The following is a 42965-nucleotide window of genomic DNA, read 5'->3' as shown; positions in this document are numbered from 1 at the left end:
GATTTTTTCAAAATTCAAATATGAGTCCTATATTATCTTAAACTTTAGGAATTGATTAGTCAATTAAACCTCTAAATTAAACTAAAGCTGCTTCAGGAATAACACCTTGCATTTTCCCAAAAGTATCAATTAAAGTTTGCAATTGTTGTTCTGCTTTAAATACACCTAAACCCCTTGCTGTTACCTTTCCCGGAGAATAAACAAAACGAGAACGCATACTTTCTTTTAAATTTTCTGCTAATAAATTCCAAGCTGGTTCTTCCATTGGTGTTTCTAAAACAATATGCTGTTTATTTTCTGGTTTAATGCGACTAAATCCGAGATTTTTGGCTAATTGTTTTAATTCCATCACGCGCAATAATTGATTGGCTGGAACTGGTATAGCACCATATCTATCAGTCCATTCAGCAGCAATTTGTTTTAATTCATCTTGTGATTTTGCAGTTGCAACAGCGCGGTAAGCACTCATTTTTTGATCAAGATCAGTAATGTAGGTGGAAGGAATAAATGCAGTGAGATTCAGGTCAACTTGAGTATCATCAACTCTGGGTATTTCTTGACCTCTAATTTCTCGAATTGCTTCTTCTAACATTTCCATGTACAAATCAAATCCAATTGCATCCATTTGACCAGATTGTTCTGCACCTAGCAAGTTTCCCACACCACGAATTTCCATATCTCGCATTGCTAATTGATATCCAGAACCGAGTTGTGTGAATTCTTGAATTGCTCTTAATCTTTGTCTGGCTGCATCGGATAATTCTCGTTGTTTGGGGTAAAATAACCATGCGTGAGCTTGAATACCGGCACGTCCTACCCGACCCCGTAATTGATATAATTGAGATAAACCAAAACGGTGAGCATCTTCTATTAAAATTGTATTGACTCGCGGAATATCTAAACCCGATTCAATAATTGTTGTACAAACAAGAATGTCAGCGTCATTATTTCCGAAAGTCAGCATGGTTGATTCTAACTCGCTTTCGTCCATTTGACCATGAGCGATCGCAAATCTTCCTCCTGGTACCATTTCCCGTAAATTTGCAGTGGTTTCTTCAATTCCATCTACTCGCGGTACTACATAAAAAACTTGTCCACCCCGATCTAATTCTTGACGAATTGCACTTCTGACAATTTCGGGGTTTAAAGGTGCGAGATGGGTTTGAATTGGTCTTCTGGTAGGAGGTGGAGTAGTAATTAAACTCATTTCCCTAATTCCTGATAATGACATATATAAGGTTCGGGGAATGGGAGTTGCAGAAAGAGTTAAAACATCAACTTCAGTTTTTAGGCTTTTGATTTTTTCCTTTTGATTAACTCCAAATCTTTGTTCTTCGTCAATTACTAAAAGTCCTAAATCTTTAAATTGGACACTTTTTCCTAATAACTGATGTGTCCCCACAACTATATCTAATTCTCCAGTTGCGAGCCGTTTTTGAATATTACGTTTTTCTTCAGCACTGCGAAAACGATTGAGTAAACCTACATTCACAGGATAGGGTGCAAAACGTTCTTTAATTGTGTGATAATGTTGTTGAGTTAAAATTGTCGTTGGTGCTAAAAGTGCAACTTGCTTTCCTGCGGTGACAGCTTTAAAAATCGCCCTAATTGCTACTTCTGTTTTCCCAAAACCCACATCTCCACATACTAACCGATCCATCGGTCTTTCACTTTCCATATCCCGTTTCACATCTTGTACCGCTTTTAGCTGATCTGTGGTAGGTTGATAGGGGAAAGAATCTTCCATTTCTTCTTGCCAAGGCATATCCTGGGGATAAGAAAAACCCTGTTGCTGAGAACGTGCTGCATACAATTTTAATAAGTCTACCGCTAGTTTCTTAATGGCTTTTCGGACTTTATTCTTGGTATTATCCCAAGCTTTGCCGGTCATTTTATGCAGTTCTGGGGGTTTATCTGCATTAGTTCTAAATCGGGATAAAGAACCAACTTGATCAGCAGCAACTCTCAGCACACCATCAGCATATTGAATTACTAAATAATCACGGGTTTCATGATTAATTGTCAAACTTTCTAACTTGACAAATTTACCAATACCATGACTACGATGAACAACATAATCTCCCTGACGTAATTTATTAGGATCTACTTGTTTAGATGTCGCTTGACGACGTTTACGGACATAGCCAAAATTAGCTAAAGAATGTTGTCCATAAAATTCTCTATCGGTAACAATAACTAACCGAAAAGAAGGTAAAATAAAACCTTCTAATTCTGCTAAACCGGAATATTTGAGAGCTATGGGGATATGATTAATTTGCAGTTTATCAATAGCTTGATAATCGCGGGGATTGGGGATAAATTGAGCAGGACAATCGTGTTCTTGGAGGAGAGAAACAGAACGGGAAGGTTGAGCAGAAATTATCCAAACTGCAAAATTGCGATCGCGTTCTTGTCGAATTGTTTCTCCTAACTTAGCAAATTGGTGAGGGGTGACAGGTAAAGGTCTACTCGCTAAATTCAGTCCACTATTTTCTTCTGATAATTCCGATAAATATAACTTTTTAAAATTGCCAATTTCTGCTAAACACTCATCAAAATTTCGATGAATTTTAGGTAATTCAACCGAAAAATGTAGGGGCGAAGCATTTGGAGAACTATTTTTTGCAACCACCGATAATTGATCTTCCAAATGCTTCGCCCCTACGGACCATTGAGTTTCAGCATTTTCTACCCAGCGATCGCTATGAGCATAACATTGTTCTGGTTCATCAATAGCAACAAGAGTATTTTCTGATAAATAGTCCAGCAATGAAGCAGGTTTTGCAAAAGCCAACCCCAAAAACCGCCGACTTCCTTCTTGTAAAGACGTTCCCTGAAACGTCTCTACATTTTCTGTAAGTGCTGTGTTGATAATTGGTGTAAAACTGGTAGGGGTGAGGGTGATTTTTTCCACCTTATCCAGGGCAGAACGCTGTGTAGAGGGGTCAAATTCCCGAATTTGTTCAATTTCGTCTCCAAACCATTCCAAACGCACAGGCAACTCGGAAGATACCGGAAACACATCCACAATATCCCCTCGTCTACTCCATTGTCCTTCTGTTTCCACCAGGGGAACTCGTTCATAGCCCAAAATCGTGATTTTTTCGCTGAACTCATTTAAATCGTATTCCATCCCCTTTTGTAAAGTTAGACAGAATGATTTAAACGCCTCCGGTGGTGGTAAATGCGGCTGTAATGCCCCCACAGTAGCAATTATGGCAGTTTTTTGTTTTGACAATTGACCACTGACCAAATCAGCCAAAACCTGCATTTGACCCCAACTGAGTTCATTTTCAGGGTCAAAGGGTTCATAGGGAGAAGCTTCGGAAGTGGGGTAAAAATGGACAGTTTTCCACCCCATTGCTTCCATTTGGGCGAAAACTCGGCCAGCTTCCTCCAGAGTGGCACACACCACACATAAATTCTGATCTTCATAGTTTGCTAATGCTGAAGCTACCATTCCCTTGGGGAGACGAGAAATGCCATTTAACCGCAATTCCTGTTGTTTGTTGAGTTTGGTAATGAGTTCTGCGGTGAGAGGCGATCGCGCCAAAGCACGCACAATGGAAGAAAAGGCCATAAGTTTTACGCTAAATTGGAAATTGTTGTAGATACAAAAATCTAGAAGTAGTTTATATCAACCATTTTAAAAGTTTTAATCCCACTCTTGACGATGAAGGGGAAAGAATCAAGCTTAACTACTACTTTGTGTATATTCAAAGTATTGAGAGAATCACCTTAAATATTAGATACTAAGAAATACAGCAGATTGCAGATCAATGATGTACAGAATCTAAATTGAAACCTATACACAAAGCTTGTACGGGCGAAGCATTCGGAAAATATCCTTGTATAAAAATGGATAATTTATTGCTTGAATGCTGATGCTTACAGCACGCTTTGCGAACGCCCCTACGATTCCTACTCCTGCTGTAATTAATATCGGCTGAATTTTCATCGCCTGATACATCTACTCTTTATAGCGACAAGTTTAAAAATGTCTTCCATCAGTTTTGAAATTTTAACAATTTTGGTGCTAATTTTAGCGAATGGGATATTTTCGATGTCTGAGATGGCCGTAGTCTCAGCCCGGAAAGTCAGACTACAGCAGTTAGCCAATCAAGGAAATATTAACGCCAATGCTGCATTGAGATTAGCAGAATCTCCCAACCATTTTTTGTCTATTATTCAGGTGGGAATTACACTCATTAATATCCTGAATGGTGTGTTTGGCGGTGCTACCATTGCCAAAAGACTAGAAGAGTATATCAAGCCAATACCCATTTTAGCTAATTATAGTAATGCGATCGCTGTGGGGATAGTGGTTTTAGTTATTACCTATCTTTCCCTGATTGTCGGTGAACTTGTCCCCAAACGCCTCGCTTTAAATAACCCCGAAAGAATAGCCGCTTTGGTGGCTATACCTATGACTGCTTTAGCTAAACTAGCTTCTCCTATAGTTTATCTTTTAAGTGCATCTACAGACTTAGTGTTGCGAATTTTGGGAATTACACCTTCTACTGAACCTCAAGTGACTGAGGAAGAAATTAAAATTTTAATTGAACAAGGGACAGAAGCGGGAACATTTGAAGAAGCCGAACAGGACATGGTAGAAAGAGTTTTCCGGTTAGGCGATCGCCCCGTTAGTTCCTTAATGACACCCCGTCCTGATATTGTTTGGTTAGACTTGGATGATTCCCCCGAAGAAAACCGCCAGAAAATGTCCGAAAGTGCCTATTCTCGCTATCCCGTATGTCAAGAGGGACTTGATAATGTTGTAGGTATTATCCCTGTCACCGATTTATTAGCTAGAAGTTTACGTCAAGAATCCTTTGATTTAACAATTGGTTTGCGTCAACCGATATTTGTACCCGAAAGTACACGGGGTTTAAAAGTTTTAGAGTTATTTAAACAAACCATCACTCATATCGCTTTAGTAGTCGATGAATACGGAGTAATTCAAGGATTAGTAACTCTCAATGATATTATGAGTGAAATTGTCGGTGATGTTCCCGCAGGACCAGGACAGGAAGAACCACAAGCTGTACAACGGGAAGATGGTTCTTGGTTAGTAGATGGGATGTTACCAGTAGAAGATTTTTTGGAACTTTTTGATATAGAAGAATTAAAAACTGAAGAAAAGGGTAGCTATCAAACTTTGGGTGGTTTAGTTATTACCCATTTAGGACGTATACCCACAGCAGCTGATCATTTTCAATGGCGAGGTATGAGAATTGAAGTCATGGATATGGATGGTAATCGTGTCGATAAGGTATTAGTTGTACCAAAAGTAATGTAAATAAGATCCCCGACTTCTTTTGTTTATTGTGTCCATAAATGATAAATTGATCTTAGAAGTCGGGGATCTGGGTATGAAAGATTGCTATAGCTGAATACTTACGAATTAACTCTGAGATAACCGCTTTACTTCTTCACCCTTTAACATTTCATGAGCTTTCGCTAACATCTGCGGAATTTTATCAGCATGAGGACTATTAATTAGACATTCTCTCAAATCTAATTCTGCTAACTTATCAGCCCGATTACCAGGAAACCAATCATTACCATTACCTAATAAATTATAACGCATTTTCCCATACTCAATCATGTCATAAACTAAGGCTAAATTCAGCAACCACAAAATCACTTTAATATTTATCTGTCCTGGTGTTTCTTCCCAATTAGGTAAATTTAGATCCCAGGTTTTTGCCCAATCTTTACCTAAAGTTTCTCTGACTGCATTTTCTAACCGTTCAATAATTGGTGGTAATATTTCTTCAGCTTTATCTAATAATTCTAAAGTCTTTAAATGTTCATCAAAATCAGTCGGTTTAGCAGCACCAATACTTAAAGTATTGACTTGGAAATGACTCAGACAAAACAAATCATTAAACACCATCGGACTCAATGGTTGACAAAGATTTACTAATTTTTCAGAAGGTTGATATAACAAACCTCCTTTATTAGCAGGGCTGATAATAAACACACCCATATCTAATTGATTAGCTGCTGCAATTGCTGACCAATTCCATTGATTTATATAGTACCAATGTAGGTTTACATAATCAAATTGATTGGTATTAATTGCTTTTAAAATTATCTCAAGTGGTGCATGGGTAGAAAAACCAATAAACCTGACTTTTCCTTGTGCTTGTAGTTCTTTAGCAACTTCTAAACAACCACCATCATTAATACTATAATCTAAAGCTTCCGCAGTATTAATACCATGTAATCCCAATAAATCAACATAATCTAATTGAAGATATGTCAAAGATTTTTCAAATGTTTTTCGGAACTCTTTCGCATCTGCAACAGGAGGAACTTTAGTTTGCACAATTAACTTTTCACGGGGAAATTTAGGTAATACTTTCCCTAACTGCATTTCTGAAGTTCCATAAAACCTTGCAGTTTCAATATGATTAATTCCTAACTCAACCGCACGATGAATAACAGCTTCTAAATTTTCTTGATTATCTTGAGGAATTTCTTCTGGTGCAACATCCTGCCATTTAAATTGATAACGCATTCCTCCGCAGGAAAACACGGGCATTTGTAAGTTTGTGCGTCCAAATCTTCTGTATATCATCACGTAATTTTAGATAATCATAAATGTAATTAAAAAAAGCAATCTTTTTGCGTCTTTGCGTCTTTGCGTGAGCTTTTTCATAGGTGGGAAATACCCACCTTATTGATTTTAACTACATTTGCCGAACAACAGGTTTTCCATCAATCACTTCACCAATCAAAACCAAATCAACACAGTTAACAAAGATGCCATTTTCCAAAACACCGGGGATATTATTCAGTGTTTTTTCTAAATTTACGGGGTCATCAATATTATCAAATGTGACATCTAGTACCATATTACCTTGATCGGTGATCACGGGTCCAGCTTTTTTCACACCCATACGCAGTTCAGGTTGACCACCGAGTTTCTTAATTGCATTAATCACAGGGGTAATAGCCATAGGAATAACTTCCACTGGGACAGCAAAACTAGAACCCAAGCGAGTGACTAACTTACCACCATCAACCACAACAATAAATTGCTCTGCTAGGTAATCTACCACTTTTTCGCGGGTATGTGCTGCACCACCACCTTTAATCAAGTTTTTGTGGGGGTCAACTTCATCAGCACCATCAATAGCAATGTCGATGTGGTCAATAGCATCTAAAGTGGTGAGAGGAACGCCGTACTGTTTTGCTAACACTTCCGACTGAAATGAAGTGGGGATACCGACAATATCTTTAAGTTCACCAGACTTGAGGCGATCGCCCAAAAACTGTATGGTGTAAGCTGTAGTTGACCCCGTACCCAACCCAACAATAGAACCTGATTTTACCAGGGCGGCGGCGGCTTTACCAACTTCTTGCTTCATCAACTTCACGGGGTCTGCTGCTACGGACATTCCTAAACTCCTGAAAATTTCATAAAATGAAAGATACTCTCACAGCCGAATATACTACAAAATGGGTAATTTGTAATTGCTTAGAAATTAAATCTAAAAATTAATCATTCCTATACTAAATAATATTAATAATTCATAACAAGATAAAATCTGCAACTTTAATAATTAAACAAGCGTCACTATAACTGAGCAATAAATACAGGTTGAAAATTATCATAGACATGAAAAAATTACTAGGTATATTGACTTTAGTAACTTTGCTGCAAACCTCTCCAGTATTTGCCCAGGAAGCAGCTACAGAACAACTACCTGCTACTAATTCAGATTATATCCAAAAAGTTGTAGAAGCAAAATTAATGGATAACCTACCCGATGGAAAATTTTATCCAGAAAAGTTAATTAGTCGGGCAGAATTAGCATCAATTTTAGTGAAAGCTTTTTATTTAGATAAACGACAAGCAGCTAAACAAGAAAAAGCCATAATCATCCCAGATGTGCCTAATTATTATTGGGCATATCAAGATATTCAAACAGTGTTGAAAACTGATATTATGAAAGGTTATCGGGGGAATATGTTTTTCCCTAATCAAAAAGTTACTAGGGCTGAAGGTTTAGCAATTTTTGCCCAAGCTTATGGAGTTTTTCAGTTTTCTGAGCCAACCGTCAACGAAATACTAAAATCCTACCCTGACCAAAATTATATCCCGAAATGGGCGAGAAGAGCGATCGCTACAGTCATCAGTGAAGGATTTATCAACACAGACACCGATGGTAATATCAACCCCTTACGTCCCATGACCCGTGGTGACATGGCTTATCTGTTAAATAAATATTTGGAACGTCAACAAAAACAACCGCAAATGCCCATAGTTCCCGGTATTTTATAATATATCGGGACTTACCCAGAATATCTTTCAAATCCTCATTCCTTGGTATTCTTTGCATAAGGATTGACAGGATTTTTTTTGATGAATTTGTCTGCATTAGGATACCCAGGATGAAAGGATTTACAGGATAAAAGTCATATTTTCCTCCGTTATCAACTAACAAAAGGATTCTCAATCTTTAGTCCAGTAATTCCTTTAAAATCACTGACATTTCTTGTTACTAAAAATGCGTCTTGATTTATTGCTGTAGTGGCGATAATTGCATCCGGAAGTTTAATTTTATATTGTCGTTTGATTTGGATTGTCTGATTTTCAATTTCTCGTAACAATGGAACTGTGTTAAACTGAGATAGTAAATCTTCAATAGACTGTTCCTCCTCTTTTGATAAGCCGGCAAAACTCAGTAATTCAATGCAGATAATTGGTGAAACTAGAATTTCGTGCAAATTCAAAAACTCTTCTGTAAACCATGAATTAACTGTTATATCATCGCCTAGATAGTAAATAAAAATATTGGTATCATAAAGATATCTCATTCTTACCATTCCTGACGCAGAGTATCTAAATGAGCTAACATTGCTGCTTTTTTATGCTTTAAAATTCCTTTTGCTTGAATAATTTTTTCATAGTCTTTTTTCCAATTTAATAGCATTGATTCTGGTACATCTACCGTAATTGAATCTTCATCTTGAGACACAAGATAATGTCTTGGTATTTTGATTAATGGCATAGTTTTATGCTCCTGTTTCTCTCAATTCAGATTGTAACATATTGTCTGATAGCATAGCGTGGCGTAAGCCATATCAGGATAACCAGGATTATAGGATTTACAGGATAATTGCATTTACAATATTCTTAGTTATTAATACTTTGAGGATGAATAATCGTAATTTCGGGAACAGCTATAAAATCTTTGGGATTTAAAGTTAAAATATGGCTGATATTATGAGCAAGCATCACGGCTAATATGTGTATATCATGAGTGCGTTTACCAGAAATATTATATGTTGTTACTAAATTCAACCAAATAGAAAATACATTTGGTGTTTCTTCTAGTAAATCAAATTGATTTATTAACATTTGTACTGCTTGAGTAGTTTGTTCTACAGTCCATCCTAATCCATTAACATTAACAGGACGAGTAGCAACAACCCAAAATTCAATGATTACTTGAGAGGTAATAAAACATTGACCACCTCGTAATAAAATTTGAGAAATAGTATTCCGTATCAGGTTATATTCCAGAGATTGAGAATTTGCAAATCTAAGAATAATATTGGTATCGAGTAAATAGCTTTTCATATTCCTCTATCATCATAAATATTTTCTCGACGCAGTGCTTCATCTGATAGGGTAATAGTACTTTGAGGAAATTGAGATAACCATTCTTGAAATTGTGCTACTTTTTCTGCTGAGGTTAAATTTTCCTGTTTTGCTGCTGGAATAATCTTTTTATGAGAAAGTTTAGATAGAAAAAGTTTCTGATCTTCGGGAGTTAATTTGGAAACAATTTCTACAAGGGAGTCAACAAGTTGTACATTCATAATTGTTTATGTCATTTACTAAGTTATAGGCAATATTACACTGTATATCAATTATAAACCCTAAACTGTCTGAATCAGGATATCCAGGATGAAAGGATTTTCAGGATGTTTATTGTCTACATCAAATATAGCATCAATTAATAATTAACTTGATCAATATCGGTGTGAATAAAGTCATTACCTTTGAATAATAAAGGTTGATTTGTAGATTTTGCTAAAGCATAAGAAAAGCAATCTCCCATATTCAGTTTTGCAGGATGACGGCCTTTACCAAATTTCAAAAATGCTGCACTTGCTAATTGTGCCTGTTCTACAGTAAAAGGTACAATAGTTATATACAATGCTGCAATTAATAAATTCAGATTTTCTATACCTTGCTGACCATGTTTAGTACCTAAAACGATAGATGCTTCCACATAACCTGAAGAAGAAAGTAAACAATCTGCACTTTCGTTAATAAGTTCAATAAATATCAATTATTCAGGTTCAGCATAAATAATTGCTATAATAGCAGAAGTATCAATAACCATTATAACAATACTAAAACCCACAGTCAGTTTATTGATTTATTACCTAGTGAATATTTAGTTTCTTAAACTCAAAATACTCATATTCAATTTTTCTCCTCCTTCCTTTCCTTCCTTTGCTCCTTTGCGACTTTGCGCGAAAAAAAATATCCCCTTCCAAAACCAGGGGATATTACAAACTTGTTCTTTACCCGTCAAAAAAATTATCAACCAGCAACCAAAGCCGGCTCTTTCACAGATTGCAGCAGTTCAGTATAAAGCGAATCTAACTGATTAGCCACACCATCCCAGCTAAACTTACTCATCACCCGCATATTTGCAGATTTACCCAATTCTGCACGCCATTCTGGATTACTAAGAATACGGTCAATAGCATTACTAAAAGCGGTTACATCTTGAGGTGGTACTAACAATCCAGTATTTTCATTCACCACAGTAAACTGAAGTCCACCCACATCACTAGCTATAACTGGTGTTCCGCTGGACATCGCTTCCACTGCTACCAGTCCAAAGGGTTCATAATGACTCGGAACAACGCAAACATCAGCCGCAGCGTAATAAGTTGGGAGGATATCCTGTTTGAGAAGACCAGGGAAAACAGTACATTCACTCATACCTAATTCTTTCACAATTCCCTCAATGCGATCGCGTTCTCTACCATCACTATTACCTGGTGTACTTCCCCCACCAATCATCAATTTTAAGTCTTTGTCACCATAAAACTGTGACTCACGCACAGCACGCACCAAGGTTTCTATCCCTTTACGTGGGTCAAACCGTCCTACATATAAAACAACCTTATCTTCTGGTTTAATTCCTAATGCTACTCTTGCAGTCTCTCTATCAACTGAACCAAAGCGGCGAATATCTGTACCACAAGGAATAATATCAATGTTTCCTTGATGGGAAACCAAAGTTCTCATGTGTTGTTTTTCTTGTGGACTTGTAGCCACAATTCTTTCCGCTGTTTCTAATACTTCTTTTTCTACTGCTAGGCGTTGACTCGCAACCAAAGGAATATTTTCGATTGTGTTATATTTGACTATTCCTAAAGAATGGTATGTGTGAACTTGTTTACTTCCTTGGATTTGTTTTAACTGCAATCCTACCCAGCTAGATAGCCAGTAGTTAGTATGAACAACCTCATATTTAAAACCATTTTCTTTTTGAAATTTCAATAACTGTTCCACAAATTCTGGCAAGTATTTAAAGCCGTTATCCCGTGGGACAAATTCTACAGGTCCGGCTGTTAATCGAATGGTTCGACAGCGGGGGTTATGTTGAACAATATCTTCTTGGTCAGCACTCACTTTCCGGCTAAACATATCAACTTGCCATCCTAGCTGGGATAGTGCTTCACCCACTTGACGGACATACACATTTTGTCCTCCAGCCTCCTCTCTCCCAATTTCAATCGCTGGATCACCGTGGACTGAAATCAAGGCAATGCGTTTGTTAGTGGTAGAGTTCATAGGTTTTGTGTTGTTGATTGTCACAAGGTAGTATGCAGTTCCAAGTTGGCGTTGTTCACGCTTACCTGAATTCTTTAGAAACTTCGATTAATCTTTATTTTAATTTAAAAATACTTTTTCAGTATCGATATTTTAGTTAAATCTGCCTAATTTTGTATATTAATATTTAATACTTATAATAGATGAAATTCTATTTTATTTGTTATATAAGCGAACGAATATTGTCCCTGACAAATGGGAGATTAATTACTCTATAAATAAATTTTTCAGTGACTTTAATCTAGGTTTGAAACTCAAATTTCCAAGCTTTTAATTCAGTAGTTTAAACTCTTGATTTAGTCAAAATACTAATGATAACTCCCTGTCAATTCAGGGCAATGAATTGTCAAAGACTCTCCCCTGTCATCAGACTTTGTTGGTGAAATTACCTTTTGGATAATTGTATTGACTTATACTATTATCTCGAAGTATATTTTTTTGTTAAATAAGCTACATTTTTGTAAAAAACTTACATTAGGGAACTGGGGACTGGGGACTGGGGACTGGGGACTGGGGATTGGGGACTGGGGATTGGGTAAAATTCATCAACTCCTGCCTTTTGCCTTTTCCTAATGACTAATGACTAATGACTAATGACAAATAAAATTGAGCAGTGCGGATAGCCTAGTCTGGCTTTCAGCACTGCTCAATACCTCTGTTATTGTTGGTTGCACAAAAAACAGTCCACGAAGGGTGGTGATTTCCGATGAATTTAGTAGCTTTAGATGCAATAGAACAACCAAAAATTAAAAATCAGCAAGCATCATTTGTGATTTTTAATTTTTAGCTCTTTCGCTAGAGGATCAGTTGGTAGTTTGTGCTGCTAACATTTGCTTGAGCTTTTCTAAATCAGCAGCCCAACGAGGATCTGGACGAATCGCGTCTGAATCAACTGTAGTAGCTGTTTCACGAGAGCCACTACCACCACCACCACGTCGAGACTTCTTAGCGCCTTTTTCACGACGATTTTCTCTATTGATGCTAGGTACTGGGGCGCTAGTAGCTTGACTAGCAGCTTTGGGAGCTTGATCTTCACCTTCGTCACCTTTGGTACGAGGTAATGCCTTTTCTAGCTTGATGGCGGTGTCTTTGAACAATTGACCATTATACTTTTCAATGATTTGGTCTGCTTGCTCGTCATTGTTCACAGTCAAAAAACCGAAACCACGACATTTGCCTGTTTTTCGGTCTTTAATCAACTTGGTGGTGACAGCATCGCCTTCAGCTGCAAATACTGCTTGCAACTCTTGACGATCTATTTCTTCTTTGGGCAAATTACCTATATATAAGCGAATGGACATGAACTATATCTCCAGAGTTGAAATGAACTTGTATTGACGACAACAATCACTTGGTTTTGGCTTTTCAATAGATACTATTAACTAAAATCGCCATCAACCAATTTTTTTAATCCAAACTATCAATCTCATAGTTTCAAACTGCATAGACCTTGATATCATGCTGTCTGTTTATAGGGAATAACCCCGACAGGGCGAACTATAACGCCCTCTATCCCTCGACTAAATGCTGTCGGGATTACTTTTCTTAAAATATTCAAACTACCATTTACATCAGCGTGAATCAATAAACCATTACCTGCTCTATATAGCTTAGTCCTAATTCTTTGACCACTAAATTTGACCTGGTGAGCATTAGTCTCTCCCTCAGTAGGAATTGGATCTTGATCCAAAAAGGAAGCTATACTAGTATAGGATACCTCAGCAATCAATATCTTAATTCCCACTAATTTGGCTTTATAACTCAACTGTTGCACAAATCGAGTGTAGGGAATAAACACAAAGTCTTGCTGCTTTTTTCCACCTAAGTTAGCATTCTGCTGGTATAGGGGATTTTGACCAATAACTAAAGTTCCAATCCTATTCTTCACCATCAGGTCAATAATCAAGCGACTAGCTTTATGCAGATAATCATCTAATCGAAAATTCCGCTTTTTAGTTAAACGTTGCAATCGTTTAGAGGTCTTTTGATGAGTCGGTAGTAAAGATTGCAATTGAGCTTTTTGTTGATTGTAATGACGATTAATTGACTTGATAATTCGCCCTTTGACAAGAACTGGCACAAATCCAGGCTTGTTAGTAGTTAAGGTAGCAAGGTTATCTATGCCTAAATCAATCGCTGCCATAAAATCTGGCTCTAAACCATAATCTAACTCCTTTTTTTCATAAACAACTTCTACCACATAATGGTCAATCTTGGGTACAATCCTCACTTGATACAGACGGGAATAATCTAAAGATGTAGGAATGTAAATATGGGTTTGTGACAGATGAATCAATCCTGCTTGGATGTTGGCGTTACTCACTGCCTGAGCCGGATAAACTAATAAATGTCTACCCTTTTCTTTGTGTTTATACTTGGGTAATTTAGGTCTGCCTATAAATTTATTGTTATCTTCTGTATAGTTCTTAATTGCTGCAAAAAAGCTTAACCAATTGCGATGTAAACCTAATAATACTTGTTGTGCTACTTGATCGGGTAAAGCCTGATAAGTTTCAGAAGATTTTAGTTGTTTAGATAAAAAATTCTCATCGAGATATTTATTATTAAAAATAAAACTTTGGCGAATATGAAAGTTAGCGTAATTGTAGAGATTTTTGGCGGATACACACAAAGCGTCAATCTCCTGATAATGGAGATGATTTCTTTGAATAATATGCCGCTCAACTAATTGCATGATGATGTTTAAAATTATGCTTATATATACTAACTTATGATTATAACCTAGTCAAGACTTTCAATACTAATTTTTATAGCTATCATTACTGGGCTACAAGATTTGTGACTATTAATCATCTAATACCATTTTAATTCTCAGAGTTATAAATTTAATAGCTCACCGTCCACCGCAGTAAATGAATTTTTCCTAGCTTTGATCAGCAGAATTAAATACCATTTCTTGACAGGATTACGGCATTTCCTACTTAGCTAGTTTAGCATCTACATTTTTTCCATACAATTTTAACATCTTAGCATACAATACATTTTTTCCACAAGAGGATTTTGGAAGGCAAAAACCAGCCATCGGCTGGTCGATTTGCTACTGTGTTGGGAGAATTAAGGTATTGAATTTACCTTTGGGGGTAAAATCCCCGGTGCAAAACGTAATTCTAAATTCTGCATTCTTTTAATTATCCCGCCACAGATTGGGCTGTGAGCATAACATAAGCACCCCAGGCTTGGGCGATGACGGCCAAAACAGTAGAAAAAATGGGATGGGGACTATTAATGATTGTTCCACTTTGAGTTTCTAAGGTTTGAATATCGATCCAAGGTGTTGCGCCTCGTCGTAACCAACCTGTGACGGTGATTTGTCTGCCAATCAATTCTTGGGGAGTGGCTGAGAGTTCTAACCAAGGAATATGGTGTAGTTTTACTAAACCTGCGCTGGATTGTAAAATCAGGTCTTGGGCTAAACAGTTGCAATGGCCTCGACGACCTAATAATGTCCCCACAATACGCACACTGACACTATCAAGTGGTAAAGCGACGGGGTCTGTGAATAGCTTCAGAATTTGGTCATCACCTTGTAGAGTGAAGGGTTTGATTTGAGGAAAAAAGGCATTTAGGCGCATGACTGTACCGATGCTAAAGCCAATCATTAAAAAACCTGTAACAAAAGACCAATCATCATAAATCCATTTCAGGTTTAAAAAATGAAAAGCATAAGCGGTTTGCCAAGTTAACCAAAACATACCTGCTAAGAATAAACCTAAAGGAATACCCAACCAAGGGGCAATTTGTAACAAAAAGGATTGAGGTTTAACGGAGGAAAATTCTGAATTGGTGAGATGTAGTTCAGTTTCTAGATGCCAATGACGGGCAATTTGACAGAGGTGTTGGAGGCGATCGCCCATTAAAGGATGACTGTTGTTAATAGTAAACCATTGCCGATAAGGATTGCAGTTTTCCCATATTAACAATGATTCCCAAGGTAGCTGACCTGCCATACTTCCCAAAGAAAGGCTTTGTTGATAGCCAACTGGGGCGAGGATATTCAGGCTTTCTAGTTGCCAGCAGGTATGCTTTTGTTTTTTGATATCATCAGCAATACCCACGGTAATTTTCAGTAAAGCCCGAATTAGTCCGTTAGGATTACCTGTGATTTCGGCTGCAATGCGATCGCTATGATAAAGTCGCAGTCGGGAATTAAGCAAAGTTGTCCCAGTCAGTAAACACCAAATTCCATAACTCAAACTAGCTGCACAACAGCTTATCCAGCGAAAAATGGGCTTTTCAGTTTTATTTCCCCAAGTCGATGCTTGCTGATAGATTTTATAAAATGGCAAAGTCACCAGCAACGCCAAAGACATAACCAAAAAATCCCAACGGTGAATTTGCCCTAAAGCCATAGCATAGATACTAGCTATTTCATCATCTGTTAGTGCTTCTAATAGTCCTTGGCTAATAACAATCCGGGCTGTACGGGGGAGATTACCATAGGTGAGCATCATTGGTGCTGCCATTGGTAAAATCTTCAGCTTGGGAACAGGACACTGGCGCAGTTGACAAGTACGCTGTATGATCCTGATTGATTCACGACTATGGCTATACAAAATATCTTTAGATAACTGCTGCTGTTCATAAAATTCTGCTAGTAGCCAATCTAGCAACCAAGGAGACAATCCCAGCAGAATCAATAATAAAACTAATATTAATGAACTAGGATTGCTATATAAAAATGACAATGGATTTACATAAGGTAGTTTGTCTAAAATCTGGTTGGTTAAACCCATAACTAACTCAAGCATGACTTGCAATACCCAAAACAAAGCCATGAAAGTGCCTAAAGCTAGTAGTCGGGAAGGTATTAAGTTATATTTACGCAGAGGTTGCCATACTTTAGCTCGTCTAGCTTGTCGCCAATAAATGCTAACTTTTTCTGTTGTTCTATTCCCAGAAATACTGAAGCTTGTATTTTCTAGATCAGTGTTGGGAGTATTGTTTTCTGAGATGTTTTTTTGTTGCTTTGTTGATTGAAGAGAATTTGTAATATTATTTGAATTGAGCCTTTTTTGACGTTTAATCAAGTGTTCAAGAGCGCGTTCTGCCCACTCTTGAACTTCTGAATTATCACTCTCGATTAAATTTTTGCACAAGGCGATCGCTTTGGAAATTTCACCTGTGCGTGCATAAGCCATCACTAAACCAACCTGAGCTTGCAAGCTAGTATTGCTTTGTTCTGAGCTACTGGCAATAGGTACAAGTTGAGTAATTGCTGAGTAGTAATTTCCCTTTTTGAGGGCAACTAAACCAGTCTCCAAAGATGATTGTTGAGATGACGACATAGAAATTTTGGCACTCCAATTTCTTCTAGGTAATACACGCACTTTCATTGATCATTGAAAATTCAAAAAATAGATGCGCGTCCCTGAATTTGTTCAGGAGGTAGAAGGCAGAAGAAAGATCAATATTACCTATTCCTATTACTAATTACCCATCAGCCATCACCTATTCTTCCACTGGTTTTTGACTAGAAAATACTGGGGCAATGGCGCTTAATTTCAACTCTGGATGGTCTCCCTCCAATTGTTGGCAATTCCATTCATTACGGAATAATAATACTGGTCTGCCCATACTATCTTTGACGGTAGTAGTGTTAAATAAACGCCCGATCTTTTCCAAAGCTTCCCAACCACCTTCAACCCACCGAGCGACACTGTAGGGTAATAAATCTAGGATAGTTTCGACACCATACTCATTTTGTAAACGAAACTGCACAACTTCAAATTGTAACTGACCAACTGCTGCTAAAATTGGATCACGTTTGGCTTCATCAGTGGAGTACATAATTTGTACAGCACCTTCTTCTCTTAATTCGGAAACGCCTTTTTGAAATTGCTTGAATTTTGATGGGTTGGGGTTTCTCAGCGTGGCAAATAATTCTGGTGAAAAATAAGGAATTCCCTCATATTCTAGTTTTTGTCCTGTATAAATTGTGTCGCCAATTGCAAAAACGCCGGGATTGTTTAAACCGATCACATCTCCAGGATAAGCAACATCAATTGACTCTCTCTCTTGAGCAAAGAGTTTTTGCGGCCGAGATAGACGGACAATTTTGCCTGTGCGGGCATGATTCACTGTCATATCCTTTTCAAACTTGCCTGTGCAGACCCGGACGAAAGCTACTCTATCTCTATGTTTGGGGTCCATGTTGGCTTGGAGTTTGAAGACAAATCCAGAAAATTCTGGATAGGTAGGAGGAACTTCGCCAACGCTGCTATTATGTGTACCTGGTTTGAGGGCATAATCCAGGAAGTATTTGAGGAATAATTCCACCCCAAAGTTGGTCATGGCGCTACCAAAAAACACAGGTGTCATTTTTCCTTGATGCACTAAGTCTAAATCAAGTTCCCCCCCTGCACCTTCTAATAGTTCTAATTCATCTTTAAGTTGGTTATAAAGGTCTTGTTCTAGTAGTTGCTCAATTTTGCTATCACCTAAGTTGATGATGGTATCACGGGCTTCTCGGCTACCGTGGGCGCTACGCTCGAATAGATGTATTTGCTGCTGATGGCGGTCAAATACGCCTTTAAAGCGATCGCCCATCCCAATTGGCCAATTTACCGCATAAGTCTGTAACCCCAATTCCTGCTCTATTTCATCTAACAGTTCTAACGGTTCTCTTCCCGGACGGTCGAGTTTATTCACAAATGTGAAAATCGGAATACCCCTAAGTTTACACACTTCAAACAGTTTCCGGGTTTGGGGTTCTAACCCTTTAGCCGCATCAATTAGCATTACCGCGTTATCTGCTGCTGCTAAAGTTCTATAAGTGTCTTCACTAAAATCTTGGTGTCCAGGGGTGTCAAGTAAATTAATTTGACAGTTACGATAGACAAATTGCAACACTGTAGAGGTGATAGAAATACCCCGTTGTTGTTCCATTGCCATCCAGTCAGAAGTGGCTTTACGCTGCGCTCTCCGAGCTTTTACTGCCCCAGCTTCGTGAATCGCACCTCCGTATAATAATAGTTTTTCTGTTAAGGTAGTTTTACCAGCATCAGGGTGAGAAATAATCGCAAAGTTGCGCCTTAGTTCCACCGCTTCACCTAGTTCTTCGATAAGTTCAGTAGCCATAATTTTTAATTCGTTTTTAACCTTACTTAATTAAATGTAGTCTTTTTCAGGACTAGGAAAACACATTTGTCTATTCTATTAATTTTCACCTCTGAATTCATCAATATTGAGAATTTTATGGGTGAGGTAGTTGACAAATTTTAGATTTTCCTTTATGATTTTATTATAATGGGAATCTGCACGCGCATATAGGGTCTAGTTTTAGATTTCTCAGATTGTCAGAATATTGATTTGTTAGAATTGAACAATTATAGATATTTCTCTAATTTTAAGAATTCTTCACATCTGTCAATCAGTAGTTTTGCATCTTCAGCATTCAAGCGTTCAGAACGATCATAATCTCCCTTTAAACAGATTTGTTCTGCATCAATTAAATAACGGTGAAATTTAGGATCAATTTTACCAGTTCTGGCAAAAAGTTCGCCAAATTTGCTAATTACAACAGAGTGTTTACTAAAACTGAGATTTTCACCTACTAGAAATACTTCAGCTATGTAAAACATAGCGTAATAAGCACGAGAAACAGCAAAATCATGGAGATTTTCACTGGCTAAAATTTTCGCAGCACGTAGACTATCTTCAGCTTTTTGCACTAGAAACTGCTGTTCGTTGTTCATAAAAATAAATACCTTCTTTTTTAATATTTTTAATCAGCATTGTTTCTTCTTTTTCAAACCGACTAAGGGAGTAAAAAATGTTAGAAATTACGACGATATATTTTAAACTCCAGGATTTGAGGATTTACAGGATGTGGTTTGATGATTGTAGTGGCTGTGCATTCTTGCCAATCTATCTGATCGTACCATGTATTTCTGTTCAAAACTCAATAATTTCAGAGTTAAACATCTTTGAGAAAAGCGATGAATTTGACAACAACTTTCGTCAAGCAGGCGTTAGAAAGCGAAAAGTTTGCGCGTCCGGGTTTCCCGGCGCAAAACTTTTCAAGACATGAATAGAATTGTCCAGCCCTGGGGTAGATTCAGGTAGAACGAATTTCATTTAATATTAGTTCGGCTTGAGTATTAGCGATGCCCTTGGCAACCACTTTGTGGTATTGCCGATTTTTAAATATATCTAATTCCTGAAGACTAATGCTAAATCATCTTCGCTTTGCTGCTTTTGGGGATGGCTGAGTTTGCGGTGAATGCAACTATCCAATGAAGCGAATTCATCATGATGTAATTCACGAGGATAAAATCTATGAAATGGCAACAATTAATTCTGGGTTTTATCGTCACTATTTGCTTAATATTTGCAGGTAATACCCTAGCGCAGACTGACATCAATATCAACAATACCAACCTGATTCGCTTTGGTGGTAGCGTCATCGTACCAGAGAATCAAGTTGTCGAAAATGCCTTGGCTTTTGGGGGGAATGTTACAGTATTGCCTAATGCTAGAGTTTTGGATACTGCGATCGCATTTGGCGGGGATGTCATTCTGAAAAAAGGAGTGCAGATAGAGGGTGATGTTTACTCCTTTGGCGGCAAAATCGTCAAAGAAGAAGGTGCGAACATTGGCGGTAGCTATACAACTAATGATCAACCTGGGATGATGGATAGTTCCCATCGAGGTAGAGGTAGCTTCTTCTACACTATTTCTCTCGGTCCCATTTTTAGAATTGGTAACGCCTTACTAGCAGCTATTCTCGGACTAATTATTTTACATACCAATCCCCAGTTCCTGCCTTCTTTGGCTACAAAATTGCGTCAACACCCCAGTTTGGCTGTTTTATGGGGAATGGGAGCGATCGTCGGCATTATCTTTGTGATTGTGTTTCTAGCGATTACGCTGATTGGTATTCCTCTGATTCCACTACTAAGTCTGACGGTGATTATCACTTCTCTAGTCGGATCATTAGCCGTGGCACTTTTTGTCGGTCAAAGTCTAGTCAGTAATCGTAATTGGTCGTTACAGCAGCAGTTTTTGGTAGGTTTAGCAATCCTCACAGTTCTGACACTAATTCCATTTTTCGGAGGTTTAATAGTTTTCCTAGTCAATATGTTCGGCTTGGGTGTCATCTTGCTGTGGAAACTTGGTAGAGAAAAACCTCAAATAGCGCCTGAGTGAGGGCATTCTCCTGACTTTACCTGTGGCTACAGATCAGGAGATTGAGTTGCAAATCCCATCTACAACGCTCAAAGAATGGTAAACGATTTCGGCTCGTTGATTTACCCTAAAAACCAGCCATCAAATCTAAATCAGAAAGCTTCATTTGACCTTATTTAAGTTTAAGAAAATCCATGATTTACTTGCCTTTGATTTCAATCCTGTTGCTTGTTGGACCAGCACTTGCAGCTATCTCCATGACGCGATCGCTTACCACCCGTGGACATTTACTTTTGTTGGGTATATGTATCCTCTACGGAATTTTTCCATTCCTAGTCACTTGGGGAGGGATGGGTTTAGCTGAACGCTTTGGTTGTTCAGCAGAAGCAGTTCGCTTTATTTGTCCGTCCTCATCTTGGCTTGGAGACGTGATTTCGGGGATGTTCATGGCTCACTGGCTGGCGATTTTCGCTATTCCATCAGCCATTTTCGGTGCGATCGGACTCCTGATTTCTTTGATTCTCAAGGTCAAGCGATCAGATGTCAATACTCCTGTCATACCAAGGGCTATATTTCATCGCAGTCGTCATAAAGTTTTCGCAGGTGTGTGTTATGCCCTTTCTCAGCTATGGAATTTACCAGTCATGGGTGTGCGGATTGTTACCGTTATTTTAGCGATCGTCATCCCTGGATTTATTTTTCTGTACTTTTGGTGTTGGTTGGCATTCCCCATTGAGCCGCGATCGCAACAACAACCTGTAGGAGAACAATCATGAGTCTACGCAAACATCATCAAAATCCTCTGAGAAAAATAGATTTTTTCAAATTAGAGAGATCACATTTTTGGCAAAGTTCTCAGAAAAAATAAAACTCATCGAGGCTCATATGTAGATATTGTCTGATTAACATCCTGTAAATCCTCAAATCCTGGACATCCTGATTCAGACAAATACAACTTTCATCACCAAAAAACTATCTAAAAATTCCCATCCTGAAAATCCTGGACATCCTGATTCTGACAAACACACATTTCATCACTAACAGAAAATCTAGAAATTACCATCCTGTAAATCCTCAAATCCTGGTTATCCTGATTCAGACAAAATTAAACATTCTGATTTATCAGTATTTAACCAAATATGATATAATAAATAACTAGAATTGATGAGGTGTCAAGAATGTACGACAGCGATAAACGCAAACTATTATCAGCCTTATGTCACGGAGCAATTTTTTTCAGCACCACTATTGTATCCGTTGGTTTACCGATTGCTTTATTAATAATCTCTGATGATCCGGTTGTCAAAGACAACGCTAAAGAATCCATCAATTTCCATTTTAACGTTTGGTTTTATGGTGCAATTTTAGGAACTTTGTTTTTTCTCCTGGGTTGGTTAGTATTACCACTGGTGATATTATTACCATTAGCAGGTTTGGGATATTTGATACATTGGGGATTAACAATTTTTGCCCTCATCGGAGTTTTTGGTAATCCTGATACACCCTTTCGTTATCCTTTCATTTTCCGAGTTTTTTAGTAATCATCTCCACTGGGTATTTTTATCATCAATTTGTCAGCATACAAAAGTAAGAAATTTTCCAATTATTATGAATCCTGTAAGGGTTTAGCATTTCTGTAAGGGGTTAGCATTGCTAAACCCCTACTCCTGACTTTAAGATTATTTTCTCAAAATTATTCTAGGAAAGTGTCAACAAAGCTGTAAAATATAAAATTGCCCCACAGCTTCATGAACAGCAGGGCAAAGACAGTTAAGCACTGTTTCTAGTTTGTCTGAAGGTCACAAAGTAAAATGTGGCTTTTGTGACGCTTTGTGTTATGTCCATTGCGTTTTTTCTTGATCAAAAATAAAAATCTATGTTTCCTACACATCGTCCCCGTCGCTTACGTACCCATCCCCAACTACGTCGCATGGTACGTGAAACCGTTTTAACAACCAATGATTTAATTTACCCTTTGTTTGCTGTTCCAGGTGAGAGTATTGCGAAAGAAGTCAAATCTATGCCTGGTGTTTATCAACTTTCGATAGATAAAATAGTTGAAGAAGCAAAGGAAGTTTATGATTTAGGAATTCCGGCGATTATCTTATTTGGAATTCCAGCAGATAAAGACATAGATGCTACAGGTGCATGGCATGATTGTGGTATTGTCCAAAAAGCAGCAACCGCAGTTAAAGAAGCAGTTCCTGATTTAATTATTTTGGCGGATACTTGTTTGTGTGAATATACCAGTCATGGTCATTGTGGTTATTTACAAACTGGTGATTTAACAGGTAGAGTTTTAAATGATCCAACTTTGGAATTATTGAAAAAAACCGCAGTTTCCCAAGCTAAAGCAGGTGCGGATATTATTGCACCTTCGGGAATGATGGATGGTTTTGTGCAAGCAATTCGTGAGGGTTTGGATGAAGCGGGATTTGAAGATATCCCCATCATGTCCTATGCTGCAAAATACGCTTCCGCTTATTATGGACCATTCCGGGATGCCGCAGACTCCACACCACAGTTTGGTGATAGACGCACCTATCAAATGGACCCCGGTAACTCCCGTGAAGCTATCAAAGAAATTGAGTTGGATATTGCCGAAGGCGCTGATATGCTGATGGTGAAGCCGGCTTTGGCATATATGGACATTATCTGGCAGGTGAAGCAAGCTAGTAATTTACCTGTAGCTGCTTATAATGTCTCTGGTGAGTATGCGATGGTAAAAGCTGCTGCTTTAAATGGTTGGATTGATGAGCAGCGCGTTGTCATGGAAACTTTAACAGGCTTTAAACGGGCTGGTGCTGATTTGATTTTGACTTACCACGCTAAAGATGCGGCTCGGTGGTTGTAATAAGATATGACCTCACGCAAAGGCGCAAAGACGCAAAGAGGATTTTGAGTGTCTTTGGCCTTTGTTGTTTATTACCTCAGCTTCTTGTGGATGTGTGACAGTTAGGGTACGGGAGGTGGGTTACATAATTCCCAAATCACCATAAAATAATTAACGCTGTATCTCCAAATCTTCAGAAAAATCAATGACATTATTACAGGATCAAGTTGCAATTGTTACAGGAGCATCAAGAGGAATCGGAAGAGCGATCGCCCTTCAACTAGCATCCCAAGGCGCAAAAGTCGTTGTTAACTATGCCAGTTCCAGCACAGCAGCAGAACAAGTAGTAGCAGAAATTACAGCAGCAGGAGGAGAAGCGATCGCTCTCCAAGCAGACGTTTCCCAAGCAGATCAAGTAGAAACACTGATTAGCACTAGCTTAGAGAAATTCAAACGTATTGATATATTAGTCAACAATGCAGGCATTACCCGCGATACATTATTATTACGGATGAAACTAGAAGAATGGCAAGCCGTCATAGACCTAAATCTGACAGGTGTATTTTTATGTACCAAAGCCGTCAGTAAAATCATGCTCAAACAACGTTCAGGCAGGATTATCAACATATCTTCCGTAGCTGGACAAATGGGAAACCCTGGACAGGCAAACTACAGCGCCGCTAAAGCAGGTGTGATTGGTTTTACCAAAACCGTTGCCAAAGAACTAGCTTCCCGTGGGATCACAGTGAACGCCGTTGCGCCTGGTTTTATTACCACCGACATGACCAGCGATATTAAAGCCGAAGGCATCCTACAATACATTCCCCTGGGTCGTTTTGGTCAACCAGAAGAAATTGCCGGGATGGTCAGGTTTTTAGCAGCTGATCCCGCCGCAGCTTACATCACCGGACAAGTTTTTAACGTCGATGGTGGTATGGTTATGTAATTGGTAAAGAAGGGACTAGGGACTGGGATGATGTCCAAAAAATTAATTCTGACTCCTGTCCTGATTCCTCAATTATGAAAGATTCTCTGCCAGATAGTCACACCCAAAAGTAGGACAATACTAGCAGCAGAAGCCAAGATGACAGGTGCAGTCATACCCTGTACCGTCATAGCCAGCACATTAAAAAACAAGGTCACAGACCACAGAGTAAAAGCGGCACGACGTTGAGAAAAACCCCAAGCCAGCAAGCGATGATGCAAATGATCCTTGCCAGGGGTACTCAAAGGGTTTTTGCCGGCTAAAAGTCGCCGTACAAATACCTGAGTAGTATCTAAAACTGGCAACATCAAAAATAAAACCGTCGGCACAAGGGCATAAACTGTACTTTGTTGTAATTTGCCTAAAATGCTAGTTGCAGCCAGTACATAGCCGAAAAAATAGGCTCCCGCATCACCCATGATGATCCGTGAAGGATAGAAATTGTGACGTAAAAACCCCAGTGCTGCACCTCCTAAAGCAGCTAATACCAGGGTTGCTGCTGCCCGATTGTCAAACTGAGCAGAAACTCCCAACAAACTCATCGCCGTAATAAAACTGATTCCTCCAGCCAAACCATCCATCCCATCCATCAAATTAATGGCATTGGTAATACCTACTACCCACAATACTGTCAAAGCCATTGACAAGAGTGAGTCAATGGGTGTACCAAACATGACTTTGATGCTAATGCCATTAGCCACCAGCAACAATGCTGTAATCATCTGCGCCCACAAACGCACAGAAGGAGGTAAGCCAAATTGATCATCAATAAAGCCAACCAAGACTAAAATAGAACCCCCTAACAAAACCGTGAGTACCTGTGCCAATACTCCTTGGAGTTCAATGGGTCGTAACAAACTAGCTAATACTAAAGCGGCAATAACACCAGCATAGATAGCCAAACCTCCCGCATTAGGTAAAGGTTCTTGGTTCAGTCGTCGGGCGTTCGGTTGGTCAGCCCAACCTACTTGCAAGGCAAATTGACGTATTGCTGGAATCAAACGCCAAGTGACAAGCCAAGCCAAAATAAAAGTTAATACTACCGCCAACCAGCCGGTGCCGCTAGGGTTAGCAATACCGAGTGTTCTAAGGGAGTTGTCTAAATTCATCTCCCACTTCAACCATTACTGCTAGTGTTCAAAATCAGCATAACTGTAATCTTAATCAATTTTTTCTGAGTATTTGTTAAATTGAATAGCTGAGGCAGTTAGCACTCTTGTCCTGTGAGTGCTAAATTGTCTAATGGAAGCGATCAAAAAATAAAACATGGCTAAGATTATTTCATTTGATGAGGAATCACGGCGGGCGCTAGAAAAAGGCATTAACGCCCTGGCAGATGCGGTAAAAATTACCTTGGGTCCAAAAGGCCGCAACGTCCTGTTAGAAAAAAAATTTGGAATGCCCCAAATTGTCAACGATGGTATCACCGTTGCCAAAGAAATTGAATTAGAAGATCCTTTAGAAAATACTGGTGCAAGACTGATTCAAGAAGTGGCATCTAAAACCAAGGATGTGGCTGGAGATGGGACAACAACTGCTACAGTTCTAGCACAGGCCTTAGTGAGAGAAGGATTGAAAAACGTAGCCGCAGGTACAAACCCTATTGCTTTAAAACGGGGAATTGATAAAACCGTTGAAGCATTGGTAAAAGAAATTGCTAAAATAGCCAAGCCAGTCGAAGGAAGTGCGATCGCTCAAGTGGCCACAGTTTCCGCTGGTAACGATGAAGAAGTTGGCAGTATGCTGGCCGAAGCAATGGCAAAAGTCACCAAAGATGGTGTCATCACCGTTGAAGAATCCAAATCCTTAACTACTGAACTAGAAGTAGTAGAAGGGATGCAAATTGACCGGGGTTATATTTCTCCCTACTTCATCACCAACAGCGACCGGATGACAGTGGAATTTGAAAATGCCCGCATCCTCATTACCGACAAAAAAATCAGTAGTATTCAGGATTTAGTTCCTGTACTGGAAAAAGTCGCTCGTTCAGGTCAGCCTTTATTAATCATTGCCGAAGACATTGAAGGTGATGCTTTAGCAACTTTGGTAGTTAACAAAGCACGAGGAGTTTTAGCCGTTGCTGCTATTAAAGCCCCTGGTTTTGGCGAACGTCGTAAAGCCTTACTACAAGATATTGCTATTCTTACCGATGGACAGATGATTTCTGAAGAAATCGGTCTGAGCTTGGATACTGCTACTTTGGAAATGTTAGGTACAGCCCGGAAACTTACCATTGACAAAGAAAGCACTACAATTGTCGCTGGTAGCGAAATCAAGCCAGAAGTGCAGAAGCGTATTGCTCAAATTCGCAAACAGTTAGAAGAAACTGATTCTGACTACGATTCCGAAAAACTGCAAGAACGCATTGCCAAGCTTGCTGGTGGTGTGGCAGTGATTAAAGTCGGTGCAGCTACAGAAACCGAACTCAAAGACCGTAAACTGCGGATTGAAGACGCACTCAACGCCACCAAAGCCGCAGTAGAAGAAGGTATTGTTCCTGGTGGTGGTACAACCTTAATTCATCTCTCTACAAAAGTAGATGCAATTAAGAACACTCTTGACGCTGAAGAAAAGATTGGGGCTGATATTGTCAAAAAAGCATTAGAAGCGCCTTTACGCCAAATCGCTGATAATGCTGGTGCTGAAGGTTCTGTCATTGTCTCCAAAGTTCTAGAAACCGATATTAACATCGGCTATAACGCTGCTACTGGAGAATTTGAAGATTTGATTGCCGCAGGTATTATCGACCCTGCTAAAGTTGTCCGTTCTGCATTGCAAAATGCTGCTTCTATTGCGGGTATGGTTTTAACCACTGAAGCCATCGTTGTCGAAAAGCCTGAACCGAAATCTGCTGCTGCACCTGACGCTGGTATGGGTGGCATGGGCGGCATGGGCGGCATGGGCGGCATGGGTGGTATGGGTGGCATGGGTGGTATGGGTATGTTCTAATCACCGCTTCCCCAAATAAATTTTAATTTTTTTACAGTTTGTCTTGACAAAATCAGGCAAACTGTTTTTTATACAGAGATATGGGGAACAGGGAGCGGAAATTAAAGTTAGTTCCGTTATCAAAAGCTGACTGTTGAATTACTATAGGTAAAATTTGATGATTAAAAAAATTCGCCGTCTTCCCAAATTTATCAATAAATCTTCCAGAAATGAATACTATCATCAACCAGGAACTATCCCAGGAACAATTATCATTGATGAAAATGCTGAACATCCAAATATTTTTTTGTTTGATTATAACCAAACTAATCTAATTCGTGAACAAATAATTAATCCTGAAGATTGCGCTAACTATTTGGATACGGAATCTGTTTCTTGGGTGGATGTTCAAGGTTTAGGTAATAGAGACATTTTAGAAAGATTGGGGAGAGTTTTTGAGTTGCATCCTCTAGTTTTAGAAGATGTGGTGAATATGGCAGAACGTCCGAAAATTGAAGATTATGAAGACCAATTAGTGATTATTGCGCGGATGGTGGTTAGGAAAGAAAACAGCCATGAATTTCATAGTGAACAAGTGAGTTTTGTTTTAGGAAAACATTATTTACTCACAGTTCAAGAAGAACCAGAATATGATTGTTTTGACGGAGTCAGAACCCGAATTATTAAACATAAAGGCAATATTCGTAAATATGGGGCGGATTATCTTGCGTATGCTCTATTAGATGCAATTATTGATGGTTTTTTTCCGGTATTAGAACTCTATGGCGATCGCATTGAGGAATTAGAAGAAGAAGTAATAACTAATCCTACTCCCCAAACATTACAAAAAATCTATCAAATTAGACGAGAATTATTACAATTACGCCGATGGATTTGGCCTCAAAGGGATGCAATAAATTCTTTAATTAGAGACAGTAGTGAAATAATTAGTGATGAAGTACATATCTATTTGCGAGACTGTTATGATCATTCAGTACAAGTTATGGATATGGTAGAAACTTACCGAGAATTGGCATCTGGATTAATGGATGTTTATCTTTCAGCCGTTGGCAATAAAATGAATGAAATTATGAAATTATTAACAGTGGTTTCATCAATTTTTATTCCTTTAACTTTTGTAGCGGGAATATATGGTATGAACTTCAATACCGAAAAATCACCATATAATATGCCAGAACTAAATTGGTATTGGGGCTATCCACTTTGTTTGGGATTAATGGCTGTAATTGCCTGTGGTTTAATATTCTTCTTTTGGCGACGGGGTTGGCTGGCAAATTCCGTCAATATTCACAAAAAGTCAAGATACTAAAATAAGATATTGCCAGGGTAAAATTATTTAGCGTTTTTCAGGAGTTGATATTCAAAATTATGGTATTACAAAGTAGCGACCAAAATCTGCTGGTTTTGATGGTTTATATCTTGGGTGTTTATTACACATTTAATCGCATGATTGAATCTATTGATGATATGGTCATGCTCAATTTCCAAAAAAGTGCTGCTGAAGAACAACTGAAAGAACAAAATCTGGAAGATAAAATTGGCATTTCTTTTAAAACAGATACATATTCTTTAGAGAAACTGAAAGACAACTTAAAAGAATTGTCAATTAGCATTGATAATAAATCAGAAAGTTTAGCTGTATATGTGGACTGGGATAATAGCTCTTGGGTAGTTGAACATACTAAAAAATCCCGCCGAGTAATTCGCAAGTCTCCAGACCTCAGTCGTGATTTAGCAATACCTCAAGTTCCTACAATTATTGCTCCCAAGAAAACAATTTCTGAAAATGTGACGGCAGAAGATATTTTAAAAAGGGACAAGGAAACAGGAACATATCAACCAGGAGAACCCTTGATTGATATTGTTGGCATGAAGAATCAAAAGCCGTTCAAGGATTTGTACAAAGATTTTATGGATGGAAAAAAGAAGGTAGAATTTTCTTTTCAACTGGTGCTAAGAATATCTGAGTTACGTGTCGGTTTAGCTCCTGGTGTGAATGTTCCTCCCATATCAATTATCAATTGCCCTTTCACTCTCGAAAAACTACCTTGGACTTATGCCCTACCTTGGAATAAAAAGAAGTCCTAATTATCCACACAGAAGGGGCAATCAAAGCTTAAACTGGATCTAGGAGAGAGTAGGCGCAGGTGGTTGCAGATCAGTCATTAAGACTGGTTTGAGGAAAGTCCGGGCTTCCGAAAGACCAAACTTGCTGGATAACGTCCAGTGCGAGCGATCGTGAGGATAGTGCCACAGAAAGATACCGCCAATACTGGGGACTAGGGACTGGGGAATAATTTTCCCGCTCTTCTCAATCCCTGAAGTTGGTAAGGGTGCAAAGGTGCGGTAAGAGCGCACCAGCAGTATCGAGAGGTACTGGCTCGGTAAACCCCGGTTGGAAGCAAGGCCAGAGGAACTATGGTTGGTCTTTTACCAGTTCCGTTAAGAAAGAGCCGCTAGAGGTGTTTGGTAACAAGCATCCCAGATAGATAACTGCCCTCGCAAGAGAACAGAACCCGGCTTATGTCCTGCTCTCTCTCTTTTTTATGAATTATGGATGTGTAATTTTTCTGTAGTTCGTTTTTTCAATTAATACAAAAGACGTTAGAAATACAAAAGGAAACCAAACAGGCGTAGATTTGGAAGCTAAATTACCAAAAGATTTTATTGATTTTACACTACAGTCAGTTTCAGCAAAATATGACTTTGAAAAAATTAAACAGACTTTCCCAGATGCCTTGGAAGTTTCAGAAGATGTTTTAAACACAAAGCTGGCTGAGTTTACTATTTGTAACCAATGTAAAGTTTTCCGAGGTAAATATGAAATGCAGTTTATAGTTTCAATAATTGAAATGATACTGCAAGACTCATCAAATGCTAAAAAGTATATTAAAGAAAAAATCAAGTTTACTTTTGGAGAAAAGTTAAGCAACGATCAAGCCATCAGTATTTTTTCTGTCTATGCTGAAACACCCGAAACTTTGCACAATTATTTAACGCAAGTAAGTTCTTAGAGGAGTCACGATGGCAAATTAAACATTCTACAAACCGTTGAAGTTATAAAAATGCTGACACAGTGAGTTTTTTAACAAAAAATCAACTTGTATTTATACTCTATAATTTAATGCTAAGTTAAGAGTTATGAATCCTTTTCCCCACACTGATTGAATGTCCCGCGTTTATCCTCGCCGTCAAAGGCAACTTGAAAGTTTAGTCCAAAAGTTAGGACTGTCAAAAAATAGTCCGATCAAGTGGCCGTTACTTGACTTGGCGCTAACACACGCCACTGTTTCAGAATCGGCAAACTATGAACAACTGGAGTTCGTTGGCGATGCAGTGGTGCGACTCGTGGCTGCTGTGATGTTATGGGAACATTACCCCGAATGCTCGGTAGGGGATTTTGCGGCTATTCGTTCCGTTTTGGTGAGCGATCGCATTCTCTCTAAATTAGCAAGAGAATATGGTTTAGAACTATACTTACTTGTTGCTGGTAGTGCTACTGCTGATCATGTTGGTCAGGAATCACGTCTAGCAGATGCTTTTGAAGCAGTTCTGGGGGCGCTTTACCTCAGCACTCACAATTTAGACTTGATTCGTCCTTGGTTAGATCCGCACTTCCAAGAACTGACAACAGAAATTCGTCTTGATCCGGCTAGATTAAATTATAAAGCTGCTCTGCAAGAATGGACTCAGGCACAATTTAAAGTTTTACCGGAGTACCGAGTTGTGGAAGTTAATCAACCCCACCACACTCATGAACGTTTTGTGGCTGAAGTTTGGTTACATGAGAAAATGTTAGGACAAGGTAAGGGACGCTCTATTAAAGCGGCTGAACAAGCGGCTGCGAAAATTGCTTATTTGGCAGTTACTGAAGAGGTGACAGGTGACAGAGAGAATAATAACTAATAACTAATAACTAATAACCAATGACTAAAATTAAACTTGCAGTTATCGGGGTTGGACGTTGGGGAGTGCATTTGTTGCGAAATTTTCTGGAACATCCTCAAGTAAGTGTTTTGGCTGTAGTAGATCCACATTCAGAAAGATTAGCAGCAGTTAAACAAAAGTTTAATTTAGATGAAAATATATTACTAACAAACGAGTGGGAATCTGTAAAGCAGATTTCGGAATTAACAGCAGTGGCGATCGCAACTCCCGCTACCACTCACTATGGTTTAATTAAAGATTCTCTTCAACACGGATATCATGTTTTAGCAGAAAAACCCCTCACTCTTGACCCAGAAGAATGTCGGGAACTGTGCCAATTAGCAGAGTATCAGCAATTGATACTCATGGTTGACCATACTTATTTATTTCACCCCGCAGTCGAAAAAGGTCAAACAGTAGTTCAATCTGGTCAGTTAGGTGATTTACGTTATGGTTATGCTACCCGTACTCATTTGGGACCTGTACGCCAAGATGTTGATGCACTCTGGGATTTAGCAATTCATGATATTGCTATTTTCAACACTTGGTTAGGTAAGTTACCTGTAAAAGTACAAGCAACAGGTACAGTTTGGTTACAGGAAAATAGGACAGAAAGCCAGGGTTTAGCGGATTTAGTTTGGGTAACGTTGACATATCCAGACAATTTTCAAGCTTATATTCACCTGTGCTGGCTGAATCCTGATAAACAACGTCGTTTAGGAATTGTGGGTAGTAAAGGCAGTTTGATATTTGATGAAATGTCAGCTTCATCTCCTTTAACCCTGATACATGGGGAATTTACCAAAGAAGGAGATTTATTTATACCTATAAATCAACATCAGGAAGTGCTGGAAATTGCCAAAGCTGAACCATTAGGAAAAGTCTGCGATCGCTTTGTGACTAATATTCTACAAAATACACCCTCACTAATTTCCTCTGGTTGGGTGGGTAGAGAGTTGGTAGAAATTCTCACAGCTTTAACTACATCTCTCCACCAGGGGGGTAAATCTATAAAAATCAGTAATGGTTGATTTTGCCAAGCAATTATCAGCAATCAGCTACAAGTATGGGGCTGATCTGAATTTAATAGCTGTTTAAGCCTAAAAATGAATTTTAATTCTAAATTAAGAATTGAACAGACAAAATAGGCTCGTTTTATATGTACGATTAAACTCTTATAGGGCTAGTGTTTAAGATTACCCGAAGTAGCGAACGGGATTGTTAAATCATGTCCCTTTAAAAACTTAAAAAACCTATTCATATCTATTCAGAAACTTATGACATCAAACTCCCCAGATTCAATCAACCCTGGAACTGTCAAATCTCTATCTGAGTTTGTCAAACTCAATCCCCCGGCTATATTCATCACTGACGCAAATCCAGACTTGGTTAAAGAAATACAACAACTTCTGAAAATAGAAGTAGATGGCGTTGTTGGTCCTTTAACTAAGCAAGCTTTCTCAGAATTCAAGCAAGATAATAAACTGGCCTATCCTCTAGGTCTAGGAGTGACAACCGCTAAGGAGTTACTAGAGTTAAAGGGTAACGAAGAAATAGCTGGCGACAAAGAAGAAGGTATTAACTCAGAAATAAAACTCAATCCTTCTGCTGGGTCACGGACAGGTGCTTCAATGAAACTTCCAGGAGGCGAAATAGTCTATGCAAACCAATATATTGTTGAGGGTATTCCTCTAACTTGGGGTGAAGCTACCAAAAATTGTACTCGCATTCCTACCAGTTCTGAATATGTAGCAAATGCAATTAGGATGGCGAAAACTTGGGGACCAGTGAGAGAAAAATTTGCTTCACCGATTAAAATTACTTCTGGATACCGTCCACCAGCGGTAAACAAGGCTGTAGGAGGCGCTCCTAATAGCCAGCATCTCTATTTCCGGGCTATAGATATGATCCCCATGAACGGAGACTTTAAAAAGCTTTGGGATGTATTAAAAGCTTCTCAATTTTCAGGTTTGGGAGATGCAGTTTTTATGGGTAAAAATAAAGGATTTTTCCATGCTGACATCAGACCCGGTGGAAGAGTTATCTTTCCTTACTAATAACCCAAGTTATTAGATATACAATGAATTCAAAGCCCCTCTTTTTAAGGGGGGTTGGGGGGATCAAACACAAGGAAACAGGGTAATTGTTTTATCTCCACTTCCAGCAGCTAAAATTTTACCATCAGGGCTAAAAGCAACAGAGTAAACCGCATCATCTGCACATTTCACACTAGAAATTTCTTCTCCACTATCTACAAACCATAATTTCACAGTCTTATCTTTACTAGCACTAGCTAAAATCTGACCATTGGGACTAAAAGCAACAGCACAAATATGATCAAAATGTCCAGTGAAAACCTTAATTTCCTGACCAGTTTCTACATCCCATAGCTTAATAGTTTTATCATTACCAGCACTTGCTAAAATCTTACCATCAGAACTGAAAGCTAAAGCATTAATAGCACCAACGAACCAATCAGAACTTACCGTTAAACCTGTTAAAGTTCTCACTTTGTTTTCAGCTAATTGTAATATCTTGATAGTTTTATCATTACTACCTCCACTACTAGCTAAAAGTTTACCATCTGGACTAAAAACTACACACAAAACATCATCTATATGACCTTTAAAAGAGTAAATTTCCTTTCCTGTTTCTAAAGACCAAAGTTTAACTGTTTTATCTTTACTACCACTAGCTAAAACTTTTCCAAATGGACTAAATGCGACAGAATGAACTTTTTCTTCATGTCCTATAAAAGTGAGAATTTTACTACCTGTTTCTACATCCCATAATCTAATAGTTTTATCATTACCACCACTTGCTAATATTCTACCATCAGGACTAAAAGCAACTGAGTTAATACCTCCACTCCAAGCTGCATCTTGATGTCCTTCCAAAGTACGATGTTGCTGAGTTGTTAAATCCCAAATCTTGATAGTTTTGTCATCACTTCCACTAATTAAAGTTTTTCCATCAGGACTAAAAGCAACTGAAGAAACTTTATATTCATGACCTTTTAAAGTTCCTACAAATAATAATTTATCTGTGTTTTCTTCAGATGCAGATTTCGTAGGAATTGCTTGATTAAATTCGACATTTACTTGATTTTGGGAAGTTTGAATATTAGCCTGATTTGGTGTATCTAATGGTTTGATCAAAGCATTAAATTTTATTAAAGCATCAAATGAAGTATCTAATACTGTTAACGATTGATTGACAGAATTAAAGAGATTATTGAATTTGTAATTTTCAGCATTTTGATTTTGTTGAACTTTCTCTAATTCCTGAGATTGTTGATCAAGATTTTGATTAATTTGTTGTATTGAGTTCTCAATTTGTGCAAATTGTGGTTTAAAAACTGCAATTTCTTGACTAATTTGGGAAAATTCCAATTGTTGATTTTCTTGATTTTTATGAAATTTTGCTAATTGTTGCTGAATGCTTTCACTTCCATCTTTAATTGATTTCTCAATTTGCTCAAATCGAGAATTAACGACTGATATCTGTTGATTAAATTGTAAAAATTCAGATTTTAATTCTTGAATATCAATCAATTCTTCTCCTTGGTTATGAATAGTTTTATTCAAATTATTCAAAGAATTATCCAATTCAGTCAAACGGTTATTAATATCTTCAAATTGTTGATTAAAATGGTTAATTTTTGTACTCAAATTTTGAATTGATATATCAATTTTTTGATCAATAATTTTACTTACCTGTTGTTTCCAAATCTCTATTTTTTCCAAATTCTGCTTAGTAGAAATTGCAATTTTCTGATCAATAAATTGGCTTAACTGTTCTCTCCAAGCCTCGATTTGTTGTAACCGCTGATTAGATGTATCCATAGTTTCCTGTACTTGATAGAATTTATCTGTGATATTTTGAAAATTTCCCTGCAATTGTTCAATTTTTTGTTGCGACTGAGAATAATTAAAGCGGGGACGATTGGCTAAATTCAACGCTATGCTTGTAGCCAAGGGAACAACTGCATAAACCACCTGCTGAGTCACTGCTGCTGCTATCGTTCCCAATACTATTAAACCCAGGCACACATACTCGCTAATTTCTAGCCATTGACGTTTGCTCATTATCTTTAATCATGACAATGTAAATTCAGTATAATTATGTAATAAAATTATTGTCAAGAGTTAAAATTGTGATATCTAAGTTACGACGATTTTAAAAAAGAATATTCCCAGTAGTCAGTTGTCAGTGGCAAAAGTTGATTAATTTTTCCCAGTCCCCAGTCCCCAATCCCCAGTCCCAAAGTTGCTATAATCAAAAAATATGATATGATTAATAGTTCTCTAAAACAGTGCTGGGTGAAGAACGTAGATAGAAAACTCAGCACATCTACACACTCAGCACAAAGAACTCTAGTTTATGGCACTGCCAATTGTAGCAATTATCGGTCGCCCCAACGTGGGCAAATCCACCCTAGTTAATCGGTTAGCCGGAGATCAAACGGCCATAGTACACGATGAACCAGGTGTAACGCGTGATCGCACTTATCGACCAGCATTTTGGAGCGATCGCGAATTTGTGGTAGTGGATACCGGCGGCTTAGTATTTAACGATGATACCGAATTTCTCCCTTTGATTCGCCAACAGGCATTAATGGCGCTTTCAGAAGCCTGTGCAGCGATATTTGTAGTGGATGGGCAAACAGGACCAATGCCAGCAGATCAAGAAATTGCTGATTGGTTACGTCAACAACCTGTACCAATTTTCCTGGCTGTAAACAAATGTGAATCACCAGACCAAGGTTCAATTCAAGCTAGTGAATTTTGGGAATTAGGATTAGGTGAACCTTACCCTATTTCCGCCATTCATGGTAGCGGTACTGGGGAAATTTTGGATGAGTTAATTAAGCACGTCCCCGACGTGAAGGATCTACCAGAAGATAATGTGATTAAAGTCGCCATTATCGGTCGTCCAAATGTCGGTAAATCAAGTCTATTGAATACTTTTGTTGGCGAAGAAAGAGCGATCGTCAGTCCTATTTCTGGAACAACTCGTGATACAATTGATACGGAGATTGAACGAAATGGGCAAACCTACCGCTTAATTGACACCGCAGGTATTCGCAAAAAGAAACATATAGAATACGGTACAGAATTCTTTAGTATTAACCGCGCTTTTAAAGCTATTCGCCGCGCCGATGTGGTTTTATTAGTGTTGGATGCTGAAGATGGAGCTACTGAACAGGATCAAAAATTAGCAGGGCGCATTATTGAAGAAGGTCGCGCTTGCATTATCGTGGTTAATAAGTGGGATGCAGTCGAAAAAGACTCTTACACCATCTACGACTACGAAAAAACCCTAGAAGGCAGGTTACATTTTACCGAATGGGCAGATATAATTTTTGTCAGTGCTGCCACAGGACAACGGGTAGAAAAGATTTTAGAATTGGTGAATAAAGCAGCGGAAGCACACAAACGTCGTGTTACCACCTCCGTAGTAAATGAAGTCCTTACAGATGCAATTAGCTGGCATTCTCCACCAACTTCACGGGGCGGTCGTCAAGGTAAGATATATTATGGTACGCAAGTAAGTAGCCAACCACCAACCTTTGCTCTATTTGTCAACGATGCTCAACGGTTTAATGACAATTATCGCCGTTATATTGAAAGACAGTTCCGCAAACAATTAGGGTTTGAAGGTACACCCATTCGTTTATTTTGGCGAAGTAAAAAAGTCCGGGATGCGGAAATTGGTAATCTCAATCGAGCAACTCGCGTAAAATAATATTCACTGGTCAGGCAATTTTGGATTTTAGATTTTGGATTTTGGATTGACCCCACAGATAAATCCGGGGGCTTGTATCATAAAGTAATTATTGGTCATTTGCTCATCACTAATGACCAATGGCCAATGAACAATTACTAAAAAATGGATTTACTGCGATCGCTCCCACTGGGATTATACTTAGAAGAACCGCAAACTTGGCTACATAAATTAGACCCACGAGTCAAGTTAATTTGGTTATTAAGCTTTCTGACCAGCTATATTGTCGCTAACAACTATTGGCGCGTATTATTGGTATTACTGTTAATTATTTTTACCGTATTTGCCAAAATTCCCCTGAGAGTATGGCGGCAACAAATGGGCTGGCTGTTAGTGCTATCATTTATGGTATTTGCGATCGGTGCTATCAGTCCCGATGGATTCAGTATAAATTATCAACCACGCCTACCAAAAAACGAACAAGTCTTAACCCAACCGCCAACCGCTAAAGATGCCAAAGCGAGTCTAGAATTAGCAGATAGCAAAAAAGAATATAGATATGTGCTGTTTCACAAAGGACCCATAAAAGTAAATCGTCGGTCCTTAGATTTAGCAATTAGGCTGAGTACAATAGTGTTTACTTTAATTTACAGCACTAATTTATATTTGCTGACCACCGCACCAGAAGAAATCACCTCTGGGATGGAAAGCTTAATGCAACCACTCAGAAGATTCAAAATCCCAGTTACAGAAATCACCCTAACTTTAACCTTATCCTTGCGGTTTATTCCCCTAGTTTTAGAAGAAGTTCAAAACCTAGTCCGTTCTGTCATGACTAGAGCAATTAATTGGAAAAAATTAGGATTAAAAGGAGGTGCTAAAGTTTGGTTAATTGTGATTGAGAGACTATTGGAAAATTTGCTTTTAAGAGCCGAACAAATGGCAAATGCCATGATGGTAAGAGGTTTTACCAGTCCTAATGAACATCGAGTCAAATGGCAAGAGTTAAAATTAAAAACAGGTGATTGGTTAGCTATTGCAATTTTAATAGTATTTTGGGGACTGAGGATAGCCTTGGGAACAGAAGTTTCTTAATTTACGCCTTAAGGAGGATGTTTAAATTACTGAAACTTTATAAAGTTGGGATATATTTTACCCTGAGTGAAGTCTGGGCTTGGGTTCCCTTCCAAGCCTTTTTATTTTCTTTTTATTTTTTTTCCATCATTCCTGGCATTAAACCCATCGCCGCAGGGGGAATTTCAGTTAATAAACGAAATGGGAAGAGTGAAGTTGAAGCAACTTGAGCATAATCTGGAGTCAGAAACACCCTATATTTATCAGCTTCTGGAGTTAACTGCGCTGCCATTGCTAAAGTTACAGCCTTGACATATTTGCGAACATCCGCAGCTTTTTCACCCACCACTTCCCGACTAGAAATAGATGAGTTTGTTTTTCCTTCCTGATTATTAGTTAGGCTAGGATCTACCACACTCAGATGGGTAGCACCAACCGCAGCAGCTAACCATTTAGGAGAGGGAATTTTAGCAAAACTGGTTATATGTTCACTTAAAGTTGGGGTGATGTGATCGGCAGAACCTGTCAACATGAGAGTTGGTACTTGCACTTTTGTTAAACCAGTTTCCCCAAACAATAAAGAGGTAGGAGGCTTCAAAGCTACTATCTGTTTAACTCTTTCATCCCGTAGCTGGTAGCTATTTTCTGGTAATTCTTTCGCTACACACATAAAACCTTGGACAAAGTTCAATTTAGCTGCATTTTGCTCACAGCTTTGTCTCAGACTAGCTATTTGATACTCACCACCAGCTAATGCTAAAGCTGTCATACCACCAAAAGAAAAACCAGCAACCATCACCTTATTTGTTGCTAATTTACCTTGTAATGGGTTATCAGTAGTTTGGTTGATTTTTTCCAATTCATCAATAACAAAACTAACATCTTGGGGACGTGCTACAAATTCCTGGGGTTTTAAAGAATTTGCGCCTTTGTTAGCTGCGATATTACTACCAGGATGTTCCAAAGCTGCGACTACATAACCATGAGAAGCCAGATGTTCAGCTAAATAGCGTAAGTCTGTACGAACTAAGCCAAAACCATGAGACAAGACAATTACAGGCTTTTCAGTGTTGGCAGAATTTGACCAATAAACATCAACAGGAATTTTGCGTTGACGCTTTTCGTCATTTAAATTTAAATTTAATATTTGTACTTGGGCGCTTCCTGGTTGTGTAGGATCAAAAGAACTAGCAGCTTGTATTTTGCTAGGATCAATTCGGGGAGTCATAGCCAACATAAATTGCTGAGTCCGCCAAAAAGCCATATTCAAACTTCGTGCTACTGTCAAAGCTTGTGGTACATTAATTTCTAGGTTTTGGCTGGGATAGGCATTAATAAAACTGAGTATAGACAAACCTTGGGGTGAGTTTGCACCTAAAATTAAACCGGCTCTAATTGCTTGCACTCCCGCTTGATCTTTGCGATTCAAAGTAGTGGAGATATCATTGAGAATTGTGTTCCCAAGTTGAGTTTTGAGTAAACGATCAAGAGTGACAACATTCACTGGTACTCTAAGTTTTAATCCCCGCACTAGAAAATTGCGTTGTTGTTCAGTTAATCTTTTGGTATATGTCCCTAAACTAGCAGGTAATTCTCCTGTTTCCGCAGCTTTTTTTAAATCTGCAAGAGAAGCAGATTCTTCTAATGGTCCATAGCGTACAACAAGTTTATCTGCGGCTTGTGCGGAAGTGTTTGCTACTACCAACTGTGTGAGTGTGATAGCACTAAAGACACCTGCAACTATCTTGATATTTTTCCAGCTTTTCTTTTTTAACATCTTTTTACTGCACCTCAACTTAAGGGATTGTAACTGGTTTTGGTGTCTTTGACTACGATAATTAGGTAAACATACAGCAGAATTCAGAAATCAGGATAACACTCATGTTAATAGTGATAACAACCGGGTGAAGAAGGATCTAAATTGAATAAAGCAAGATCAAGATCAAAAAATTCTGAAGATGACTATAATTTTGTTGTTTAGGAATGATTGTGGTGATTTATGCGTCGTCGTCTCATCTATGGTTTAATTCTGCTGTTTTCTTTGTTCATTACTATTATTTGGTGGCCTGTAAATGATTCTAATTGCAGTCTAATTAATTTATTAAAATTAAAACAACAGAACTTTCAAGTACAAGCAACTCAGGTTTTGGTTAAACCTTGGCTGGGTGAACATCATGTTTATGGAATTTTTCAAGTTCCTGATGAATATAAAAAAAGTAGATTTTTTGTGTTATCAATTCCAGGCGATCGCCAATACTGTTCTCGTCCATTTGGATATAGAGAAAATTATGACGATGTGTTTGCAGAACCAGGAAAGCTGTTGATTAAGCACTATATTAGAAGTCGCATAGCTGTAAAAATGATTTTCCAAGGTTTATATTTCCAACTTAATAATCCCCAAAACTGGACTTTAACTTTTCCTAAACTCAAGGTTAATTAGGTTGCTGGTGGAGTTGTGAAAATTCCAGGTTTATCTAACAAATGATTAGTAGCATTGACAATAATTTGCGCTGTACCTATAAAAAAATCACGCTCGATATTTTTTGGTAAATCACTGGGTTGATGATAATTAGGACTACGCAAATTAGCCGTATCTGTCACCAAAACAGCACCCACTCCTTGATACCAAAAAGGAGCATGATCACTTCTTAAAGTGTCAGGAGTTAACAAACCTTTAAACGGTATGGGTAATGTCAGCACTGCGGGTAAATTTTGATTAGTGTTGCTAAAAGCATTTAATAAAGGTAAATGTTCCGTATCCCCTACCACTATTGCACTCAGCATGATCAATAATAGCCAAAGCCATTTTTTCATCTTCAATAACCCTGTCTTTCCGACTTCAACATAACGCAAATACCACGTCTTACAGTAGACATCGACCGAATTTAAATATGCGTTTTCCAGAACCTTTGTAGAGACGTTCCATGGAACATCTCTACATTCTTTTTCACCAGATATCTAGTTAGTCTTTTCAAGGTGACTCGAAAAATCTTTTCTTTAACTCTGCGCTCTCTGCGCCTCTGCGGTTTAAATATGATTTATCTAACCACAGAGGAAACGGAGTAAAGAGGCTTGTTTTACAGCTTGTCTTTTGACAGAATCACCAATTTAACGTAAATTTGCCATCTAGGAAAGTTCTGACTTCTGCCTCAGAACTCATTACTCAGGACTCAGAACTTTATTTATGTTAGATTTATTGCTGATCACCATCCTGGGCTTCCTGGGAAGTTTTGGACATTGCTTTGGGATGTGTGGACCCCTAGCTGTCGCGTTTTCCCTTTCCCATCAAGAAGAAACTCAGGGTTGGCAACAGCAATTAAAATTTCATACTCTGCTAAACTTAGGGCGAATGTTGAGCTATGCTCTAGTAGGTGCAGGTATTGGCGCTCTCGGTTCGGTATTAGTTGAAGGTGGACAATTAGCGGGAGTTGGTAGTGATTTACGCCGCTGGATAGCTATAATTACTGGTATCATGTTAATTTGGTTTGGTTTAGGACAAGTTAAACCAGACTTATTACCGCATATTCCCTTATTACATCCTCTCTTAAAAGGTAGTTTACATAACCGACTAAGTGCGGGCATGGTAAAACTATCCTTACATACAAAATGGTGGACACCAGCACTTTTGGGCATGACCTGGGGTTTAATGCCGTGCGGTTTTTTATACGCTGCTCAAATTAAAGCCGCAGCTACAGGTAATTTGTGGCATGGTGCAATTACCATGTTAGCTTTTGGTTTGGGAACTCTACCGACGATGTTGGGAGTCGGTGTTTCTACTTCCTTAATGAGTAAAGATCGCCGCAGTCAGTTATTTCGCTTGGGTGGTTGGGTAACACTAATCATTGGCGCAATTACTCTATTGCGAACTGGTGACACAATGGTAGACTACAGTGGACACGCTGCCCTGATCTGCTTAATTTTTTCCTTAATTGCTCGTCCTATCAGTGGTTTGTGGTCATCACCCATGCGCTACCGTCGCGCTTTCGGAGTAGGGGCTTTTGTCCTGTCCGTGGTACATACCATTCATAATATAGAACACTCTCTAGAATGGAATTTTGCCGCTTTTTGGTTCTTACCCCTAGAATTTCAATGGGGAATGGGTGCAGGTGCGGTGGCTTTGGTGTTGATGAGTCCTGCGGCTTGTACAAGTTTCGATTTTCTGCAAAAGTCTTTAGGTCAGCTTTGGCGAAAAATTCATCTTTTGAGCGTTCCCGCTTTGCTGTTGACTACCATTCATGTAGTATTGATTGGTTCTCATTACTTGGGTGCTTTAAGATTGACTTGGGGTAATAGATTAGCAACTTTGTTATTAGTAATAATTACCCTTGGTGTTTTATTATTGCGATCGCCCTTCTTTTGGTCAATTTTAAAATTAGAAAAATTCTATGTTTCCCCAAAAAAATGTGATAGGTGATTGGGGACTGGGGACTGGGGACTGGGGAGAT

Annotated in this window: 35 protein-coding genes, 1 other RNA gene and 1 pseudogene; 19 read left to right on the top strand and 18 right to left on the bottom strand. The window is 38.5% G+C overall.

Annotated elements, in window-relative coordinates; translation table 11 throughout:
- Positions 1 to 76: 76 nt before the first annotated feature.
- Positions 77 to 3580: a transcription-repair coupling factor gene (mfd, locus tag VB694_RS16240; RefSeq protein WP_323361366.1), complete on the bottom strand. Its 3504-nt coding sequence runs from the start codon at positions 3578 to 3580 to the stop codon at positions 77 to 79.
- A 417-nt stretch (positions 3581 to 3997) separates the two neighbouring features.
- Between mfd and VB694_RS16235 the strand changes: the two genes are divergently transcribed.
- Entirely contained in the window at positions 3998 to 5299 is a 1302-nt protein-coding gene (locus tag VB694_RS16235) for a hemolysin family protein (protein WP_323361365.1), read from the top strand.
- 105 nt (positions 5300 to 5404) lie between these two features.
- On the opposite strand, the gene VB694_RS16230 is transcribed toward VB694_RS16235, so the two are convergent.
- Both VB694_RS16230 and rpiA read right to left on the bottom strand, forming a co-directional pair.
- On the bottom strand, positions 5405 to 6586 hold the full coding sequence (locus tag VB694_RS16230; protein WP_323361364.1) for an aldo/keto reductase: 1182 nt from the start codon (positions 6584 to 6586) through the stop codon (positions 5405 to 5407).
- A 112-nt stretch (positions 6587 to 6698) separates the two neighbouring features.
- On the bottom strand, positions 6699 to 7409 hold the full coding sequence (gene rpiA / locus VB694_RS16225; RefSeq protein ID WP_323361363.1) for a ribose-5-phosphate isomerase RpiA: 711 nt from the start codon (positions 7407 to 7409) through the stop codon (positions 6699 to 6701).
- Between the two features lie 221 nt (positions 7410 to 7630).
- Here rpiA and VB694_RS16220 point away from each other — a divergent pair, with 221 nt between their 5' ends.
- Positions 7631 to 8296, top strand: coding sequence for an S-layer homology domain-containing protein (locus VB694_RS16220; protein WP_323361362.1), 666 nt, complete (start codon positions 7631 to 7633; stop codon positions 8294 to 8296).
- A 152-nt stretch (positions 8297 to 8448) separates the two neighbouring features.
- On the opposite strand, the gene VB694_RS16215 is transcribed toward VB694_RS16220, so the two are convergent.
- The 11 genes from VB694_RS16215 to VB694_RS16165 form a co-directional block, all read right to left on the bottom strand.
- Positions 8449 to 8832 (bottom strand): type II toxin-antitoxin system VapC family toxin, encoded by a 384-nt coding sequence (locus VB694_RS16215; protein ID WP_323361361.1) that lies wholly within the window; start codon positions 8830 to 8832, stop codon positions 8449 to 8451.
- 2 nt (positions 8833 to 8834) lie between these two features.
- A complete protein-coding gene (locus VB694_RS16210; RefSeq protein ID WP_323361360.1) occupies positions 8835 to 9026 on the bottom strand; it encodes a hypothetical protein in 192 nt (63 codons plus the stop codon).
- A 125-nt stretch (positions 9027 to 9151) separates the two neighbouring features.
- Entirely contained in the window at positions 9152 to 9598 is a 447-nt protein-coding gene (locus tag VB694_RS16205; RefSeq protein WP_323361359.1) for a type II toxin-antitoxin system VapC family toxin, read from the bottom strand.
- A complete protein-coding gene (locus VB694_RS16200; protein ID WP_323361358.1) occupies positions 9595 to 9840 on the bottom strand; it encodes a hypothetical protein in 246 nt (81 codons plus the stop codon). Before VB694_RS16200 ends, VB694_RS16205 begins: the two co-directional genes overlap by 4 nt.
- A gap of 137 nt (positions 9841 to 9977) precedes the next feature.
- Positions 9978 to 10316: a type II toxin-antitoxin system VapC family toxin gene (locus VB694_RS16195; protein ID WP_323361357.1), complete on the bottom strand. Its 339-nt coding sequence runs from the start codon at positions 10314 to 10316 to the stop codon at positions 9978 to 9980.
- Positions 10317 to 10573: 257 nt separating this feature from the next.
- Positions 10574 to 11839, bottom strand: a complete 1266-nt coding sequence (locus VB694_RS16190) for a glycosyltransferase family 1 protein (protein WP_323361356.1) — start codon at positions 11837 to 11839, stop codon at positions 10574 to 10576.
- Positions 11840 to 12681: 842 nt separating this feature from the next.
- Complete coding sequence (locus tag VB694_RS16185) at positions 12682 to 13179, bottom strand: RNA-binding protein (RefSeq protein ID WP_323361355.1); 498 nt, start codon at positions 13177 to 13179, stop codon at positions 12682 to 12684.
- A gap of 155 nt (positions 13180 to 13334) precedes the next feature.
- Entirely contained in the window at positions 13335 to 14573 is a 1239-nt protein-coding gene (locus tag VB694_RS16180) for a transposase (protein ID WP_323361354.1), read from the bottom strand.
- A 454-nt stretch (positions 14574 to 15027) separates the two neighbouring features.
- Positions 15028 to 17184 (bottom strand): M48 family metalloprotease, encoded by a 2157-nt coding sequence (locus VB694_RS16175; RefSeq protein WP_323361412.1) that lies wholly within the window; start codon positions 17182 to 17184, stop codon positions 15028 to 15030.
- A 163-nt stretch (positions 17185 to 17347) separates the two neighbouring features.
- Positions 17348 to 18976 carry a peptide chain release factor 3 gene (gene prfC / locus VB694_RS16170; RefSeq protein WP_323361353.1) on the bottom strand — a complete coding sequence of 543 codons (1629 nt, stop codon included), beginning with the start codon at positions 18974 to 18976 and terminating at the stop codon, positions 17348 to 17350.
- 248 nt (positions 18977 to 19224) lie between these two features.
- Positions 19225 to 19593, bottom strand: a complete 369-nt coding sequence (locus tag VB694_RS16165) for a HEPN domain-containing protein (protein WP_323361352.1) — start codon at positions 19591 to 19593, stop codon at positions 19225 to 19227.
- A gap of 583 nt (positions 19594 to 20176) precedes the next feature.
- On the opposite strand from VB694_RS16165, the gene VB694_RS16160 reads away from it, so the two are divergent.
- The 5 genes from VB694_RS16160 (at position 20177) to fabG (ending at position 24804) form a co-directional block, all read left to right on the top strand.
- Entirely contained in the window at positions 20177 to 21046 is an 870-nt protein-coding gene (locus VB694_RS16160) for a hypothetical protein (protein ID WP_323361351.1), read from the top strand.
- Positions 21047 to 21219: 173 nt separating this feature from the next.
- Positions 21220 to 21801 carry a PspC domain-containing protein gene (locus tag VB694_RS16155; RefSeq protein WP_323361350.1) on the top strand — a complete coding sequence of 194 codons (582 nt, stop codon included), beginning with the start codon at positions 21220 to 21222 and terminating at the stop codon, positions 21799 to 21801.
- Positions 21802 to 22203: 402 nt separating this feature from the next.
- Positions 22204 to 22563: a DUF4870 domain-containing protein gene (locus VB694_RS16150; RefSeq protein WP_323361349.1), complete on the top strand. Its 360-nt coding sequence runs from the start codon at positions 22204 to 22206 to the stop codon at positions 22561 to 22563.
- Between the two features lie 338 nt (positions 22564 to 22901).
- Positions 22902 to 23879, top strand: a complete 978-nt coding sequence (hemB, locus tag VB694_RS16145) for a porphobilinogen synthase (protein WP_323361348.1) — start codon at positions 22902 to 22904, stop codon at positions 23877 to 23879.
- A 184-nt stretch (positions 23880 to 24063) separates the two neighbouring features.
- Complete coding sequence (gene fabG, locus VB694_RS16140; RefSeq protein ID WP_323361347.1) at positions 24064 to 24804, top strand: 3-oxoacyl-[acyl-carrier-protein] reductase; 741 nt, start codon at positions 24064 to 24066, stop codon at positions 24802 to 24804.
- 68 nt (positions 24805 to 24872) lie between these two features.
- On the opposite strand, the gene VB694_RS16135 is transcribed toward fabG, so the two are convergent.
- Positions 24873 to 25952: an MraY family glycosyltransferase gene (locus tag VB694_RS16135; RefSeq protein WP_323361346.1), complete on the bottom strand. Its 1080-nt coding sequence runs from the start codon at positions 25950 to 25952 to the stop codon at positions 24873 to 24875.
- Positions 25953 to 26109: 157 nt separating this feature from the next.
- On the opposite strand from VB694_RS16135, the gene groL reads away from it, so the two are divergent.
- The 8 genes from groL to VB694_RS16095 all read left to right on the top strand — a co-directional run bounded on the left by groL (position 26110) and on the right by VB694_RS16095 (position 33776).
- Positions 26110 to 27792, top strand: a complete 1683-nt coding sequence (gene groL / locus VB694_RS16130) for a chaperonin GroEL (protein WP_323361345.1) — start codon at positions 26110 to 26112, stop codon at positions 27790 to 27792.
- A gap of 157 nt (positions 27793 to 27949) precedes the next feature.
- Entirely contained in the window at positions 27950 to 29101 is a 1152-nt protein-coding gene (corA, locus tag VB694_RS16125) for a magnesium/cobalt transporter CorA (protein ID WP_323361344.1), read from the top strand.
- Positions 29102 to 29160: 59 nt separating this feature from the next.
- A complete protein-coding gene (locus VB694_RS16120; protein WP_323361343.1) occupies positions 29161 to 29880 on the top strand; it encodes a hypothetical protein in 720 nt (239 codons plus the stop codon).
- Between the two features lie 45 nt (positions 29881 to 29925).
- An RNA gene (gene rnpB / locus VB694_RS16115) (RNase P RNA component class A) lies at positions 29926 to 30332 on the top strand.
- A gap of 48 nt (positions 30333 to 30380) precedes the next feature.
- Positions 30381 to 30806, top strand: coding sequence for a DUF4435 domain-containing protein (locus VB694_RS16110; protein WP_323361411.1), 426 nt, complete (start codon positions 30381 to 30383; stop codon positions 30804 to 30806).
- 154 nt (positions 30807 to 30960) lie between these two features.
- On the top strand, positions 30961 to 31698 hold the full coding sequence (gene rnc / locus VB694_RS16105) for a ribonuclease III (protein WP_323361342.1): 738 nt from the start codon (positions 30961 to 30963) through the stop codon (positions 31696 to 31698).
- Between the two features lie 20 nt (positions 31699 to 31718).
- Positions 31719 to 32750 carry a Gfo/Idh/MocA family oxidoreductase gene (locus VB694_RS16100; protein WP_323361341.1) on the top strand — a complete coding sequence of 344 codons (1032 nt, stop codon included), beginning with the start codon at positions 31719 to 31721 and terminating at the stop codon, positions 32748 to 32750.
- Between the two features lie 246 nt (positions 32751 to 32996).
- Positions 32997 to 33776, top strand: a complete 780-nt coding sequence (locus VB694_RS16095; protein ID WP_323361340.1) for a D-Ala-D-Ala carboxypeptidase family metallohydrolase — start codon at positions 32997 to 32999, stop codon at positions 33774 to 33776.
- A 63-nt stretch (positions 33777 to 33839) separates the two neighbouring features.
- On the opposite strand, the gene VB694_RS16090 is transcribed toward VB694_RS16095, so the two are convergent.
- Positions 33840 to 35807 (bottom strand): hypothetical protein, encoded by a 1968-nt coding sequence (locus tag VB694_RS16090; protein WP_323361339.1) that lies wholly within the window; start codon positions 35805 to 35807, stop codon positions 33840 to 33842.
- A 295-nt stretch (positions 35808 to 36102) separates the two neighbouring features.
- Between VB694_RS16090 and der the strand changes: the two genes are divergently transcribed.
- Complete coding sequence (der, locus tag VB694_RS16085; RefSeq protein WP_323361338.1) at positions 36103 to 37467, top strand: ribosome biogenesis GTPase Der; 1365 nt, start codon at positions 36103 to 36105, stop codon at positions 37465 to 37467.
- 144 nt (positions 37468 to 37611) lie between these two features.
- Complete coding sequence (locus tag VB694_RS16080; protein WP_323361337.1) at positions 37612 to 38541, top strand: energy-coupling factor transporter transmembrane protein EcfT; 930 nt, start codon at positions 37612 to 37614, stop codon at positions 38539 to 38541.
- A 112-nt stretch (positions 38542 to 38653) separates the two neighbouring features.
- Here VB694_RS16080 and VB694_RS16075 read toward each other — a convergent pair whose 3' ends face one another.
- Positions 38654 to 40297 (bottom strand): alpha/beta hydrolase, encoded by a 1644-nt coding sequence (locus tag VB694_RS16075; protein WP_323361336.1) that lies wholly within the window; start codon positions 40295 to 40297, stop codon positions 38654 to 38656.
- Positions 40298 to 40519: 222 nt separating this feature from the next.
- Here VB694_RS16075 and VB694_RS16070 point away from each other — a divergent pair, with 222 nt between their 5' ends.
- The gene (locus VB694_RS16070; protein WP_323361335.1) at positions 40520 to 40960 is read left to right on the top strand and encodes a hypothetical protein; all 441 of its coding nucleotides are present in this window, start codon (positions 40520 to 40522) and stop codon (positions 40958 to 40960) included.
- Here the strand turns inward: VB694_RS16070 and VB694_RS16065 are convergent.
- Positions 40957 to 41289 (bottom strand): annotated as a pseudogene (locus VB694_RS16065) (M28 family peptidase); the annotation flags it as partial. The gene VB694_RS16070 and the pseudogene VB694_RS16065 sit on opposite strands and share 4 nt — an antisense overlap.
- A gap of 415 nt (positions 41290 to 41704) precedes the next feature.
- Here VB694_RS16065 and VB694_RS16060 point away from each other — a divergent pair.
- Complete coding sequence (locus VB694_RS16060) at positions 41705 to 42934, top strand: sulfite exporter TauE/SafE family protein (protein ID WP_323361334.1); 1230 nt, start codon at positions 41705 to 41707, stop codon at positions 42932 to 42934.
- Positions 42935 to 42965: the final 31 nt, after the last annotated feature.

The organism is Anabaena sp. UHCC 0451 (assembly GCF_034931405.1).
Classification (GTDB): Bacteria; Cyanobacteriota; Cyanobacteriia; order Cyanobacteriales; family Nostocaceae; genus RDYJ01.
This window is presented reverse-complemented; position numbering and strand designations above follow the sequence as displayed.

What these genes read in the sequence shown, in the direction of transcription:
- VB694_RS16205 (WP_323361359.1), bottom strand. Translation starts at nt 9,598, where the DNA reads ATGAAAAGCTATTTACTCGATACCAATATTATTCTTAGATTTGCAAAT.
- VB694_RS16190 (WP_323361356.1), bottom strand. Translation starts at nt 11,839, where the DNA reads ATGAACTCTACCACTAACAAACGCATTGCCTTGATTTCAGTCCACGGT.
- VB694_RS16060 (WP_323361334.1), top strand. Translation starts at nt 41,705, where the DNA reads ATGTTAGATTTATTGCTGATCACCATCCTGGGCTTCCTGGGAAGTTTT.
- VB694_RS16160 (WP_323361351.1), top strand. Translation starts at nt 20,177, where the DNA reads ATGAAATGGCAACAATTAATTCTGGGTTTTATCGTCACTATTTGCTTA.
- fabG (WP_323361347.1), top strand. Translation starts at nt 24,064, where the DNA reads ATGACATTATTACAGGATCAAGTTGCAATTGTTACAGGAGCATCAAGA.
- VB694_RS16230 (WP_323361364.1), bottom strand. Translation starts at nt 6,586, where the DNA reads ATGATATACAGAAGATTTGGACGCACAAACTTACAAATGCCCGTGTTT.
- VB694_RS16080 (WP_323361337.1), top strand. Translation starts at nt 37,612, where the DNA reads ATGGATTTACTGCGATCGCTCCCACTGGGATTATACTTAGAAGAACCG.
- VB694_RS16100 (WP_323361341.1), top strand. Translation starts at nt 31,719, where the DNA reads ATGACTAAAATTAAACTTGCAGTTATCGGGGTTGGACGTTGGGGAGTG.
- rpiA (WP_323361363.1), bottom strand. Translation starts at nt 7,409, where the DNA reads ATGTCCGTAGCAGCAGACCCCGTGAAGTTGATGAAGCAAGAAGTTGGT.
- VB694_RS16215 (WP_323361361.1), bottom strand. Translation starts at nt 8,832, where the DNA reads ATGAGATATCTTTATGATACCAATATTTTTATTTACTATCTAGGCGAT.
- VB694_RS16235 (WP_323361365.1), top strand. Translation starts at nt 3,998, where the DNA reads ATGTCTTCCATCAGTTTTGAAATTTTAACAATTTTGGTGCTAATTTTA.
- VB694_RS16095 (WP_323361340.1), top strand. Translation starts at nt 32,997, where the DNA reads ATGACATCAAACTCCCCAGATTCAATCAACCCTGGAACTGTCAAATCT.
- VB694_RS16165 (WP_323361352.1), bottom strand. Translation starts at nt 19,593, where the DNA reads ATGAACAACGAACAGCAGTTTCTAGTGCAAAAAGCTGAAGATAGTCTA.
- VB694_RS16210 (WP_323361360.1), bottom strand. Translation starts at nt 9,026, where the DNA reads ATGCCATTAATCAAAATACCAAGACATTATCTTGTGTCTCAAGATGAA.
- der (WP_323361338.1), top strand. Translation starts at nt 36,103, where the DNA reads ATGGCACTGCCAATTGTAGCAATTATCGGTCGCCCCAACGTGGGCAAA.
- rnc (WP_323361342.1), top strand. Translation starts at nt 30,961, where the DNA reads ATGTCCCGCGTTTATCCTCGCCGTCAAAGGCAACTTGAAAGTTTAGTC.
- VB694_RS16120 (WP_323361343.1), top strand. Translation starts at nt 29,161, where the DNA reads ATGGTATTACAAAGTAGCGACCAAAATCTGCTGGTTTTGATGGTTTAT.
- VB694_RS16070 (WP_323361335.1), top strand. Translation starts at nt 40,520, where the DNA reads ATGCGTCGTCGTCTCATCTATGGTTTAATTCTGCTGTTTTCTTTGTTC.
- VB694_RS16185 (WP_323361355.1), bottom strand. Translation starts at nt 13,179, where the DNA reads ATGTCCATTCGCTTATATATAGGTAATTTGCCCAAAGAAGAAATAGAT.
- corA (WP_323361344.1), top strand. Translation starts at nt 27,950, where the DNA reads ATGATTAAAAAAATTCGCCGTCTTCCCAAATTTATCAATAAATCTTCC.
- VB694_RS16220 (WP_323361362.1), top strand. Translation starts at nt 7,631, where the DNA reads ATGAAAAAATTACTAGGTATATTGACTTTAGTAACTTTGCTGCAAACC.
- VB694_RS16180 (WP_323361354.1), bottom strand. Translation starts at nt 14,573, where the DNA reads ATGCAATTAGTTGAGCGGCATATTATTCAAAGAAATCATCTCCATTAT.
- VB694_RS16135 (WP_323361346.1), bottom strand. Translation starts at nt 25,952, where the DNA reads ATGAATTTAGACAACTCCCTTAGAACACTCGGTATTGCTAACCCTAGC.
- VB694_RS16155 (WP_323361350.1), top strand. Translation starts at nt 21,220, where the DNA reads ATGATTTACTTGCCTTTGATTTCAATCCTGTTGCTTGTTGGACCAGCA.
- VB694_RS16075 (WP_323361336.1), bottom strand. Translation starts at nt 40,297, where the DNA reads ATGTTAAAAAAGAAAAGCTGGAAAAATATCAAGATAGTTGCAGGTGTC.
- VB694_RS16175 (WP_323361412.1), bottom strand. Translation starts at nt 17,184, where the DNA reads ATGTCGTCATCTCAACAATCATCTTTGGAGACTGGTTTAGTTGCCCTC.
- prfC (WP_323361353.1), bottom strand. Translation starts at nt 18,976, where the DNA reads ATGGCTACTGAACTTATCGAAGAACTAGGTGAAGCGGTGGAACTAAGG.
- mfd (WP_323361366.1), bottom strand. Translation starts at nt 3,580, where the DNA reads ATGGCCTTTTCTTCCATTGTGCGTGCTTTGGCGCGATCGCCTCTCACC.
- VB694_RS16200 (WP_323361358.1), bottom strand. Translation starts at nt 9,840, where the DNA reads ATGAATGTACAACTTGTTGACTCCCTTGTAGAAATTGTTTCCAAATTA.
- VB694_RS16090 (WP_323361339.1), bottom strand. Translation starts at nt 35,807, where the DNA reads ATGAGCAAACGTCAATGGCTAGAAATTAGCGAGTATGTGTGCCTGGGT.
- VB694_RS16150 (WP_323361349.1), top strand. Translation starts at nt 22,204, where the DNA reads ATGTACGACAGCGATAAACGCAAACTATTATCAGCCTTATGTCACGGA.
- groL (WP_323361345.1), top strand. Translation starts at nt 26,110, where the DNA reads ATGGCTAAGATTATTTCATTTGATGAGGAATCACGGCGGGCGCTAGAA.
- hemB (WP_323361348.1), top strand. Translation starts at nt 22,902, where the DNA reads ATGTTTCCTACACATCGTCCCCGTCGCTTACGTACCCATCCCCAACTA.